This is a genomic window from Pseudomonas citronellolis, from assembly GCF_900112375.1.
Lineage (GTDB): Bacteria > Pseudomonadota > Gammaproteobacteria > Pseudomonadales > Pseudomonadaceae > Pseudomonas > Pseudomonas citronellolis.
Window position 1 is genome coordinate 55917 of sequence record NZ_FOLS01000005.1, and the last position, 56590, is coordinate 112506.

50 protein-coding genes and 1 riboswitch (2 of these 51 only partly in view) are annotated in these 56590 nt (G+C 69.1%); of the genes, 25 read left to right on the forward strand and 25 right to left on the reverse strand.

The window, feature by feature from the left end:
* The 3 genes in view from BM060_RS06485 to BM060_RS33130 are tightly spaced (at most 11 nt apart) and all read right to left on the reverse strand, a layout consistent with a single transcriptional unit that may run on beyond the window.
* On the reverse strand, nt 1-1308 hold the 5' portion of the coding sequence (locus BM060_RS06485; protein WP_074978399.1) for a MutS-related protein. 195 nt of this gene lie to the left of the window's left edge; the window shows 1308 of its 1503 coding nt (coding positions 1-1308); the start codon lies at nt 1306-1308; the stop codon falls past the left edge of the window.
* Nucleotides 1305-2747, reverse strand: a complete 1443-nt coding sequence (locus BM060_RS06490) for a MutS-related protein (RefSeq protein WP_210147047.1) — start codon at nt 2745-2747, stop codon at nt 1305-1307. Before BM060_RS06490 ends, BM060_RS06485 begins: the two co-directional genes overlap by 4 nt.
* A gap of 11 nt (nt 2748-2758) precedes the next feature.
* Complete coding sequence (locus tag BM060_RS33130) at nt 2759-2902, reverse strand: hypothetical protein (protein WP_210147048.1); 144 nt, start codon at nt 2900-2902, stop codon at nt 2759-2761.
* A 32-nt stretch (nt 2903-2934) separates the two neighbouring features.
* Nucleotides 2935-2996: riboswitch (Fluoride riboswitch) on the reverse strand.
* A gap of 124 nt (nt 2997-3120) precedes the next feature.
* Here BM060_RS33130 and BM060_RS06495 point away from each other — a divergent pair.
* The 16 genes from BM060_RS06495 (at nt 3121) to BM060_RS06570 (ending at nt 20852) form a co-directional block, all read left to right on the forward strand.
* Nucleotides 3121-4134: a LacI family DNA-binding transcriptional regulator gene (locus BM060_RS06495; RefSeq protein ID WP_009622620.1), complete on the forward strand. Its 1014-nt coding sequence runs from the start codon at nt 3121-3123 to the stop codon at nt 4132-4134.
* Nucleotides 4135-4216: 82 nt separating this feature from the next.
* Entirely contained in the window at nt 4217-4993 is a 777-nt protein-coding gene (locus BM060_RS06500) for a xylose isomerase (RefSeq protein WP_009622618.1), read from the forward strand.
* Nucleotides 4986-5939, forward strand: a complete 954-nt coding sequence (locus BM060_RS06505; RefSeq protein ID WP_074978401.1) for a sugar kinase — start codon at nt 4986-4988, stop codon at nt 5937-5939. The genes BM060_RS06500 and BM060_RS06505 overlap by 8 nt, the downstream gene beginning before the upstream one ends.
* 70 nt (nt 5940-6009) lie before the next feature.
* Nucleotides 6010-7287, forward strand: coding sequence for an MFS transporter (locus tag BM060_RS06510; protein WP_074978404.1), 1278 nt, complete (start codon nt 6010-6012; stop codon nt 7285-7287).
* Nucleotides 7288-7299: 12 nt separating this feature from the next.
* Complete coding sequence (locus BM060_RS06515; protein ID WP_074978407.1) at nt 7300-8286, forward strand: 2-hydroxyacid dehydrogenase; 987 nt, start codon at nt 7300-7302, stop codon at nt 8284-8286.
* A gap of 63 nt (nt 8287-8349) precedes the next feature.
* The gene (locus BM060_RS06520; protein ID WP_074978410.1) at nt 8350-9516 is read left to right on the forward strand and encodes a lactonase family protein; all 1167 of its coding nucleotides are present in this window, start codon (nt 8350-8352) and stop codon (nt 9514-9516) included.
* Nucleotides 9517-10245: 729 nt separating this feature from the next.
* Nucleotides 10246-11004 (forward strand): gluconate 2-dehydrogenase subunit 3 family protein, encoded by a 759-nt coding sequence (locus BM060_RS06525; RefSeq protein ID WP_074978412.1) that lies wholly within the window; start codon nt 10246-10248, stop codon nt 11002-11004.
* A 4-nt stretch (nt 11005-11008) separates the two neighbouring features.
* Nucleotides 11009-12796, forward strand: coding sequence for a GMC family oxidoreductase (locus BM060_RS06530; protein ID WP_074978415.1), 1788 nt, complete (start codon nt 11009-11011; stop codon nt 12794-12796).
* A gap of 11 nt (nt 12797-12807) precedes the next feature.
* Complete coding sequence (locus tag BM060_RS06535) at nt 12808-14124, forward strand: cytochrome c (RefSeq protein ID WP_074978418.1); 1317 nt, start codon at nt 12808-12810, stop codon at nt 14122-14124.
* Nucleotides 14125-14537: 413 nt separating this feature from the next.
* Nucleotides 14538-15518, forward strand: a complete 981-nt coding sequence (locus BM060_RS06540) for a quinone oxidoreductase family protein (RefSeq protein WP_074978421.1) — start codon at nt 14538-14540, stop codon at nt 15516-15518.
* A 10-nt stretch (nt 15519-15528) separates the two neighbouring features.
* The gene (locus BM060_RS06545; protein WP_074978423.1) at nt 15529-16377 is read left to right on the forward strand and encodes a TauD/TfdA dioxygenase family protein; all 849 of its coding nucleotides are present in this window, start codon (nt 15529-15531) and stop codon (nt 16375-16377) included.
* Nucleotides 16378-16430: 53 nt separating this feature from the next.
* Nucleotides 16431-17483 carry a beta-keto acid cleavage family enzyme gene (locus BM060_RS06550; RefSeq protein WP_074978425.1) on the forward strand — a complete coding sequence of 351 codons (1053 nt, stop codon included), beginning with the start codon at nt 16431-16433 and terminating at the stop codon, nt 17481-17483.
* A gap of 87 nt (nt 17484-17570) precedes the next feature.
* On the forward strand, nt 17571-18857 hold the full coding sequence (locus tag BM060_RS06555; protein ID WP_074978428.1) for an MFS transporter: 1287 nt from the start codon (nt 17571-17573) through the stop codon (nt 18855-18857).
* On the forward strand, nt 18851-19516 hold the full coding sequence (locus BM060_RS06560; RefSeq protein ID WP_074978430.1) for a DsbA family protein: 666 nt from the start codon (nt 18851-18853) through the stop codon (nt 19514-19516). The genes BM060_RS06555 and BM060_RS06560 overlap by 7 nt, the downstream gene beginning before the upstream one ends.
* Nucleotides 19513-19845 (forward strand): Rieske (2Fe-2S) protein, encoded by a 333-nt coding sequence (locus BM060_RS06565; protein ID WP_074978433.1) that lies wholly within the window; start codon nt 19513-19515, stop codon nt 19843-19845. The genes BM060_RS06560 and BM060_RS06565 overlap by 4 nt, the downstream gene beginning before the upstream one ends.
* Nucleotides 19842-20852, forward strand: a complete 1011-nt coding sequence (locus tag BM060_RS06570) for a YeiH family protein (protein ID WP_074978436.1) — start codon at nt 19842-19844, stop codon at nt 20850-20852. Before BM060_RS06565 ends, BM060_RS06570 begins: the two co-directional genes overlap by 4 nt.
* 375 nt (nt 20853-21227) lie before the next feature.
* On the opposite strand, the gene BM060_RS06575 is transcribed toward BM060_RS06570, so the two are convergent.
* On the reverse strand, nt 21228-22229 hold the full coding sequence (locus tag BM060_RS06575; protein WP_074978737.1) for an AraC family transcriptional regulator: 1002 nt from the start codon (nt 22227-22229) through the stop codon (nt 21228-21230).
* A gap of 343 nt (nt 22230-22572) precedes the next feature.
* Between BM060_RS06575 and BM060_RS06580 the strand changes: the two genes are divergently transcribed.
* From BM060_RS06580 to BM060_RS06600, 5 genes are all read left to right on the forward strand, one after another.
* A complete protein-coding gene (locus BM060_RS06580; protein WP_074978439.1) occupies nt 22573-23136 on the forward strand; it encodes an RBBP9/YdeN family alpha/beta hydrolase in 564 nt (187 codons plus the stop codon).
* Between the two features lie 119 nt (nt 23137-23255).
* A complete protein-coding gene (locus tag BM060_RS06585) occupies nt 23256-25103 on the forward strand; it encodes a DUF1302 domain-containing protein (protein ID WP_074978443.1) in 1848 nt (615 codons plus the stop codon).
* 41 nt (nt 25104-25144) lie between these two features.
* Nucleotides 25145-26503: a DUF1329 domain-containing protein gene (locus BM060_RS06590; RefSeq protein WP_074978445.1), complete on the forward strand. Its 1359-nt coding sequence runs from the start codon at nt 25145-25147 to the stop codon at nt 26501-26503.
* A 62-nt stretch (nt 26504-26565) separates the two neighbouring features.
* Nucleotides 26566-27630 (forward strand): WD40/YVTN/BNR-like repeat-containing protein, encoded by a 1065-nt coding sequence (locus BM060_RS06595; RefSeq protein ID WP_074978448.1) that lies wholly within the window; start codon nt 26566-26568, stop codon nt 27628-27630.
* Nucleotides 27631-27657: 27 nt separating this feature from the next.
* A complete protein-coding gene (locus tag BM060_RS06600; RefSeq protein ID WP_074978451.1) occupies nt 27658-30093 on the forward strand; it encodes an efflux RND transporter permease subunit in 2436 nt (811 codons plus the stop codon).
* Between the two features lie 382 nt (nt 30094-30475).
* On the opposite strand, the gene BM060_RS32880 is transcribed toward BM060_RS06600, so the two are convergent.
* Entirely contained in the window at nt 30476-30649 is a 174-nt protein-coding gene (locus BM060_RS32880; RefSeq protein ID WP_159458824.1) for a hypothetical protein, read from the reverse strand.
* A 280-nt stretch (nt 30650-30929) separates the two neighbouring features.
* Between BM060_RS32880 and ppk2 the strand changes: the two genes are divergently transcribed.
* The 3 genes from ppk2 to BM060_RS06615 all read left to right on the forward strand — a co-directional run bounded on the left by ppk2 (nt 30930) and on the right by BM060_RS06615 (nt 34017).
* The gene (ppk2, locus tag BM060_RS06605; protein WP_074978453.1) at nt 30930-31754 is read left to right on the forward strand and encodes a polyphosphate kinase 2; all 825 of its coding nucleotides are present in this window, start codon (nt 30930-30932) and stop codon (nt 31752-31754) included.
* Between the two features lie 265 nt (nt 31755-32019).
* On the forward strand, nt 32020-32685 hold the full coding sequence (locus BM060_RS06610; protein WP_074978456.1) for a TIGR04211 family SH3 domain-containing protein: 666 nt from the start codon (nt 32020-32022) through the stop codon (nt 32683-32685).
* A 711-nt stretch (nt 32686-33396) separates the two neighbouring features.
* Nucleotides 33397-34017: a DUF502 domain-containing protein gene (locus BM060_RS06615; RefSeq protein WP_074978459.1), complete on the forward strand. Its 621-nt coding sequence runs from the start codon at nt 33397-33399 to the stop codon at nt 34015-34017.
* A 13-nt stretch (nt 34018-34030) separates the two neighbouring features.
* Here BM060_RS06615 and yghU read toward each other — a convergent pair whose 3' ends face one another.
* From yghU to BM060_RS06715, 20 genes are all read right to left on the reverse strand, one after another.
* Nucleotides 34031-34873 (reverse strand): glutathione-dependent disulfide-bond oxidoreductase, encoded by an 843-nt coding sequence (yghU, locus tag BM060_RS06620; RefSeq protein WP_009622595.1) that lies wholly within the window; start codon nt 34871-34873, stop codon nt 34031-34033.
* A gap of 162 nt (nt 34874-35035) precedes the next feature.
* Nucleotides 35036-35800: an SDR family NAD(P)-dependent oxidoreductase gene (locus BM060_RS06625; protein WP_074978462.1), complete on the reverse strand. Its 765-nt coding sequence runs from the start codon at nt 35798-35800 to the stop codon at nt 35036-35038.
* A gap of 25 nt (nt 35801-35825) precedes the next feature.
* Nucleotides 35826-36533 (reverse strand): GntR family transcriptional regulator, encoded by a 708-nt coding sequence (locus tag BM060_RS06630; RefSeq protein WP_074978464.1) that lies wholly within the window; start codon nt 36531-36533, stop codon nt 35826-35828.
* Between the two features lie 62 nt (nt 36534-36595).
* Entirely contained in the window at nt 36596-37624 is a 1029-nt protein-coding gene (locus tag BM060_RS06635) for a proline racemase family protein (RefSeq protein WP_074978468.1), read from the reverse strand.
* A 10-nt stretch (nt 37625-37634) separates the two neighbouring features.
* Nucleotides 37635-39113 carry an aldehyde dehydrogenase family protein gene (locus BM060_RS06640; protein ID WP_069864639.1) on the reverse strand — a complete coding sequence of 493 codons (1479 nt, stop codon included), beginning with the start codon at nt 39111-39113 and terminating at the stop codon, nt 37635-37637.
* Nucleotides 39110-40390, reverse strand: coding sequence for an NAD(P)/FAD-dependent oxidoreductase (locus tag BM060_RS06645; RefSeq protein ID WP_074978471.1), 1281 nt, complete (start codon nt 40388-40390; stop codon nt 39110-39112). Before BM060_RS06645 ends, BM060_RS06640 begins: the two co-directional genes overlap by 4 nt.
* Nucleotides 40387-41430: a 4-hydroxyproline epimerase gene (locus BM060_RS06650; RefSeq protein ID WP_074978474.1), complete on the reverse strand. Its 1044-nt coding sequence runs from the start codon at nt 41428-41430 to the stop codon at nt 40387-40389. Before BM060_RS06650 ends, BM060_RS06645 begins: the two co-directional genes overlap by 4 nt.
* A gap of 55 nt (nt 41431-41485) precedes the next feature.
* On the reverse strand, nt 41486-42364 hold the full coding sequence (gene dapA / locus BM060_RS06655; protein WP_074978476.1) for a 4-hydroxy-tetrahydrodipicolinate synthase: 879 nt from the start codon (nt 42362-42364) through the stop codon (nt 41486-41488).
* 28 nt (nt 42365-42392) lie between these two features.
* Nucleotides 42393-43058, reverse strand: coding sequence for an amino acid ABC transporter permease (locus BM060_RS06660; protein ID WP_043271778.1), 666 nt, complete (start codon nt 43056-43058; stop codon nt 42393-42395).
* A gap of 10 nt (nt 43059-43068) precedes the next feature.
* On the reverse strand, nt 43069-43740 hold the full coding sequence (locus BM060_RS06665) for an amino acid ABC transporter permease (protein WP_009622578.1): 672 nt from the start codon (nt 43738-43740) through the stop codon (nt 43069-43071).
* A 10-nt stretch (nt 43741-43750) separates the two neighbouring features.
* Nucleotides 43751-44572 (reverse strand): amino acid ABC transporter ATP-binding protein, encoded by an 822-nt coding sequence (locus tag BM060_RS06670; RefSeq protein ID WP_009622576.1) that lies wholly within the window; start codon nt 44570-44572, stop codon nt 43751-43753.
* Nucleotides 44573-44626: 54 nt separating this feature from the next.
* Complete coding sequence (locus BM060_RS06675; RefSeq protein ID WP_074978478.1) at nt 44627-45466, reverse strand: substrate-binding periplasmic protein; 840 nt, start codon at nt 45464-45466, stop codon at nt 44627-44629.
* A 390-nt stretch (nt 45467-45856) separates the two neighbouring features.
* The gene (locus BM060_RS06680) at nt 45857-46612 is read right to left on the reverse strand and encodes an IclR family transcriptional regulator (protein ID WP_074978481.1); all 756 of its coding nucleotides are present in this window, start codon (nt 46610-46612) and stop codon (nt 45857-45859) included.
* Nucleotides 46613-46655: 43 nt separating this feature from the next.
* On the reverse strand, nt 46656-47339 hold the full coding sequence (locus BM060_RS06685) for a sarcosine oxidase subunit gamma (protein ID WP_245322983.1): 684 nt from the start codon (nt 47337-47339) through the stop codon (nt 46656-46658).
* 3 nt (nt 47340-47342) lie between these two features.
* Nucleotides 47343-50246: a 2Fe-2S iron-sulfur cluster-binding protein gene (locus BM060_RS06690; protein ID WP_074978484.1), complete on the reverse strand. Its 2904-nt coding sequence runs from the start codon at nt 50244-50246 to the stop codon at nt 47343-47345.
* Nucleotides 50243-50539: a sarcosine oxidase subunit delta gene (locus tag BM060_RS06695; protein ID WP_074978487.1), complete on the reverse strand. Its 297-nt coding sequence runs from the start codon at nt 50537-50539 to the stop codon at nt 50243-50245. Before BM060_RS06695 ends, BM060_RS06690 begins: the two co-directional genes overlap by 4 nt.
* 10 nt (nt 50540-50549) lie before the next feature.
* Complete coding sequence (locus BM060_RS06700) at nt 50550-51791, reverse strand: FAD-dependent oxidoreductase (protein ID WP_074978490.1); 1242 nt, start codon at nt 51789-51791, stop codon at nt 50550-50552.
* 5 nt (nt 51792-51796) lie between these two features.
* On the reverse strand, nt 51797-52684 hold the full coding sequence (gene folD / locus BM060_RS06705; RefSeq protein ID WP_074978493.1) for a bifunctional methylenetetrahydrofolate dehydrogenase/methenyltetrahydrofolate cyclohydrolase FolD: 888 nt from the start codon (nt 52682-52684) through the stop codon (nt 51797-51799).
* The gene (gene purU, locus BM060_RS06710) at nt 52681-53547 is read right to left on the reverse strand and encodes a formyltetrahydrofolate deformylase (RefSeq protein WP_074978496.1); all 867 of its coding nucleotides are present in this window, start codon (nt 53545-53547) and stop codon (nt 52681-52683) included. Before purU ends, folD begins: the two co-directional genes overlap by 4 nt.
* Nucleotides 53548-55017: 1470 nt before the next feature.
* On the reverse strand, nt 55018-55611 hold the full coding sequence (locus BM060_RS06715; protein WP_009622552.1) for a helix-turn-helix domain-containing protein: 594 nt from the start codon (nt 55609-55611) through the stop codon (nt 55018-55020).
* Between the two features lie 287 nt (nt 55612-55898).
* Between BM060_RS06715 and glnT the strand changes: the two genes are divergently transcribed.
* On the forward strand, nt 55899-56590 hold the 5' portion of the coding sequence (gene glnT / locus BM060_RS06720) for a type III glutamate--ammonia ligase (protein ID WP_009622550.1). The gene runs 643 nt beyond the window's last position; the window shows 692 of its 1335 coding nt (coding positions 1-692); it begins with the start codon at nt 55899-55901; its stop codon lies off the right edge, out of view.

The window sequence follows — 56590 nt, forward strand, 5'->3', positions numbered from 1 at the left end:
CCCGGCTTCGGCCAGGGCGCGCACGACCTGGCGGGCGATTTCCGAGCCCTCGCGCTCGTTGGTGGCGGCGAAGGATTCGTTGCACAGCAGGATGGAGCGCGGGCTGAGGTGGTCGACGATTTCGCTCATGCGCGCCAGTTCCTCGTCCAGCTTGCCGCGCCTCATGCTGGCGTCTTCCTCGCGCTTGTAGTGGGTGTACAGGCCGTCGCAGAGGTTGGCGCGCAGCCGCCGCGCTGGCACGAACAGGCCGCACTGCAGCATCAGCTGGGCCAGGCCGATGCTGCGCAGGAAGGTGGACTTGCCGCCCTGGTTGGCGCCGGTGATGACGAACAGCCGGCGGCCGTCGCCGGCCAGGTCGTTGCCCACCACCTGGCGCCGCATGTTCAGCGCCAGGCAGATGTCGTAGAGGCCTTCGAAGGCCTGCTGGTACTGCCCGGCGGGGGCGACCTCGGGGAAGCCGATTTCGCAGCGCAGCTCGCTCAGGCGCTCGCGCAGGTTCAGGCAGCCGATGTAGAACGCCAGCTCCGTGCGCAGCATCTCGAAGAAGCTGGTGATGTGCTCGGCCGCCTGGGCGAGGGCGTTGGCGACTTCGTTGGCGCCCCTGTCCTGCAGCTCCGCCAGCGCCGTGGCGCCGGTTTCGTCGCGCTCGGCGATCTCGTAGACGTAGCTCTCCGGTTTCTTCTGCACCAGGCGCTGCAGCCAGTTGCCCCGGGGTTTGGGGTAGCGCCGCAGGCAGTAGTCCACGCCGCGGTTCAGCGGGCCCAGGCGGGCGCTGACGAGGAAGCCCTTGCGCAGCTTGAGCTGCTCGAAATGCGCATTGAGTTCGGCGAAATACTGGTCGCTGATTTCCTCGCGGATCAGCCCGAACAGTTTGCCGAAGCCGTCCGAGGCGAAGCGCCCGGCCTGCTCGTCGGCCATCCGCCGCAGGCGCCGGAGCAGGTCGATCTGCAGGTGCAGCAGCTTCAGCGAGCGGTGCATGATGCTGCTGGGGTACTTGGTCATGAAGCTCAGGTAGACGTTTTTCTCCAGCCCCAGCACATCCAGCGCGAGCTGGTACAGGTCGCGCACCAGTGCCTGGTTGGCCAGGCAGTCGCGCAGCACCGCCTGGCGATGGCCGACCACCTCCTGGGTGCTGTCGAAGGCGGTCAGCAGGGCGCAGCTGGCGACCTGGCGGAGGAACTTGTCGTCGCCGGCCATGGCGTCGAACAGGCTGTCCAGGGCCAGGTCCTGGACCAGGTCGTCGGCGTGCAGCGGCGGTTGCCTGTCCAGGTCGAAGTCGGCCTGCGGGTACATGAGGTGGGCTTTCATGGCCGGATGCGCTCCTTCACGCTGGCGTAGGTGAGGCGGTGCTTGCGGGCGATGGAGAGGGCGTAGGACAGCCGGTCCGGCGGCTTGCGCAGGACCTTGAAGGTGCGCCGGGACGGGTCGTCCGGGTCGACGCAGCTCATCATGCTGACGATGGTCTCGCCCATCTGCGTCAGCTCGTGGATGAAGGTGACGCACACGCAGAGGGCGTCCAGTTCGATGATCCGCCCGAGGATCTTCTGGCCGAGGAAGGCGGCGTCGGCGGCGGTGGTCGAGGAGAAGATTTCGTTGATCAGCACCAGGCTGCGCTCGCTGGCGCCTTCGAATATGCCGCGGGCGCGGAGCAGGTCGTCCTGCAGCTTGCCGCGCAGGTCGCCGGGGCGCTCCTGTTTTTCGAACAGGGTGAACAGGCGGTCGAAGAGGAACAGCTCGGCGGACCCGGCCGGCACCCGGCAGCCGATGCAGGCCAGGTAGTGCAGCTGGCCGAACAGGCGGGCGAAGGTGGTCTTGCCGCCCTGGTTGGGGCCGGAGACCACCAGGATGCGTTCCCGTCCGGCAAGCTCGAAGTCGTTGCACACCACCTCCAGCTTGTTGCTGTTGCGCACCAGGCGGCTGGCCAGGGCAAGGTCGAAGGCGTTGCGGGCGAACACGGCCTTGCTGTCGGTGCGCACGCCGGGGAAGCAGAAGCTCATGCCGGCCTCCACCAGCGGCTGGATGTAGGCCAGGTACGCCAGGTAGAACTGCACCTCGCGGTCGAAGGTTTGCACGGTGTCGTCGAGGAAGCCGGCATGCCTGTCGCAGAATTCCGCCTGCTCGGCGAAGACCTCCGGGTAGAGCTGCGCCACCATGTCCAGCACCGCCGCCTCGACGTGGTTCATGCCCGGCCATTCGTTGAACTTGGCGTGGTAGTCGCGCACGTCGCCCTGGCGGAACTTGGCGAAGGTCCTGTCGATGGCCGTGCTGATGTCCTCGGTCGGCTCGTAGCGCTGGACGCGGACCTGGTTGCCGCTGATCAGCATCGAGTAGGTGACGGCGCCGAGCCCGTCGAGCAGGTGGCGGGTGTCGCCGGCCAGGCCGGCGAAGCGTTCCGAGGCCAGGTAGCGCCCCAGGTACGCCAGTAAGCCGCGCAGGCCGCGCGACTCGAAGGGGCGGGCGGCCAGGGCCTGGGCCAGTTGGTTGAGCGTGGCGCAATAGACGCGCACCGCCTCGACGAAGCTGCGCTGCTGCTGGCGCGGGTAGTAGAGCTTCTCTTCCGGCACCAGGTGCCGGCGCACGGCGCGCATGCCGGCGGCGAAGGCCTGGAGGTCGGCGAGCAGGCCGGGGTCGAGCAGGTCGTGCATCACCTCCTGGCGGTAGACGATGGCGTCGAGGTCGTCCAGGTGGGTGTAGAAGAACGGCTCCAGGTCGTACTCGTGGCGGTCGGCGGTGATGGCGTCGACCACCTGGTCGAGGTTCAGGTCCTTGAAGCAGGGCGGCGGCGCGCTGGCCAGGGGCGGGCGCCGGGGAAGAGGATGCTGTGGAAGTCGCCGGCTTGGGTGTCCGCGACCTGCGGATCGAGCGCGGCGGTGCCGGAAAGCGGCTGCATGGCTGATGACATGATCCATTCCTCCGGGGGCGGATGTCGTCCGGGGTCATGCAGGCATCATCAGCACGGGGGCGGTTAAAGGAGGAATGCCATCTCCTGGGTTTCAACCCTAGCAGAATCCCGTTGCGTCCGCCGGTGCTTGACGACAGACTTCATCCCTGATTTATTGAAACCGGTTTCATAGCCCTTCCAGCAGAAGCGCATACAAAAGGATCGCAAGGGTGAACGACATGCTGCCGCCTGCCCGCGGGCGGGTCACCATCAGCGAGGTGGCCCGTGCTGCCGGCGTCTCCAAGGCCACGGTCTCGCGCTACATCGGCGGCGACCGGCAACTGCTCGCCGACGCCACCGCCCAGCGCATCGAGGCGGTGATCGAGCAACTCGGCTACCGCCCCAACCGCATGGCCAGCGGCCTCAAGCGCGGCCGCACGCGGCTGGTCGGCATGCTCCTGGCGGACATCCGCAACCCTTACTCCATCGCCGTGATGCACGGCGTGGAGACCGCCTGCCGCCAGCACGGCTACAGCCTGGTGGTGTGCAACACCGACCGCGACGACGAGCAGGAGCGCCTGCACCTGGAAGCGTTGCAGTCGTACAACGTCGAAGGCCTGATCGTGAACACCCTCGGCCACCACGCCGGCGAGCTGGCCAGCCTGGCCCGCGAGCTGCCCATGGTGCTGGTGGACCGCCAACTGGAAGAGCTGCGCTCCGACCTGGTGGGGCTGGACAACGCCGATGCCGTGGAGCAGGCCCTGGACCACCTGCAGGCCCGCGGCTACCGCGACATCCTGGCGGTCAGCGAACCGCTGGACGGCACCAGCTCGCGGCAGGAGCGGGTGGCCGCCTTCCAGGCCTCCATCGCCCGCCGGCCCGGCCTGCGCGGCCAGGTGCTGGAAACCGGCGGCGACCTGCGTGGGCAGCTGGCCGCCTTCCTCGCCGGCGCCGGGCACGGCCCGCAGGCGCTGTTCACCTGCAACGGCGTGGCCACCCTGTGCGCCACCCGCACCCTGCACGAGATGGGCGTGCGCCTGTTCGACGAGGTCGGCCTGCTGGCCCTCGACGAACTGGACTGGTACCCCCTGGTCGGCGGCGGTATCACCGCCCTGGCCCAACCCACCGAACGCATCGGCCAGGCGGCCTTCCAGTGCCTGCTGGAACGCCTGCAGGGCGCCACGCTGCCGGCGCGGCGCCTGGACCTGCGCGCCGAACTCATCGTCAGAGGCTCCACCCCAGCACGCGGCTGAAACCGGGGCGGCCCGGCGCCGCTCTGGTTTTCGGCTAGAAATGAAACCGGTTTCATCCGGCTGAACGAGAAGGACAAGAACAATGCACGCGAACCCCGTATCCATCAGCCTGTCCAGTTTCGGCGCCGATGCCGTGCGCCAGCGGGGCCAGGCCGCCTACCTGGCGCTGCTGGCCGAGGCCGGCGCGAGCCGCGTCGAATGGCGCGAAGAACTCTTCGACGCGCTGCCCGATGCCGCCACCCTGGCTGCGGCCAGCGCCGCCCAGGGCCTGGAAAGCCTGTACTCGGCGCCGCTGGAGCTGTGGCGCGCCGACGCCAGCCTGGAGCCGGCGGTGGCCGAACGCCTGCGCCTGGCAGGGGAGGCCGGCGCCGTGGCGCTGAAGGTTTCCCTCGGCCACTACCGCGACGAATGCGACCTGGAGGCCCTGCGCCCCTTGCTGGCGCAGGGGCCGGCGCTGCTGGTGGAGAACGACCAGACCGCCCAGGGCGGCCGCGTCGAGCCGCTGCTGCGCTGCTTCCGCCGCGCCGCCGAGCTGGGCCTGCCGCTGGCCATGACCTTCGACATCGGCAACTGGCACTGGCAGGGCGAGTCGCCGCAGCAGGCCGCGCGCCTGCTCGGGCCCTGGGTGCGCTACGTGCATTGCAAGGCGGTGCGCCGCCGCGAGGACGGGCGCCTGGTGGCCGTAGCGCCGCAGCCCGCCGACCTCGACGAGTGGGAGGCGCTGCTGGCGCGCTTCGCCCCCGGCGTGCCGCGCGCCATCGAATACCCGCTGGCCGGCGACGATCTGGCCAGCCTGACCCGCGAGCAGGTCGCGCAACTGGCGCAGCTGGGCCGCGCCGCGGAGGTGCGCCATGGCTGAACACGACGTGCTCTGCTTCGGCGAGACCATGGCCATGTTCGTCGCCGAGCAGTGCGGCGACCTGGCCGAGGTGGAAGGCTTCGGCAAGCGCATCGCCGGCGCCGACAGCAACGTGGCCATCGGCCTGGCGCGCCTGGGCCTGCGGGTGAACTGGCTGAGCCGGGTGGGCGACGACTGCCTGGGCCGCTTCGTGCTGGCCAGCCTGCGCCGCGAGGGCCTGGACTGCGACGGCGTGGAAGTGGACGCGCAGCACCCCACCGGCTTCCAGCTCAAGGCCCGCTGCGACGACGGCAGCGACCCGCGGGTGGAATACTTCCGCCGCAATTCGGCGGCCAGCCGCATGTCGCCGACGCTGCTGCGTCCGGGCCTGCTGCGCGCCCGCCATCTGCACGCCACGGGCATAGTGCCGGCGCTTTCGGCGAGCTGCCGCGAGCTGTCCCATCAACTGCTGGACGCCATGCGCGCCGCCGGCCGCAGCGTCTCCTTCGACCCCAACCTGCGCCCCTCGCTGTGGCCGGACCGCGCCACCATGGTGCGCGAGATCAACGCCCTGGCGTCCAAGGCCCACTGGGTGCTGCCGGGCCTGGAGGAGGGCCGCCTGCTGACCGGCCGCCAGTCGCCCGAGGCCATCGCCGGCTTCTACCTTGAACAGGGCGTGGAGTGCGTGGCCATCAAGCTCGGCGCCGAGGGCGCCTACTTCCGCGATGCCGACGGCCGCGAAGGCGTGGTGCCGGCGCAGCCGGTGGCGCGGGTGGTGGACACCGTGGGCGCCGGCGACGCCTTCGCCGTGGGCGTGATCAGCGCCCTGCTGGAAGGCTGCGACCTGCGCCACGCGGTGGCCCGCGGCAACTGGTGCGGCAGCCGCGCGGTGCAGTCGCGTGGCGACATGGAAGGCCTGCCCCTGCGCCACGAACTCGAAGCCCACGACGCCCGCCTGCGCGCCTGACCCGGACCCTAAGATCGCCGGCCCGGCCGGCACCTGTTGCGACAAGAACAACAAGCTCAGGAGAAATGCCATGCAGATCGACCGACTCGCCCCACGCCGCTGGTGGCACATCATGCCCATCGTCTTCATTACCTACAGCCTGGCCTACCTGGACCGCGCCAACTACGGCTTCGCCGCCGCCTCCGGCATGGCCGGGGACCTGAACATCACCCCGGCGCTGTCCTCGCTGCTGGGCGCGCTGTTCTTCCTGGGCTACTTCTTCTTCCAGGTGCCCGGCGCCATCTACGCCGAGAAGCGCAGCGTGAAGAAGCTGATCTTCGCCAGCCTGATCCTCTGGGGCGGCCTGGCCACGCTCACCGGCATGGTCCGCGACGTCTACCTGCTGGTGGGCATCCGCTTCCTGCTGGGCGTGGTGGAGGCGGCGGTGATGCCGGCCATGCTGATCTACCTCTGCCACTGGTTCACCCGCGCCGAGCGCTCGCGGGCCAACACCTTCCTGATCCTCGGCAACCCGGTGACCATCCTCTGGATGTCGGTGCTCTCCGGCTACCTGGTGAGCCAGTTCGACTGGCGCTGGATGTTCATCATCGAGGGCCTGCCGGCGGTGCTCTGGGCCTTCATCTGGTGGCGCCTGGTGGATGACCGCCCGGCCCAGGCCAAGTGGCTGGACGAGGCCGAGAAGGCCGCGCTGCAGCGGGCCCTGGCCGCCGAGCAGCAGGGCATCAAGCCGGTGAAGAACTACCGCGAGGCGTTCCGCTCGCCCAAGGTGATCATCCTCTGCCTGCAGTACTTCTGCTGGAGCATCGGAGTGTACGGCTTCGTGCTCTGGCTGCCGTCGATCCTCAAGCAGGCCTCGGGCCTGGACATCGTCAGCGCCGGCTGGCTGTCGGCGCTGCCGTACCTGGTGGCGGTACTGGCGATGCTCGGGGTGTCCTGGGCCTCGGACCGCCTGCAGAAGCGCAAGCGCTTCGTCTGGCCGCCGCTGCTGGTCGCCGCTCTGGCCTTCTACGGCTCCTACGCCCTGGGCAGCCAGCACTTCTGGGCCTCCTACGCGCTGCTGGTGATCGCCGGCGCCTGCATGTACGCGCCCTACGGACCGTTCTTCGCCATCGTTCCGGAAGTGCTGCCGAGCAACGTCGCCGGCGGCGCCATGGCGCTGATCAACAGCATGGGCGCGCTGGGCTCGTTCTCCGGCTCCTGGCTGGTGGGCTACCTCAACGGCGCCACCGGCGGGCCCGGCGCCTCCTACCTGTTCATGTGCGGCGCGCTGCTGGCGGCCGTCGCCCTGACCGCCATCCTCAACCCCTCGCAGAAAGCCGAGCGCCTTCGTCCGGCGCTGGGCCACTAGGAAGATTCGACCATGAAGAAACGCATCGTCCTCTACAAGCGCCTGTCCGACGCGCTGATGCAGCGCCTGCAGGCCCACGCCGAGGTGACCCTGATCGAGGACCCGGCCGCCGACGGCCTGGCCCGCCTGCGCGCGGCGCTGCCCGGCGCCCAGGGCCTGCTGGGCGCCAGCCTGCGCCTGGACGCCGCGCTGCTGGACCTGGCGCCGCAGCTGGAGGCGGTCTCCAGCGTCTCGGTGGGCGTGGACAACTACGACATCGCCGAGCTGGAGCGCCGCGGCGTGCTGCTCACCAACACCCCCGACGTGCTCACCGAGACCACCGCCGACACCGGCTTCGCCCTGCTGCTGGCCAGCGCCCGGCGGGTGGCCGAGCTGGACCGCTGGATCCGCGCCGGGCACTGGCAGAGCGGCATCGGCCCGGCGCAGTTCGGCTGCGACGTGCATGGCAAGAGCCTCGGCATCGTCGGCATGGGCCGCATCGGCGAGGCCCTGGCGCGCCGCGCCCAGGCCGGCTTCGGCATGCAGGTGCTGTACAGCGCGCGGCGGCCGCGGCCGGAGGTGGAGGCCCGCTACGGCGCGCGCCACCTGCCGCTGGATGCGCTGCTGGGCGAGGCCGACTTCGTCTGCCTGTGCGTGCCGCTGAGTGCTGAAACGGAGGGGCTGATCGGCGAGCGCGAACTGGCGCTGATGAAGCCTTCGGCCATCCTGGTGAACATCTCCCGCGGCCGCGTAGTGGACGAAGAGGCGCTGCTGCGGGCCCTGCGCGAGCGGCGCATCCGCGGCGCCGGCCTGGACGTGTTCGTGCGCGAGCCGCTGCCGGCGGATTCGCCGCTGCTGCGGCTGGACAACCTGGTGGCGACGCCACACATCGGCTCCGCCACCGAGGAAACCCGCGAGGCCATGGCCCGCTGCGCGGTGGACAACCTGCTGGCGGCACTGGCCGGCGAGCGCCCGGCGAACCTGGTCAACCCCGGCGCCTGGGCGCGTCGATCCGGTTGAACCGCCGCCTTTTCACCCGGTCCGACCCGTGACCGCCCCTCTGCCTGCAAGGACCCGCCCATCATGATCAAACCCGCCGCCCTGACCCTGCTGCTGTGCGCCGGCGCCGGCCTGTTCGCCGGGCCGGCCAGCGCCGCCCAGCAATACGACCTGCTGGTCGGCACCTACACCGGCGCCGGCAGCCAGGGCATCTACCGTTACCGCTTCGACAGCGCCAGCGGCCACATCCAGGCCGAGGTGCTGCAGGTGATGCCCAGCGAAAACCCCTCCTGGCTGACGCTCAATCCCGACCAGACGCGCCTGTACGCCGTCAACGAGAATGGCCCCGGCGCGAGCGACCCGCTCGGCAAGGTCAGCGCCTTCGCCATCGACCCGGCCAGCCACCAGCTGAGCCTGCTGAACCAGGTGCAAAGCCGCGGCGACGAGCCCACCTACTCCAGCCTGGCGGCCGGGGGAGGGCACCTGTTCGTGGCCAACTACGCAGTGCACCCGGACCCCGGCGGCAACCTGGCGGTGCTCGGCATCGATGAGCAGGGCCAACTGACCGGCGTGGTGCAGCAGGAGCGCCATGGCGCCTCCCGCGTCAACCCCGAGCGCCAGGCCAGCAGCCATGTGCACTCGGTGGTTTCCGGGGTGGACGGGCGCTACGTCTACGTGCAGGACCTGGGCGCGGACAAGGTCTTCATCTACCGCTACGAGGCGGCCAACCGCGAGCACCCGCTGAGCCCGGCGCAACCGGCAGCGGTGGACCTGCCGCCGGGCAGCGGCCCGCGCCACCTGCTGTTCAGCCGCGACGGCCGCTACGCCTACCTGACCCTGGAGATGGCCGGGCAGATTGCCGTGTTCGAGGTGCACGACGGTCAGCTGAAGCGCACGCAATTGGTGGACATGGCCGCCGGCCAGGACACCGCGCACAAGGCTGCCGCTGCCGTGCACCTGTCGCCGGACGGGCGTTTCCTCTATGCCAGCAACCGCGGCAAGGCCAGCGAGCTGCTGGTGTATGTGGTGGATCCGGCCAGTGGCCAGTTGAAAGAATTGCAGCGGCGCTCGGTGGAGGGCGTCGAGCCGCGCGAGTTCAGCCTGGATCCCAGTGGCCGTTTCCTGTTGGTGGCGAACCAGAAGAGCAACCAGGTCGTGGTCATGCGCCGCGATCCGGACAGCGGCAAGTTGGGGGAGACGGTGCAGAGGTTTGCCATCGATTCGCCTTCTGATCTGAAGTTCCTGCGGTGAGGTTGGGGTGATGAAGAACACCCTCTCCCCAGCCCTCTCCCGCAAGCGGGAGAGGGGGCTGTCCGGAGTGGGTGGGGAGTTCGGAGTCATCCTGAAACGCCTGACCCCACCCCGTCATTCCCGCGAACGCGGGAACCCAGTGACGGGCGGGTTCGCGAGCAAGCTCGCTCCTACGAAGAGCAAAAGCAGCTCTGCTCTGGCTTTTGCTCTTGGGACTTCCAGAGAAACCTCCGCGCGCACCGAAACGCCCCTTCAGAAGGCCGAGCGAAACCGGCGCTCAGGAGGTCATGCGACATGGATGTCGCGAGAGCCCCGCGGGCTACAGGGACGTACCCTCGGGGCGGGCCTCCGTGGCGGGGGAGTTCGTGAGGGTAGCCCGGCTTTATCGGGCCCGTATGTTGGGGCAAGCCTTTTTGGTTCCTTTTTGCGGGGGTGGCCTTCCACCGTTTGACAAAAGGGACTCGCCCGAGGGGGCGAAACGAGAGACATCAAAGCACTCGGTGCGGCGCGCTACACCGAGCCCAACGCAAAAGTCACTGGGTTCCCGCGTTCGCGGGAATGACGAGGGGAGATCGGCTCACCAGACCGATGACCCCAGCGCGCTTTCGATAGCCACCTATGCTTACCGACACGAACAACAGCCCCGCGCGCCCGGCACCACCGGCCGCAAAAGGGGCGAGAAGACCTACACGACCTGATTGACCTGTTGGAAAAAGGAGAGACCCAGCCATGTCCAACGACGACCCGTTCGCCGCGCAACCGGCGCGGCGCGACTTCCTGCGCAAGTCCCTGGCGCTGATCCCGGTGGCCACCCTGGCCGGCACCGGCGTGGGCAGCGTGGTGCTTGGTGGCCCTAGCACGCCCGCGGCCGACCCGCAGCCCGCCGCCGAGCCGCAGCAGGGCGGCGCGCGCGCCTACCAGCCGACTTTCTTCACCGCCCAGGAATGGGCCTTCGTCCAGGCCGCCGTGGCCGTGCTCATCCCCACCGACGCGCTGGGCCCGGGGGCCGCGGACGCCGGCGTGCCGGAATTCATCGACCGCCAGTTGAACACCCGCTACGGCAGCGGCGGGCTCTGGTACATGCAGGGGCCCTTCCACCCGGATGCCGCGCCGGAGCTGGGCTACCAGCTCAAGCTCAGCCCGCAGGAAATCTACCGCCTGGGCATCCAGGAGACCGATGCCTGGTGCAAGGCCAAGTGGAACAAGCCCTTCGCCGAGCTGGACGCGGCGCAGCAACAGCAGGCGCTGGAAGCCCTGGACGGCGGCAAGGCCGAATTCCAGGCGGTGCCGGCGGCGACCTTCTTCGCCATGCTCTGGCTGAACACCCGCGAGGGCTTCTTCAGCGACCCGCTGCACGGCGGCAACCAGGGCCTGGCCGGCTGGAAGCTGATCGGCTTCCCCGGCGCCCGCGCCGACTTCATGGACTGGGTGGAGCGCGACGAGCGCTATCCCTTCCCGCCGGTTTCCATCAGTGGCGAGCGAGGTTGAGGCAATGGCCCAGGTATTGAAGAAAGTCGATGCGGTCATCGTCGGGTTCGGCTGGACCGGCGCCATCATGGCCAAGGAACTGACCGAGGCGGGGCTGCAGGTGGTGGCCCTGGAGCGCGGCCCGGCCCGCGACACCTACCCCGACGGCGTCTACCCGCAGACCATGGACGAGCTGACCTACAACTCGCACAAGAAGCTGTTCATGGACATCTCCCGCGAGACCGTGACCCTGCGCCACGGCCTCGACGACCTGGCCGTGCCTTACCGCCAGTTCGGCGCCTTCCTGCCCGGCACCGGCACCGGCGGGGCGGGGCTGCACTGGTCGGGCGTGCATTTCCGCGTCGACCCGGTGAAACTGCGCCTGCGCAGCCACTACGAGGAACGCTACGGCAAGGCTTTCATCCCCGAGGGCATGACCATCCAGGACTTCGGCGTCAGCTACGACGAGCTGGAGCCGTACTTCGACTTCGCCGAGAAGGTCTTCGGCACCTCCGGCACGGCCTGGTCGATCAAGGGCCAGGTGGTGGGCCGCGACAAGGGCGGCAACCCCTTCGCCGCCGACCGTTCCAGCGACTTCCCGCTGCCGGCGCAGAAGAACACCGTGTCCGCGCAACTGTTCGAGAAGGCCGCCCGCGAGGTCGGCTACCACCCCTACAACCTGCCCTCGGCCAACACCTCCGGGCCCTACACCAACCCCTACGGCGCGCAGATGGGGCCGTGCAACTTCTGCGGCTTCTGCAGCGGCTACGCCTGCTACATGTACTCCAAGGCCTCGCCCAACGTGAACATCCTGCCGGCGCTGCGCCAGGTGCCAAACTTCGAACTGCGCAACAACGCCCACGTGCTGCGGGTGAACCTCAACGCCGAGAAGGACCTGGCCACCGGCGTCACCTACGTCGACGCCCAGGGCCGCGAAGTGGAGCAGCCGGCGGACCTGGTGATCCTCGGCGCCTTCCAGTTCAACAACGTGCGCCTGATGCTGCTCTCGGGCATCGGCAAGCCCTACGACCCGGTGAGGAACGAGGGCGTGGTGGGGCGTAACTTCGCCTTCCAGAACATCTCCACGGTGAGCGCCTTCTTCGACAAGGCCAGCCACCACACCAACCCCTTCATCGGCGCCGGCGGCAACGGCGTGGCGGTGGACGACTTCAACGCCGACAACTTCGACCACGGCCCCCACGGCTTCGTCGGCGGCTCGCCGTTCTGGCTCAACCAGGCCGGCACCAAGCCCATCGCCGGGGCCAAGGTGCCGCCGGGCACGCCCAAGTGGGGCAGCGCCTGGAAGGCCGCGCTGGCCGACAGCTACCGGCACATGCTGGCGATGGACACCCATGGCGCGCACCAGTCCTACCGCGACAACTACCTGGACCTCGACCCGGTGTACAAGGACGCCTACGGCCAGCCGCTGCTGCGCATGACCTTCGACTGGAAGGACAACGACGTGAAGATGAACCGCTTCATGGTCGCGCAGATGCGCAAGATCGCCGATGCCATGGGCGCCAAGGTGGTCACCGCGCCGATGAAGGAATTCGGCCAGCACTTCGACGCCACCGTGTACCAGACCACCCACCTCAACGGCGGGGCGATCATGGGCACCGACCCCAAGACCAGCGCCTTGAACCGCTACCTGCAGGTGTGGGACGTGCACAACGTGTTCGTCCCCGGCGCTTCGGCCTTCCCCCAGGGCCTGGGCTACAACCCCACCGGGCTGGTGGCGGCGCTGACCTACTGGTCGGCGCGGGCCATCCGCGAGGTTTACCTGAAGCACCCGGGCCCGCTGGTGCAGGCATAGGAGGCCGGAACATGAAGACATTCCTCAGCGCCGCCCTGGCCATGGCCGCCAGCACCGCGCTATACGCCGCCGATGCGACCGACCCGGCGCAGGTGAAGCAGGGCGAATACCTGGCCCGCGCCGGCGACTGCGTGGCCTGCCACACTGCCAAGGGCGGCGAGCCCTTCGCCGGCGGCCTGCCGATGGCCACGCCCATCGGCACCATCTACTCGACCAACATCACCCCGGACAAGACCGGCATCGGCAACTACAGCTACGAGGACTTCGAGCGCGCCGTGCGCCAGGGCATCGGCAAGGGCGGCAGCACCCTGTACCCGGCCATGCCGTACCCGTCCTATGCCCGCGTCCGCGACGAGGACATGCGCGCGCTCTACGCCTACTTCATGCACGGCGTGGCGCCGGTGGTGCAGGAGAACAAGGACAGCGACATCCCCTGGCCGCTGAGCATGCGCTGGCCGCTGGCGATCTGGCGCGGGTTGTTCGCCCCCGAGGTGAAGCCCTTCGCCGCCGCCGGCCAGGACCCGACCCTGGCCCGCGGCGCCTACCTGGTGGAAGGCCTGGGGCACTGCGGCGCCTGCCATACGCCACGGGCGCTGACCATGCAGGAGAAGGCCCTGGCCGCCGCCGACGGGCCAGCCTACCTGTCCGGCAGCGCACCGCTGGAAGGCTGGATCGCCAAGAACCTGCGCGGCGACCACAAGGACGGCCTGGGCAGCTGGAGCGAGGCGGAGATCGTCGCCTTCCTCAAGACCGGGCGCAGCGAGCGCAGCGCGGTATTCGGCGGCATGAGCGACGTGGTCGAGCACAGCATGCAGTACATGACCGAGGCCGACCTGACCGCCATCGCCCGCTACCTGAAGTCCCTGCCGCCGGTGAACCCCGATGACAAGCCGTTCCGGGAAGACCGCCAGGTCGCCGGGGCGTTGTGGAAGGGCGACGACGGCAAGACCGGCGCCGCGCTCTACGTCGACAACTGCGCCGCCTGCCACCGCACCGACGGCAAGGGCTACGCCCGGGTGTTCCCGGCGCTGGCCGGCAACCCGGTGCTGCAGAGCGCGGACGCCACCTCGCTGATCCACATCGTGCTCGACGGCAGCACCCTGCCGGCCACGGCGACGGCGCCGTCCACCTTCAGCATGCCCGGCTTCGCCTGGCGCCTGTCGGACCAGCAGGTGGCCGAGGTGGTCAACTTCATCCGCAGCAGCTGGGGCAACCAGGCCGGAACGGTGGATGCCGGGCAGGTGAAGGCCTTGCGCAGCCAGCCCAGGCCGGAGTTGAAGGCGGCGACGTTGATCGGTGATACCACGGGGGTGAAGGAGGCGCCGTAGCCGACGGCAAACACCACACCCCGTAGGATGGGTTGAGCGAAGCGATACCCATCACCGTGGCCGCATGGGTTTCGCAAGCTCAACCCATCCTACGAAAAGCACCCCGGCGCAGTGGGCAAGACAGTCGCTCCTGCGCCGTGCGTCCCAGGGCGCGTAGGAGCGGACTTCGTCCGCGATGGGATTACCCGGCGGCATCGGTGCCTCGGGCTGCCTCCGCCCCTCTCCCCAACCCTCTCCCTTCAGGGAGAGGGCGGGGGGAGAGGGAACGGACCCCCACCCAGCACACCCGCCCACCCCCTGTCATGAAATGCGAAACCGCTGTCGCCCCAGGTGAAGCAGCCGCGGGGCCTCGTGCCTAGAGTCCGCTCCATGGGCAACTGCCCGGCAGAACAACGCAGACTGGAGAATCCGGCATGGCCAAGGCCGTTCGCTTTTATGAGACAGGGGGACCCGAGGTGCTTCGCTTCGAGGACGTGGAGGTCGGCGACCCCGGCCCCGGGCAGGTGCGCATCCGTCACGTGGCGGTGGGCCTGAACTACGCGGACACCTACTTCCGCAACGGCACCTACCCGGTGCCGCTGCCCTCGGGCATGGGCGTGGAGGCCGCCGGCGTGGTGGTGGCGGTGGGCGAGGGGGTGGCCAACGTGGCGCCCGGCGACCGCGTCACCTACACCGGCTTCGTCAACACCCTCGGCGCCTACGCCACCGAGCGCCTGGTGCCGGCCGCGCCGCTGATCCGCCTGCCGGAGAACATCGCCTTCGAGACCGCCGCGGCCATGACCATGCGCGGCCTCACCTCGGCCTACCTGCTGCGCCGCATCCACTACTTCGAGCCGGGCGACAGCATATTGCTGCACGCGGCGGCCGGCGGCGTCGGCCTCATCGTCGGGCAATGGGCCCGGCTGCTGGGGCTGAACGTGATCGGCACCGTGTCCAGCGCGGCCAAGGCCGAAGTCGCCTACGCCCACGGCTGCGCCCACGTCATCAACTACGCCGAGGAAGACGTAGCCGGCCGCGTGCGCGAGCTGACCGATGGCCGCGGCGTGGACGTGGTCTTCGACAGCGTCGGCAAGGACACCTTCATGGCCTCGCTGGACTCGCTCAAGCGCCGCGGCCTGATGGTCTGCGTCGGCACCGCCTCCGGGCCGATCCCGGCCTTCGACCCGGTGCTGCTGGCGATGAAGGGCTCGCTGTTCCTCACCCGCCCGGCGCTGGCCGACTACATCGCCGAGCCGGCGGAGAAGCAGGCGCTGCTGGACGAGCTGTTCGGCCACGTCGGCAACGGCGACATCCGCATCGAGATCAACCAGCACTACGCGCTGGAGGACGCCGTGCAGGCGCACCGCGACCTGGAAGCGCGCAAGACCACCGGTTCATCCATCTTCGTCATCTGAGGGCCTGGCCATGCACGTGGAACGACTGACCTGCAGCATCGGCGCCGAGCTGTCCGGGGTGAACCTGGGCGACGCCGCGCGCGATGCCGAGCTGTTCGCCGAGATCCGCCGCCTGCTGCTCGAACACAAGGTGCTGTTCCTGCGCGACCAGGACATCAGCCGCGCCGAACACGTGGCCTTCGCCCGCCGCTTCGGCGAGCTGGAGGACCACCCGGTGGCCGGCAGCGACCCGGAACACCCCGGCCTGGTGCGCATCTACAAGAACCCCAACCAGCCCAACGACCGCTACGAGAACGCCTGGCACACCGACGCCACCTGGCGCGAGGTCCCGCCCATGGGCTGCGTGCTGCGCTGCGTGGAATGCCCGCCGGTGGGCGGCGACACCATGTGGGCGAACATGGCCCTGGCCTACGCCAACCTGCCGGCGGGGATCAAGGAGAAGATCGCCAACCTGCGCGCGCGCCACAGCATCGAGGCGAGCTTCGGCGCGGCCATGCCGATCGACAAGCGCCTGGCGCTCAAGGCGCAGTACCCCGACGCCGAGCACCCGGTGGTGCGCACCCACCCGGAAACCGGCGAGCGGGTGCTGTTCGTCAACGCCTTCACCACTCACTTCAGCAACTACCACACCGCGCAGAACGTGCGCTTCGGCCAGGACGCCAACCCCGGCGCCGGCGACCTGCTGCGCTACCTGGTGAGCCAGGCCTACATCCCCGAGTACCAGGTGCGCTGGCGCTGGAAGAAGAACAGCGTGGCGATCTGGGACAACCGCAGCACCCAGCACTACGCGGTGATGGACTACCCACCCTGCGTGCGCCGCATGGAGCGCGCCGGGATCATCGGCGACAAGCCGTACTGAGCCGGGCCGCGCGCCCGACGTCGATCCGACAAGAACAATCCGAGGAGACCGACATGCAATTTTTCGACGATTCCCTGCACCCGGAAAACCAGGAGAAGGTGGTCATCACCGTGGCCCCCTACGGCCCGGAATGGATGCCCGAGGACTTCCCCGAAGACATCCCGGTGAGCATGGACGAGCAGGTACAGAAGGCCGTGGACTGCTACGAGGCCGGCGCCACCGTGCTCCACCTGCACGTGCGCGAGCTGGACGGCAAGGGCTCCAAGCGCCTGTCCAAGTTCAACGAACTGATCGCCGGCGTGCGCGAGGCGGTGCCGGAGATGATCATCCAGGTCGGCGGCTCCATCTCCTTCGCCCCCGAGGACGAAGGCGAGGCGGCCAAGTGGCTGTCCGACGACACCCGGCACATGCTCGCCGACCTGACGCCCAGGCCGGACCAGGTCACGGTGGCGATCAACACCACCCAGATGAACATCATGGAGCTGCTCTACCCGGAATACCTGGAGGGCACCTCCCTGGCAAACCCGGCGTATCAGGCGGCCTACAGCGAAATGACCGTGCCCGCCGGCCCGGCCTGGGTCGAGGAGCACCTGAAGCGCCTGCAGGCCTCCGGCATCCAGCCGCACTTCCAGCTCACCGGCATGCACGCCCTGGAGACCCTCGAGCGCCTGGTGCGCAAGGGCGTCTACCGCGGCCCGCTGAACCTGACCTGGATCGGCATCGGCGGCGGCTTCGACGGCCCCAACCCGTTCAACTTCATGAACTTCGTGCACCGCGCGCCGGACGGCGCCTGCATCACCGCCGAGTCGCTGCTGAAAAACGTACTGCCGTTCAACATGATCGCCATGGCCATGGGGCTGCACCCGCGCTGCGGCATCGAGGACACCATCATCGACCAGCATGGCAAGCGCATGGGTTCGGTGGCGCAGATCCAGCAGTGCGTGCGCGTCGCCCACGAGCTGGGCCGCGAGGTCGCCGACGGCCGCGAGGCGCGGGACATCTACCGCATCGGCGTGCAGTACGACAGCGTCGAGCAGACCCTGCGCATGAACGGCATGGCGCCGAACCGCGTGCCGGGCCAGAAGGGCGTGCCGCAGCGCGCCTGAGTTGCAGAACCCGCGGCGGCCGGGGTTCGTGCCCCGGCCGCCGCGCACAGAACAAGAAGAATCGATAACGCCTGGAGAGGTACCGCCATGGCCATCCACACTGTCGCCCTGGGCGACATTCCCGCCGCCGAGCCCAGCGTGCCGCGCCGCTACGCCTGGGTGGTGTTCGCGCTGACCTTCGGCCTGCTGATCTCCGACTACATGTCGCGCCAGGTGCTCAACGCGGTGTTCCCGCTGCTCAAGGTCGAGTGGGCGCTGAGCGACGCCCAGCTGGGCCTGCTCAGCGGCATAGTGGCGGTGATGGTCGGCGTGCTGACCTTCCCGCTGTCGCTGCTGGCCGACCGCTGGGGCCGGGTGCGCAGCCTGGTGCTGATGGCCATGCTGTGGAGCCTGGCGACCCTCGGCTGCGCCCTGGCCGGGAACTTCCCGCAGATGTTCGCCGCGCGCTTCCTGGTCGGCGTGGGCGAGGCGGCCTACGGCAGCGTCGGCATCGCCGTGGTGATCTCGGTGTTCCCGGCGCACCTGCGCGCCACCCTGACCGGCGCCTTCATGGCCGGCGGCATGTTCGGCTCGGTGCTGGGCATGGGCCTGGGCGGCGTGCTGGCCGCGCACCTGGGCTGGCGCTGGGCGTTCGCCGGCATGGCGCTGTTCGGCCTGCTGCTGGCCCTGGCCTACCCGCTGCTGGTCAGCGACCGGCGCATCGGCCACGTGCGCGTCACCTCCGCCAGCCGCGGCGGGCATTCGCTGAAGAGCCTGTTCGCCAGCCGCTCGGTGGTCAGCGCCTACGTCGGCAGCGGCCTGCAGCTGTTCGTCGGCGCGGCGGTGATGGTCTGGCTGCCCAGCTACCTGAACCGCTACTACCACATGGGTACCGACCGCGCCGGCCTGGTCTCGGGCGTGGTGGTGCTGGTCGGCGGCGCCGGCATGGTGCTCTGCGGCATCCTCTGCGACCGCCTGGGGCGCGCCGCGCCGCAGCGCAAGATCGTCCTGGCCATCGCCTTCTGCGTGATCAGCTGCCTGCTGCTGTCGGTCGCCTTCCGCCTGCCGCCGGGGGCCGCGCAGCTGAGCCTGATCGCCCTGGCCATGCTGGTCGCCACCGGCACCTCCGGGCCGGCCGGGGCCATGGTCGCCAACCTGACCCACGCCGCCGTGCACGGCACCGCCTTCGCCACCCTGACGCTGGTCAACAACCTCCTGGGCCTGGCCCCGGGCCCGCTGCTCACCGGCGTGCTGGCCGACCACCTGGGGCTGGACCGGGCCTTCCAGCTGGTGCCGCTGATCAGCGTCGCCGCGGCCCTGGTGTTCTGCTACGCGCACCGCCACTACCCGGCCGACATCCAGCGCCTGCGCGGCGGGGAGGGCGCGGCATGCTGAGCCTGCAACTGGAGATGACCTTCGACTTCATCTGCCCCTGGTGCCTGATCGGCAAGCGCAATCTGGAGACGGCGCTGCGCCTGCTCGCCCAGCATCGCCCGGACGTCCGCGTGCAGGTGGCCTGGCTGGGCCTGCAGCTGCTGCCGCAGGTGCCGCTGCAGGGCGAGCCCTTCGCCGAGTTCTACCTGCGCCGCCTGGGCGGCAAGCGCGCGGTGCGCGCCCGCCAGGCCGAGGTGCGCAAGGCGGCGGAGAAGGCCGGGGTGAAAATCGAGCTGGAACGCATCCGCACCATGCCCAACACCACCTATGCGCACCGGGTGTTCCAGCGCGCGGCCCAGGTCGGCACGCCGGCGCAGCTGGAGTGCCTGCTGGAGCAACTGTTCCGCGCGCACTTCGTGCTGGGCGACGACATTGGCCAGATAGATTCGCTGCGGCGCGTGCTGCGCGCCTGCGGCTACCAGACCGGCGACTTCGAGCAGGCGCTGACGGAGGGAGCACGCTATTTCATCGGCCGCCGGGTGGGGTTGGCCGATGCAAGCGTACCGCTGTTCCTGCTCGAAGGCCGGCCCTTCGCCCTCGGCGCGCAGCCGCCGGAGCAACTGCTGGCGGCCCTGGCGCGCGCCGTGGAGCGCAAGCGCCAGGCGGAGGCGGCGGCATGAGCCGGCTGGTCGTGCCCCGCGAGAAGCTGCCGGGGGAGGGCGGGCGGCGCCTGTTCTTCCTCGCCGGGCACAGCGTGCTGCTGTTCAACGTCGAGGGGCAGTACTTCGCCATCGACGACGGATGCCCCCACGCCGGCGCCTCGCTGTTCTCCGGCAAGCTGCAGGGCCGCTGGCTGCAATGCCCGGCCCACGGCCTGCGCTTCGACCTGGCCAGCGGCTGCGCCGCCGGGGCGGCCGGGTTGGGCGTGCGCTGCCATGCCATCGAATGGGACGGCGACACCTGCATCGTCGTGATTTCCGATTCCGCGCCCGAGGAGCTTCCCGCATGAGCGCCACCGCCATCGCTGCGCTGGGTTCGCGCAGCCGAACCCTGCTGCCCGGCCTGCTGGTCAGCGCCATGGTCGCCGCCGCGGCCACCTTCCTTTCCGAGCACTACGGCGCGCCGGTGATGCTCTTCGCCCTGCTGCTGGGGCTGGCGCTGAACTTCCTCTCCGCCGACGGCACCTGCAAGGCCGGCATCGAGTTCACCGCCCGCGAGGTGCTGCGCCTGGGCGTGGCGCTGCTGGGCATCCGCATCACCCTCGGGCAGATCGCCGCATTGGGCTGGCAGCCGGTGGCGATGGTGGTGGTGCTGGTGGCGGTGACCATCTTGGTGTCCATAGCCGCGGCCCGCGCCATGGGCTTCAACAGCCTGTTCGGCCTGCTCTCCGGCGGCGCCACGGCGATCTGCGGGGCCTCGGCGGCGCTCGCCCTGGCGGCGGCCCTGCCGGCCCACGAGAAGAAGGAGAAGGCCACGCTGTTCACCGTGCTCGGCGTCTCGGCGCTGTCGACCCTGGCGATGATCCTCTACCCGATGATCGCCCACGCCCTGGGCCTGGGCCCGCAGCAGGCCGGGATGTTCCTCGGCGGCACCATCCACGACGTGGCCCAGGTGGTGGGCGCCGGCTACAGCATGTCCCACGAGACCGGCGACGTGGCCACGGTGGTCAAGCTGATGCGCGTGGCCATGCTGCTGCCGGTGATCCTCTGCGCGGCCATGATCACCCGCGCCCGCGGCGTGGCGCCGGGCAGCAAGCGCCCGCCGCTGCTGCCCTGGTTCGCCGTGGGCTTCGTGGCGCTGGCGGCGCTGAACAGCACCGGCCTGGTGCCCGCGGCGCTGCAACAGGTCGGCGGCAAGCTGTCGCAATGGTGCCTGGTGATCGCCATCGCCGCGCTGGGCATGAAGACCCAGCTGCGCGAACTGGCCACGGTGGGGCTGCGGCCGATCCTGCTGATGGTCGGCGAAACCGTCTTCCTCGCCGCGCTGGTCCTCGCGATGCTGCGCTGGGGGCTGTGACGGTCGACCACGCCGCGCCGGGGCGCTTTCGTAGGATGGGTTGAGCTTGCGAAACCCATCGGACCCTGGTGATGGGTATCGCTTCGCTCAACACCATCCTACGATGGTGTTTTTCCTGCGCCTTGTAGGAGCGAGCTTGCTCGCGAACGGGGTAACCGGCGGCTCCGCTGCCATGCCAACCTCCGCTCCCTCTCCCTAACCCTCGGCTGCGCGCCCCGCCCTGAAGGGAGAGGGGACCGTTGGGCAGGGTCGGGTGTTCTGGTGTTAGCCGGCTGCCTCGGTGATTTCCGGCTGGAACCAATTCTTCTCTCGGCACGGACAGCCCCTCTCCCGCTTGCGGGAGAGGGTTGGGGAGAGGGTGCTCTTGATCTCCCCTCAACTCTCCCTCCGCCCCTGCTGCCGCCGCCAGGCCGCCGGGGCCATGCCGAACTGCTGGGTGAACCAGCGGGTGAAAGAGCTGGGCATGGAGTAGCCGAGCAGGTCGGCGATGCGCCCCAGGCTGTAGCGCGGGTTCTCCAGGTAGCGCAGCACCAGTTCGCGGCGCACTTCGTTGATCAGTTCGGAGAAGGTCACCTGGTTGTCTTCCAGGCGGCGCTGCAGGGTGCGCACGTTCAGGCCCTGGGACTGGGCGATCTGCTCGATGGTGGCGCGGCCCACCGGCAGCAGCAGGTAGATGGCCTTGCGCACCTCGTTGAGGGTGCTGGCCTCGGTGGCGCCGGGCAGCGAGTCGACGAAGCTGCGGGCGTGGCGGACCATGGCCGGGTCGGCCAGGGGGTTGGGCGCGTCCAGCGCGCTGGCCGGGCAGACGATGCCGTTGAACTCGCTGCCGAACTCGATCTTGCAGGAGAACAGCCGGCGGTGCGCCTGCAGGTCGGCCGGGGCGTCGTGGGTGAAGTTCACGCTCAGCGGCCGCCAGTGCGGGCCGAGCAGGGCGCCGCAAAGGCGGTAGAGCACCCCCACCGCCAGCTCCATGCCCTGGCGCATGGGCATCGGCGGGGCGGTGATCAGCTCCTCGCGCAGGATCACCGTGCGGCCTTCCTCGTCGACGTACAGCGCCAGGGATTCGTTGATCAGGTGGCGGTAGCGGACGATGGTGTCCAGCGCCTCGCGCAGCGTCGCCTGGTGCGTGAGCAGCAGGCTGATCACGCCGAAATCCGCCAGTTGCCGGGATTCGGCCATGCGCAGGCCGAAGGTCTCGCAACCGCTGGCGCGCGCCGACTCCTCCAGCAGGCGGATGGCCGCGGCGGTGGGGATGCGCTGTTCGGGGTGTTCGAGCATGGCCTGGCTCAGGCCGACCTGGCTGAGCTGCTGCTGGGGGTTCAGGCCCAGGTGGCGGGCCACTTCCAGGTAGTTGGTCAGGGCCGCGATGCGAACCATGGGGGTCATATCGATCGCCTTCTTGTTCTTCTTCTGCCGTGGGTGTGTCACGCAATGGCAAGGGGACGGGGCGCGGGCCCTGCGCCCGGCTTGCCCGGCGGCGACAGATTCTATCGGCAGCCCGGCCCGGGCGTGCAGCAAAGATTAGCCCAGGCTGGCGCCGACGACCCCGGCGCCCGGCTCTCGGCCGCGGCTTTCCCAGCATTGGCGCGGCTTGCGGCGCAGCGGCCGGGGAGGGCGCTGTCATCAATTGCGAAGTGCCTGACGCCCTATGCAAAGCAGCGCCGGCGGCACGCCTCTACTGTCTGCTCCAACAAGTTCGAAACCGCCGCGAGGTAACCCGGTGAGCCCTGACAACGACACCACCGTCCTCATCGTCCCCGGCCTGCGCGACCACGTGCCCGGGCACTGGCAGACGCTGCTCCAGGCGCGCCTGCCCAAGGCCCGCTCGGTGCCGCCGCTGACCGAGGACAAGCTCAGCCTCGACGCCCGCGTGGAGGCCATCCAGCGCGAGGTCGAGCAGATCGACGGGCCGCTGATCCTGGTCGCCCACAGCGCCGGGGTGCTGATGGTGGCGCACTGGGCCGCGCGCTACGACCGGCCGGTCAAGGGCGCGCTGCTGGCCACCCCGCCGGACCTCGACGCCACCTGGCCCGAGGGCTACCCGACGGCGCAGAGCCTGGCCGAGAACGGCTGGACCCCGCTGCCGCGCCAGCGCCTGCCGTTCCCCAGCCTGGTGGCGGCCAGCGAGAACGACCACCTGGCCAGCCTCGCCGCCGTGCAGCGCCTGGCCCGCGACTGGGGTGGAACGCTGGTCGAGCTGGGCTGCGTCGGCCACCTCAACCCGGCCTCCGGCTTCGGCGACTGGCCACGGGCCGATGCGCTGATCCGCCTGCTGGATCGCTGAAACCTGCCTTTACCCGGCGCTGGCCATACAGGCCGGCGCCGGCCCGCGCTCGCCGCGGACAAGGGCCTCGGGACGGGCCCGCAGAGCGTCCCGACCACAAGAAGAAACGGAGCCAACCCATGCACGACACGAACCATCCCGCACGGCCGCTGCGCCGCTGCCTGCTCGCCACCGCGGTCCTTGCGGCCATCGCCGGCCCGCAAGCCCAGGCCTTCGAGCTGGACACCGGCAACCCCGACCTGTCGATACGCTTCGACAACACCGTCAAGCTCAGCTACGGGCAGCGCGTCGAGGGGCAGAACGGCAAGATCGCCAACACCGCCAACGTCAACGACGGCGACCGCAACTTCGGCGTCGGCAGCGCGGTGACGCAGCGCATCGACCTGCTCAGCGAACTGGACTTCGTCTACCGCGACAGCATGGGTTTCCGCCTCAGCGGCGCCGGCTGGTACGACCACGCCTACGACCACGTCGGCGGCAGCAACCCCTTCCCCGGCCAGCGCGCCAACGCCGGCCACCTGGTCAACGGCGGCGGCAGGGTGCTCGCCCCGGCCGGCGCGCAGCCGGCCACCAGCGGCCTGGACGGCTTCGCCGACCGCTACTACAACGGCCCCTCGGGGGAGCTGCTGGACGCCTTCGTCTTCGCCAGCCACGAGGTCGGCGACGGCATGCAGCTCAGCGGCAAGCTCGGCCGCCACACCCTGTACTGGGGCGAGACGCTGTTCAGCGCCGCCAACGGCATCAACTACGGCCAGTCGGCCCTGGACCTGGGCAAGCTGTACAACGTGCCCGGCACCGAGGCCAAGGAACTGTTCATGCCGCGCAACCAGCTGTCCATGTCGCTCACGGTCAATCCGGAGCTGACCCTGGCGGCGCAGTACTTCCTCGAGTTCGAGAACTCGCGCTTCCCCGAGGGCGGCACCTACATGGGCCCCTACGACATGCTCAACGACGGCGGCAAGGTCTTCTGGCTGCCTATCCCGGCCTCGGCGGCCTACTACGGCGCGCCGCGCGGCCACGATGCCACGCCAAGCAACACCGGCGACTTCGGCCTGATGGCCAAGTGGAGCCCGGAATGGCTCGACGGCACCCTGGGCTTCTACTACCGCAAGACCTCCGACACCCTGCCGGCGGTGCTGGTGGAGGCGCCCAACCTGCAGCGGCCCGGCCTGGCCGGCCTGCCGGGGATGAGCTACTTCACCGCCTACGCCGACGACATCGACATCTACGGCATCAGCCTGTCGAAGAACGTCGGCCCGGTCAGCGTCGGCCTGGACGTGAACTACCGCGAGAACATGCCGCTGGCGAGCAACTTCACCACCATCAACCCGACGCTCTACGCCGCCGCCCAGCGCGGCCTGATCAACGGCGCCAACCTGATCGGCGAGCGGCCCTCCGACGGCGACACCGGCCTGGCCCGCGGCAAGACCTTCCACGTAGTGCTCAACGGCCTGGTGACCTTCGGCGCCACCCCGCTGTGGGACGCCTCCAGCCTGGCGCTGGAAGGCACCCTCACGCACCTGGTGAAGGTCACCGAGGGCGAGCAGACCTTCAAGGGCGACTCCAGCTACCGCGGCGTGGACAAGGTCACCCCCAACGCCTACGCCATGTCCGCCAGCTTCACCCCCACCTGGTACCAGGCCTTCCCCGGCGTCGACCTGTCCATGCCCATGGCCTACAACGTCGGCCTGCACGGCAACTCGGCGGTGCAGCTGGGCGGCAACGAGGACGCCGGCAGCTACTCGGTGGGCGTGGCCGCGGACTTCCACCAGAAGTACCGCTTCGACCTCAAGTACGTCGACGCCTTCGGCCCCTTCGACACCTGCCAGAGCGGCCGCGACAACAACACCCCCGGCGCCAACGGCCTGTACCAGTGCATTCCCGGGCAGATCACTTCCCAGGCCGGCCTTGCGCCGCTGCTGAAGGATCGCGGCATGGTCACCGCCTCGTTCAAGGCGACCTTCTGAATTCACGCACGGCTCCGCGAGCGGAGCAGGAGAACCACCCCATGAACTTCAAGCCTTCCCTGTTGGCCGCCGCGCTCGGCCTGGCCCTGAGTGGCGCGGCGCTGGCCGCGGTGTCCCCCCAGGAGGCCGCCCAGCTGGGCGGCAGCCTGACCCTGGTCGGCGCCGAGAAGGGCGCCAGCGCCGACGGCGCGATTCCCGCCTACAGCGGCGGCCTGAGCCAGGCCCCGGCCGGCTTCAAGGCCGGCGACAGCATGCGCCCGGACCCCTACGCCGGCGAGAAGCCGCTGCTGGTGATCGACGGCAGGAACGCCGAGCAGTACAAGGCCCAGCTCAGCGCCACCACCTACGAGCTGGCCAAGCGCTACCCGAGCTTCCGCGTCGACGTCTACCCGACCCACCGCAGCGCCGCCTTGCCCCAGGCGGTGCTCGACAACAGCAAGAAGAACGCCGTGGCCACCCAGGCCCTGGAAGGCGGCATGGCCATCGACAACGCGCTGCCGGGCGTGCCCTTTCCGATCCCGAAGAGCGGCGCCGAGGCCATGTGGAACTTCCTGCTGCGCTACCAGGGGGTGAACATCAAGGCCAAGTACGACTCCTGGAACGTCGATTCCTCCGGCAGCGCCAACCTCGCCACCACCGGCCAGGCCTTCATCAACTACCCGATCTACGAAGACCTGGCGCAGCCGGTGAAGGGCACCGAGGTCTACTACCAGATGAAGCTCTACTACACCGGCCCCGCGCGCCGCGCCGGCGAGGCGATGATGCTCAAGGACGCCGCCAACCCGCTGCAGCAGCCGCGCCGCGCCTGGCAGTACCTGCCCGGCCAGCGCCGGGTGAAGCTGGCGCCGAACCTGGCCTACGACACGCCCAACCCGGGCATGGCCGGCGCCGGCACCTACGACGACGTGTTCGTCTTCAACGGCGCGCTGGACCGCTACGACTGGAAGCTGCTCGGCAAGCAGGAAATGATCGTGCCCTACAACACCTACCGGCTGACCTACGCCAGCGACATCAAGCCGGTGGTCACCCCCAACCACCTGGCGCCGGACTACGTGCGCTGGGAGAAGCACCGCGTGTGGGTGGTGGAAGGCACGCTGAAGTCGGACGCGCGGCACATCTACGCCAAGCGCCGCTTCTACCTCGACGAGGACAGCTGGGTGGCCCTGGCCTCCGACGAATACGACGCGCGCGGCCAGCTGTACCGCGGCTCCTTCGCCTTCCTCAGCCAGAGCTACGACAAGCAGATCCCGGACGCCACGCCGTTCATGATCTACGACCTCACCGCCGGCAGCTACAACATCAACGGCGTGGTCGGGCCGTACGGCGGCATCAACTACATCGAACCGCTGGCCAAGACCCAGTGGTCGCCTGAGGCCCTGGCCGGCAACGGCATCCGCTGAGCCGACGGGCCCGGTAGCGGCGGCCCGCGCGGGCCGCCGCCTCCCTTTCGTGAGGTAGCCGTATGCGATTCCCCTTCAAACCCGGCCTGGCCTGCGCCGCACTGGGCCTGGCGCTGCTGGCCGGCAGCGCTTGCGCCGACGGCTTCGTCGACGTGCTGGACCTGCCGGCGCAGCGCAGCGAGCTGGCCCTGGGCGGCCCGCTGGCGGCCATCACCCGTGCCGGGCAGCGCCTGGTGGTGGTGGGCCAGCGCGGGCACATCCTGTATTCCGACGACAACGGCTTGGCCTGGCAGCAGGCGCAGGTGCCGGTCAGCTCCGACCTCACCGCGGTGCGCTTCCCCACGCCCGAACAGGGCTGGGCGGTGGGCCACGACGGCGTGGTGCTGCACAGCGCCGACGGCGGCGTCACCTGGGTGCGCCAGCTCGACGGTCGGCGCATCGGCCAGCTGATGCTGGACTTCTACGCGGCCAACCCGCAGCCGGACAACGCTCCGCTGCTGGAGCAGGCCCGGCGCATGAAGGAGGAGGGCGCCGACAAGCCGTTCCTCGACCTCTGGTTCAGGGACGCCCGCGAGGGCTTCGTGGTTGGCGCCTTCGACCTGATCCTGCACACCGCCGACGGCGGCCTCAGCTGGACGCCGTGGAACCACCGCATCGACAACCCGCAGGCGCTGCACCTGACCGCCATCGCGGCGGTGGGCGAGGACCTGTTCATCGTCGGCGAGCAGGGCCTGCTGCTGAAGCTGGACCGCCAGCGCCAGCGCTTCGTCGCGCTGGACTCGCCGTACCCGGGCACCTTCTTCGGCATCGTCGGCAAGCCCGGCCTGCTGTTCGCCTACGGCCTGCGCGGCCATGCGGTGCGCAGCGTCGACGGCGGCGCGCACTGGGCCCCGGTGAGCACCGGCCTGCCGGTGAGCCTGACGGCCGCCAGCTTCGCCGCCGACGGCCGCCTGTACCTGTTCAGCCAATCCGGGCAGGGCCTGGTCAGCGGCGACGACGGCGCCAGCTTCGCGCCCCTGGCGCTGGCCCAGCGCACCCCGGTCAGCGCCGCCCTGGCCGGCAGCGACAGCCTGCTGCTGGTGGGCAGCCGCGGCCTGCAGCGCAACGAGCTGCCGGCCGCCCGATAAGAACAAGATAAAAGAGACAGCCTCATCATGGTCGACCTCAAGCAAGGGCAACTGCCCGTCATCCACGACCTGCGGGATTTCGACGCGCACAGCGGCAGCCTGCTGGAGCGCCTGGTGTTCAACCACCGGATCCTCTTCGTCAGCCTGATCGCCCTGGTCACGCTGCTGCTCGGCTGGATGGCGGTGACGCGCCTGGAGATCAAACCCAGCTTCGAGAAGATGATCCCGCAGAGCCATCCGTACATCCGCAACTACCTGGACAACCGCGGCGCGCTGCGCGGGCTGGGCAACGCCGTGCGGGTGGTGGTGGAAAGCGCCCGCGGCGACATCTTCGAGCCCGCCTACCTGGAGACGCTCAGGCAGATCAACGACCAACTGTTCCTCAGCCCCGGCGTCGACCGCGCCTGGATGAAGTCGCTGTGGTCGCCGGCGGTGCGCTGGACCGAAGTCACCGAGGAGGGCTTCCAGGGCGGCCCGGTCATGCCCGACGGCTATGCCGGCGACGCGGCGGGCATCGCCGGGCTGCGCCAGAACATCGCCCGCGCCGGCATCGTCGGCAGCCTGGTGGCCAACGACTTCCGTTCGAGCATGCTGGTGGTGCCGCTGCTGGAGCACGACTCGGCCACCGGCAAGGGCATCGACTACCGGCAGTTCTCCCACGAGCTGGAGGCGCTGCGCCTGAAGTACGAGTACCAGGGCGACCAGCGCGCCTTCGACGCCGGCGAGCCGGGCAAGGGCGCCGTGCGCATCCACGTGATCGGCTTCGCCAAGCTGGTGGGCGACCTGATCGACGGGCTGCTGCGAGTGATGCTGTTCTTCGCCCTGGCGGTGGCTTCGGCCTTCGCCATCATCCTGCTCTACACCCGCTGCCTGCGCAGCAGCCTGTTGGTGATCTTCTGCTCGCTGCTGGCGGTGGTCTGGCAACTGGGGCTGATCGCCTGGCTGGGCTACGCCCTGGACCCGTACTCGATCCTGGTGCCGTTCCTGATCTTCGCCATCGGCGTGTCCCACGCCACGCAGAAGATGAACGGCATCATGCAGGACATCGGCCGCGGCACCCACCGCCTGGTGGCGGCGCGCAACACCTTCCGCCGCCTGTTCCTCGCCGGCGTCAGCGCGCTGCTGTGCGACGCCGTGGGCTTCGGCGTGCTCATGCTGATCGACATCCCGGTGATCAAGGCGCTGGCGATCACCGCGAGCATCGGCGTGGCGGTGCTGGTCTTCACCTCGCTGCTGATGATGCCGGTGGCGCTGTCGTTCATCGGCGTCAGCCCGCGCGCCGCCGCCCGCGCCCTGCGCGAGGAACGGCAGGAGGCCCGCGAGCAGGGCCTGGGCCGGCTGTGGAGCCTGCTCGACCATTTCACCGAACGGCGCTGGGCCAGCATCGCCCTGGCCTGCGCCGCGCTGATCGGCGCCGGCAGCTTCGCGGTCAGCCAGCACCTGCAGATCGGCGACCTCGACGCCGGCGCGCCCGAGCTGCGCGCCGACTCGCGCTACAACCGCGACAACGCCTACATCACCAGCCACTACGCGCTGTCCAGCGACCTGTTCGCGGTGATGGTGAAGACCCCCGCCGAGGGCTGCCTGAACTACCGCACGCTGATCCTCGCCGACCGCCTGGGCTGGGCCTTGCAGCAGCACCCCGGGGTGCAGGCGACGGTGTCGCTGGCCGACGCGGTGCGGCAGATCACCGCCGGCACCTACGAGGGCAACCCCAAGTTCGCCAGCCTGCAGCGCAACCAGGACGTGCTCAACTACGCGGCCCAGCAGGCCTCGGTGAACACCCCGGAGCTGTTCAACACCGAGTGCTCGGTGATGCCGGTGATCGCCTTCCTGAGGGACCACAAGGCGAAGACCCTGGAAGAGGTGACGGCGATAGCCGAAGACTTCGCCAAGGCCAACGGCACGCCGGAGCGCCAGTTCCTCCTCGCCGCCGGCAGCGCCGGCATCGAGGCGGCGACCAACAGCGTGGTGCGCCAGGCCAACCACAGCATGCTGCTGTACATCTACGCGGCGGTCAGCCTGTTCTGCCTGATCACCTTCCGCAGCTGGCGCGCGACCCTGGTGGCCATGCTGCCGCTGGTGCTGACCTCCATGCTCTGCGAGGCGCTGATGGTGTTCCTCGGCATCGGCGTGAAGGTGGCGACGCTGCCGGTGATCGCCCTGGGCGTGGGCATAGGCGTGGACTACGCGCTGTACCTGCTCAGCGTGCAGCTGCAACTGCAGCGCGCCGGTTTCTCCCTGGCGCTGGCCTACCGCCAGGCGGTGATCTTCACCGGCAAGGTGGTGGCGCTGGTGGGCGTGACCCTGGCCGCCGGCGTGGTGACCTGGGCCTGGTCGCCGATCAAGTTCCAGGCCGACATGGGCATCCTGCTGACCTTCATGTTCCTCTGGAACATGCTCGGCGCGCTGCTGCTGATCCCGGCGCTGTCGCACTTCCTGCTGAACGGGCGGCGGTTGTGAGGTGGGCGAAGTTCCCGAGTCCAGGCGTACCAGGATGACTCCGGCTGCGTCGAAGCGCTTTTCGCAGGATGGGTTGAGCTTGCGAAACCCATCCTACGGGCGTTGTGCATGCCGGAAGTGTAGGAGCGGGCCCTGCCCGCGAATCGCGCGCAGGACGCGCTCCTACTGTCTTGCCGGCCGCTGCCGAGGCGCTTTTCGTAGGATGGGTTGAGCTTGCGAAACCAATCGGACCCTGGCGATGGGTATCGCTTCGCTCAACACCATCCTACGGGCTGGTGACGGGGTGTGAGGATGGTGCCCGACTTCGATGTCGCTCAGGACAGCCCCCTCTCCCTCTGGGTGAGGGCTGGGGTGAGGGTGCTCTTCCGCCACCACCCCAACCTCAGTAACGAGGCAGGGACTGCACCCGCGGATCGATCTGCTGGCGGGGAATCTGTTGCCGGGTGTCGCGATCGATGCTGCTGCGCGGCTGCCCGGGATCGCAGCTCTGGCTGCTGCAACCGGCGCCGGCCAGGGCGAGCAGGGTGGTGAGCAGGGCAATGATGGTGCGTCCCATGGCGGCTCCTCCTTCGCGGGGTGGTTCATTCAGCAAACACGGGAATCCCGGTGGCCGCGAGGGCGGGCGACGAGCGGAGGCGGGCGATGCGACGAACTACAGAGGCAAGGGCGCGCCCGGCGTTCCGCCAGAAGGCCCGTTCCAGACGCCCTGGCAAGCCCCCGCGCAACGGCCGGGGCCCGCCGGCAAACCGCCAGGGATCGACCATACTCAGCCAGGACGTTCCACGCACGGGAAAGGCGCCGTCCGCACGGCGCCAGGGCAGCGCAGGGAGGGCCTCATGGCCAAATCCAGGAAAGACAGGAAACAGGCGAAGGACGACACCACGCAGCGGCTCGACCGCAAGACCTACGAAGCCGAACTGAGGAAACTGCACGTCGAACTGGTGAAACTCCAGGAATGGGTGGTGGCCAAGGGCCTGAAGGTCTGCGTGGTCTTCGAGGGCCGCGACGGCGCCGGCAAGGGCGGCACCATCAAGGCCATCACCGAGCGCGTCAGCCCGCGGGTGTTCCGCGTGGTGGCGCTGCCGGCACCCACCGAGCGGGAGAAGACGCAGATCTACGCCCAGCGCTACCTCACGCACCTGCCCTCGGCCGGCGAAGTGGTGATCTTCGACCGCAGCTGGTACAACCGCGCCGGCGTCGAGCGGGTCATGGGCTTCTGCACCGAGGACCAGGCGCGCAAGTTCCTCGCCGTGACGCCGCTGTTCGAGAAGATGATGGTCGAGTCCGGGATCATCCTGCTCAAGTACTGGCTGGAAGTCAGCGCCGAGGAGCAGACGCGCCGCCTGCAGGACCGCATCAACGACGGCCGCAAGCTGTGGAAGCTCTCGCCCATGGACCTGAAGTCCTACAGCCGCTGGGACGACTACACCCGCGCCCGCGACGAAATGTTCGCCGCCTCGGACTCCTCCTGGGCCCCCTGGTTCATGGCGCGCTCCGAGGACAAGCGGCGCGCGCGGCTGAACATCATCAGCCACCTGCTGGAGCAGATCCCCTACAAGGACATCACCCGCAAGGAGGTCGTCGAGCTGCCCAAGCGCGGGCGGATCGGCAAGTACAAGGCCGCTGCCTATCCGTTCCGAATGGTAGGAGAACGTTTCTGAGCCCCGACCCGCCTGCGGCGCACCGGAGCGCGAGCAGGCGGCGCGATCTACCACCCATCCCCCCATCACGGCGCCCGGTGAACTCATTGCGCCGTTGCGCTGTCTGTCTGCTGTCGGCCCCCCGGGCGGCGGGCCCGGGCCCGCGCCAGCCGGGTGATTGCGCCGCGCCGATAGCAAGATCGTAGCCGCCCCGGAGCATCTGCCTGGCCGGCTTTTTACCGCGCCCGCTCGCCGGGGTTCGTTTATCGCCATGTGAAGATTGCCCATGTCCCTATCCCGTCATTTCCCCGCCTCCGTATCCCTTCCCACCCGCGCCCTGGGGGCCTGCCTGCTGGGTGGCCTGCTGGCGGCCGGCGCCGCGGCGCAGGCCGAGGAGGGCGCCGGCAATGCGCGCTGGGTGAGCGACAGCCTGACGACCTACGTGCGCAGCGGCCCCACCGACGGCTACCGCATCGTCGGCACCCTGACCTCGGGGCAGAAGGTCGAGCTGCTGAACACCCAGGGCGACTACAGCCAAGTGCGCGGCGAAAGCGGCAGCAGCGTGTGGATCCCCAGCCGCGACCTGCAGGACAAGCCCGGCCAGGCCGAGCGCCTGCCGCAGCTGGAGCAGAAGGTGAGCGAGCTGAGCGCTGAACTGGCGGGCATCAACGACAGCTGGAAGACCCGCGTGCAGGGCATGCAGGAAACCCTGGACTCGCGCAAGAAACTGATCGACGAACTGCAGGCGGCCCGCGCCGGCCTCGACGACGAACTCACCAAGGCCCGTTCCGACCTGCGCGCGGCGCAGGCGCAACTGGGCGACGAGAACAAGCAGGTGCTGATGCGCTACATGGCCTACGGCGGCAGCATCGCCGGCGCCGGGCTGCTGGTCGGGCTGATCCTGCCGACCCTGCTGCGGGTGCGGCGCAAGCGCAACGATCAGTGGATCTGAGGTGCTTGTCGCGGTGGGATTAGTGGTGCCTTGGTTCAGCGAAGGCGCCCAGTCCAGACTCCGCACCCTCACCCCAGCCCTCTCCCGGAGGGAGAGGGGGGGCGTTCGGCGTGGGCGGCGAGTTCGGAATCATCCTGAGCGCGTAGGGCGTATAACCGTTCGCGGTTATACGCCGTTGGCCGTGCCACCGGGGTGTCCGGCGTGGCCGGTGAATCCAATCGCGGACAAAGTCCGCTCCTACGCCCACGCTCCCCTGTAACCGTAGGAGCGGACTCCGTCCGCGATTCGGCGGATAACGCCGTACGGATTTCCAGAGAAACATCCGCAGTCCTGCGGGCTACAGGGACGTACGCTCGTGGGGGACGCCTAGTTCGGGCCTCCGTAGCGGGGGAATTCGCGAGGGTAGCCCGACTCTGTCGGGCCCGTATTCGGGGCAAGCCTTTTTGGTTCCTTTTTGCGGGGGTGGCCTTCCACCAAGCCAAGGCAACTGGTTTTCCGCGTTCGCGAGAATGACGAGATTAAGACCGTCGTAGAGGACGGAGCTTGGAGAGAGGGTGAACCCTGAGTCATTGGACCAGGCCCAGTAAAGTGAAACGACCCACCGTCGTCTAGGCTATCTCCAAGCCCTGCCGGCCTCCCGCCGGCACGCGTGGCCGACCCTGCGCAGGTGTTTTCCACGGGCCGCGGCCAGCAACCCGAGGAGGTGCTTCCGTGAAAAACGCCGTCGCTTTCATCGGCAGGTGCGTGCTGGCAGGCCTGCTGGTCATCCTGCCGATCTACCTGGCCCTGCTGCTCCTGCTCAAGGGCATCGCCTCGGCCGGCCAACTGGTCCGGCCCTTCACCCAGCTGCTGCCGGAGAGCCTGCCGGCCCAGCAGATATTGTCCGCGCTGCTCGTGCTGGTGATCTGCTTCGCCATTGGCCTCGCCGTGCGCACCCGCCTGGGAAGGCTGGCCCGTGGCCGGCTGGAGCGCTCGGTGTTCGAAAGGATTCCGGGCTACGAACTGCTGCGCAGCCTGACCCTGCAGGTGGCCGGCGAGAAGAACGACGGCATCTGGAAGCCGGCCCTGGTGGAAATCGAAGAGGCCCTGGTACCCGGCTTCATCATCGAGGCCTTCGAGGACGGCCGCTACACCGTGTTCGTGCCCTCGGTGCCGACGCCCTTCGCCGGCGCCGTGTACGTGCTGGATGCGCATCGCGTGCACCCGGTCGACGTGCCCTTCACCGAGGCGGTGAAGGTCATCACCAAATGGGGCTCCGGCGCCCGCGGCCTGGTGCAGGCCATGGAGGCGGCCCGTGGCCGGGAGCCGCCGCCCGGCGGCGGTTCCGCCTGACCGGCCGCCCGTCTCAGCGCCGGAAGTCGTCGGGCCCGTGGCGTTCGGGCACTTGCTCGTGGGCCTCGCCCCAGGTCCGGTTGACCTTGACCCCACGCTGCACGGCGGGGCGCTTGCCGATTTCGTCCGTCCAGCGGCGCACGTGGGTGTAGGTCTCGACGTCGAGGAACTCGGCGGCGGCATAGACCTGGTTGTTCATCAGCGCGCCGTACCAGGGCCAGATCGCCATGTCGGCGATGCTGTATTCGCTGCCGGCGACGTAGCGGTTGCTCGCCAGTTGCCGGTCGAGCACGTCCAGCTGGCGCTTGACCTCCATGGCGTAACGGTTGATGGGGTACTCGAACTTTTCCGGCGCGTAGGCGTAGAAGTGGCCGAAGCCGCCACCCAGGAAGGGGGCGCTGCCGACCTGCCAGAACAGCCAGTTCAGGGTTTCGGTGCGCCCGGCGATGTCGCCGGGGATGAAACGCCCGAACTTCTCGGCCAGGTAGAGCAGGATCGAGCCGGACTCGAAGACGCGCAGCGCGGGCTCCAGACCGGTATCCAGCAGGGCGGGGATCTTGGAGTTCGGGTTGACCTCGACGAAGCCGCTGCCGAACTGCTCGCCCTGGCTGATGCTGATGGGCCAGGCATCGTATTGCGCGCCCTCCAGGCCCAGTTCCAGCAGCTCTTCGAGCAGGATGGTCACCTTGACGCCATTGGGCGTGGCCAGCGAATACAGCTGCAGCGGATGCTTGCCGCGCGGCAGGGGCTTGTCGTGGGTGGCCCCGGCGACCGGACGGTTGATGCCGGCGAAGGCGCCGCCATTGTCCTTGTCCCAGGTCCAGACGCGCGGTGGGGTGTAGGTTTCGTTCGGCATGTCGATCCTCGCCTTGGACGGAGTTTGTCGGTCGCCACGCGCTCGGTTCTGTCGTGGCCGCTAAAGCCCTTCAGAAAACCCTGTCAGCCGCCTGATGTCCAGTCTCTCGTTGTAACGGGCGGGGCGGCCTCCGGCAACCTGGTCGGCGACCAGGGCCAGCCGCTAGCGAATGTAACTGCCGCCGTTCAGGTCCAGCGTCGCGCCGCTCAGGGACGGCAGCGAGGGCCGCAGGGCGAAGGCCACCAGTTCGGCCACTTCGTCCGGCTCGGCCATTTCGCCGATGGGGATCTCGGCGACCGCCGCGGCCTTGCCGTGCCTGGCGATGAAGTCTTCGGCCATGTCGGTGCGCACCCAGCCGGGGGCGATGGCCACCGCCGCCACGCCGTCCTGGCCGAAGCTGCGGGCGATGGATTTGGTGAGGTTGATCAGCGCCGCCTTGGTCGCGCCGTAGGGCAGGGCGTCGGCGGCATAGCCGCGTTGCCCGGCGCGGCTGGCGAGGTTGACGATGCGCCCGCCGCCGAGGGCGCGGAAATGGCGCAGGGCTTCCTTGCACAGCGTGGCGGCGGAGAAGAGGTTGACCTGGAACTCCCGTTGCCAGGCCGCCGTCCAGGCCGTCTCGTCGGCATCGATGGAGATTTCCGTGCGGATGCCGGCGTTGTTGACCAGGCCGTGCACCCGCCCGGCCAGGGCCTGGGCCTCGCGCCACAGCTGGAAGGGCCCCTGCGCGTCCGACAGGTCGGCCTGGACCAGCCAGCCCTCGCCGCCGACAGCGGCGAGCAGCGCCTCGGCGCCGGCCCGGTCGCGGCCGAAATGGATGATCGGCCGGGCGCCTTCCTGCGCCAGGCGGCGGACGATGGCCGCGCCGATCTGGCCGGAGCCGCCGGTGACCAGAATGTTTTGCCCGCACAGCGGTTTCGCGGAAGACATCCCTTGCTCCTGTGTCGGTTGAAGTTCAGGCCAGGCTCATTTTCGCCGTCAGGTTCTGCTGCATGTATTCCAGGAAGCGGCGCTGGAACAGCATGGTGTGCTCGTGGGCGGCCTTTTCGGCGGCTTCCGCGTCGCGGGCGGCGATGGCTTCGATGATTTCCTCGTGGTCGCGGCCCAGGCGGGCGGTGCCGGCCGAGCTGACGATGTAGTCGAAGTGCAGGTGCAGCAGGCGCTGGCCTTCGCCCAGCAGGCGTTCGTAGTAGCTGACGAAGTAGGGGTTGCGCCCGGCCTCGGCGATGGCCATGTGGAAGGCCTTGTTCAGCTCGGACATCGCCTGGAAGTCGCCGGACTCCACGGCCGCCATGTAGGCCGCGTCGGCCTTGCGGATCGCCTGCAGGTCCTCGTCGCTGCGCTGGAGCGCGGCCAGGCGCGTGACCGCCCGCTGGATGAGGTCCAGCGCGGCCACGTAGTTGGGGAACTCCTCGATCTCGAAGGGCGTGACCAGGGTGGTGCGGTTGGGCAGGATGGTGACCAGGCCTTCGGTGGTCAGCCGGGCCAGGGCATCGCGCACCGGCGAGCGCGACAGGCCGAACTGCGCCGCCAGGGAGACCTCGTCCAACTGCACGCCGGGCTTGAGCTTGAGGGTGAGGATCTGCTTGCGCAGCTCCTCGTAGATATAGCGTCCGCCATGGCGGCGCCCGGGGCTTTCCACTTCTTCTTCTTTGGCCATCATCAGGTCTCGGTGTGCGCGGGCTGTGTCATACAGACCAGCCCGCCATCTTAGCGTGGCCGCGTTCAGCGCGGAAACGCCGGGCCCCAGGTGTCGCTGAGCATGAAGCCCGCGGCCAGCGGGTCGTCCGGGTCGACGCCGATCTGCTGGATGCCGTACAGCCAGGCGCGGCCTTCCACCCGTGGCAGCACCGCCGGTTTGCCGGCCACTTCCGTGGCGCCGAGCAGCTCCACCTGGAACTCGCCGCCGATGGTGGAGCGCGACACCAGGCGCTCGCCGGGCCGCACCAGGCCGCGCGCGCTCAGCGTGGCGAGGTTGGCCGAGCTGCCGGTGCCGCAGGGCGAACGGTCGACGCGCCCTGGCGGCAGGGTGGTGCAGGTCTGGTAGGTGCGCGCGTCCAGGCGGTTGCGGAACATCACGTAGGCCACCTCGTCGATCTGCGGGTACAGCGGGTGCCGCACGCGCACCTGCTGGTTGATCAGGCCGCGCAGCTTCACGCCGGCATCGGCCAGCTCGCGGGCGTTCTCCGGGGCGATGGCGAGGCCGACCTGCTCGACGTCGATCAGCGCGTAGTACACGCCGCCGAAGGCGATGTCGGCCTTCAGCGGGCCGAACTCGCCACCGTCGATCGGCGCGTCCAGTTGCTCGACGAAGGCCGGCACCATGTCCAGCGACACCCCCAGGCAGCGCCCGTCGGCGCAGCGCGCGCGGGCGGTGACCAGGCCGGCGGGGGTGTCCAGCACCACGGTGGTTTCCGGTTCCTGCATCGGCAGCATGCCCAGCTCCAGCAGCGCGGTGACCACGCAGATGCAGTTGCTGCCGGACATCGGGTGGGCCTTGTCCGCCTGCAGCACGATGAAGCCGGCGTCGGCTTCCGGGCGCGTCGGCGGCAACAGCAGGTTCACCGACATCTGCAGGCAGCCGCGCGGTTCCATGACCACCAGGCGGCGCAGGCTGTCGTCGACCTCGTTGATGTAGTTCATCTTGTCCAGCAGGGTCTCGCCGGGGATGCCCAGCACCCCGCCGGTGATGACCTTGCCGATCTCGCCTTCGCAGTGCACGTCGGCCAGTTGCAGCGTCTTCTTCCAGCGCATCAGTCGCACCTCACTTGATGTACCAGCCCCAGGGCTGCTCGCTGTCGTAGCGGGTGATCTGCTTGGTTTCCAGGTAGTTGTTCAGGCCCCATTCGCCCAGCTCGCGGCCGATGCCGCTGTGCTTGTAGCCGCCCCAGGGCGCCTCGCTGAAGGTCGGTTGCGAGCAGTTGATCCACACGATGCCGGCACGGAACCGCCGGGCGACGCGCTCGCAGCGCGGCAGGTCGCGGGACATCACCGCGGCGCCCAGGCCGAAGCGCGAGGCGTTGGCCGAGCGCACGGCTTCGTCCTCGCTGTCGAACGGGCGCACGCAGACCACCGGGCCGAAGATTTCCTCGTTCCAGATCCAGGCGTCTTCGGGCACGTCGGCGAACACCGTCGGCTGCACGTAATAACCCTTGTCCAGGCCGGCCGGGCGTTCGCCGCCGCAGACCAGCCGCGCGCCTTCTTCCTGGCCGCGGGCGATGGCCTGCAGCACCTTGTCGTACTGCGCCTTGTTGACCAGCGGGCCGAGCAGCACGCCTTCGCGCAGGCCGTTGCCGATGGTGATCTTCCGCGCCTCTTCGGCCAGGCGCGCCAGCAGCGGTTCGTACAGCGCCCGCTGCACCAGCACGCGGGAGGTGGCCGAGCAGACTTCGCCCTGGTTCCAGAAGATGCCGAAGAGGATCCACTCCACGGCGGCCTCGATGTCGCTGTCGGCGAAGATCACGAAGGGCGACTTGCCGCCCAGCTCCAGGCTGATGTTTTTGATATCGCGGGCGGCGGCCTGCATGATCCGGCTGCCGGTGGGCACGCTGCCGGTGAAGGCCAGCTTGTCCACGCCCGGGTGCTCGGCCAGCGGCGCGCCGGCGTCGGCGCCCAGGCCGGTCACCACGTTGAGCACGCCCGCCGGCAGGCCGGCTTCATGGGCGATCTGGGCCAGGTGCAGGGCGGTCAGAGGCGTCAGTTCCGAGGGCTTGAGCACCATGGCGCAGCCGGCGGCCAGGGCCGGGGCGACCTTCCAGGCGGCCATCAGCATGGGGAAGTTCCAGGGGATGATGGCGCCGGCCACGCCCACCGGCTCCTTGCGCGCCACCGAGCTGAAGCGCTCGTCGGCCAGGGCGATTTCCTGCTCCTGGCTGGCGTCGAGCTTTTCCGCCAGCCCGGCGTAGAAGTCGAAGCAGCCGGCGGTGTCGCCGATGTCCCACAGCGCCTCGGGCAGCGGCTTGCCGTTGTCGCGCACTTCCAGTTCGGCCAGTTCCTGCTGGCGGCCGCGGATGCCTTCGGCGATGCGCCGCAGCACGGCGGCGCGCCCGGCCCCGCTCATGCGCGGCCAGGGGCCTTCGTCGAAGGCGCGGCGGGCGGCGCGCACCGCGGCGTCCACGTCCTCGGCGGTGGCGGCGGCCACCCGGGCGAGGAGGGTTTCGTCGCTGGGGTCGAAGGTTTCGAAGCTGCCGCCCTTGGCGGGGGCGAGCCATTGGCCGTCGATGTAGAGCTGCTGGTAGTTCATGCGGTTCCTCCGATGAAGGCGAAGCGGCGAGCGCTGAAGGGGCTGAGGTCCTGGGCCGGGCGGCGGCCGGCGGCGAGGTCGGCGACCAGGCGGCCGGTGGTGGCGCCCAGGGTGAGGCCGAGCTGGCCGTGGCCGAAGGCCATGAGCACGTTGCCCAGGCGCGGCGAGCGGTCGATCACCGGCTTGGTGTCGGGCAGGAAGGGGCGGTAGCCGACGCCGAACTCGACCTTGGCGGTGTCGAGCTGCGGCAGCACGCGGCGGGCCTTTTCCAGGATGATCTCGGCGCGCCGGAAGTTGGGCTCGGCGTTGGGGCCGGCGAACTCGATGGTGCCGCCGATCTGCAGGCCGCGGGTCATGGGGGCGAAGCAGAAGCCGCCGTCGGCGTAGATCACCGAATGGCGGATGTCCACGCCCGGGGTGGGCAGCACCGCCTGGTAGCCGGCGATGCCGGCCAGCGGGATGCTCACCCCGAGTTGCTCGAAGAACTGCCGCGAGCCGGTGCCGGCGGCCACCACCACCAGTTGGGCGGGGTAGCGGCTGCCGTCGGCCAGGGTGACGCCGGCGGCGCGCTCGGCGCTTTCGTCGATGTGCTTCACCCGCTCGCGCACGCGGATGCCGCCCTGGGCGACGAAGCTTGCGGTCAGCGCGGCGATGAAGCCTTCGGTGTCGTTCACCGCGCGCCAGTCGGGGAACAGCAGGCCGTGCTGGAACTTGCCGGCCAGGGCCGGTTCGAGGTCGCCGATGGCGGCGCCGTCGAGTTCCTCGGACTGGAAGCCCAGCGACTTGCGCAGCTCCAGGTGCGGGCGCTCGTGGACCAGGGCGGCGGGCGAGTCGAACACCTCGATGATCGGCCGCTGGCCGAGCAGGCTCTTGTCCGCGCAGGCGTCGAGCAGCGGCGCGTAGTCCTCGTAGACGTGGTGGGTGAGGCGCGCCATGTCGCGGGCGATCTCGGCGATCTTCGAATGCCGCGCGCAGGCGACGAAGCGCAGGAACCACGGCAGGATGCCCGGCAGCGCGCTGGGGCGCAGGGCCAGCGGGCCCCGCTGGTCGAGCAGCCAGCCGGGCACCTTCATCAGGATGCCCGGCTTGGACAGCGGGATGACCTCGCTCACCGCCATCTGCCCGCAGCTCCATTTCGCCGTGCTGTCGCCCGGCGCGGCCGGGTCCACCAGGGTCACGCGGTAGCCTTCGCGCTGCAGGTACAGGGCGCAGCAGACACCGACGATGCCGCCACCGACGACGATGGCGTTTTGCGAAGCGGCTTGCGGATCGTTCATTTCACGGTCTCTTCCGGGCTGCGGTGGTCGGTGAAGTCTTCCAGGCTGAAACCCTGCCAGTAGGGCTGGGCCCTGTCGACGTAATGTTCGGCGCGGCCGGTGATGCAGGCCCGGCCCTCGATGCTCGGGCGCACCGCCGGCGTGCCGTCGGCCAGGGCCAGGACTTCCTCGACGCGGCCGTCGAAGCGGCTGCCGATCAGGCTTTCATGGCGGAACACGGCGTCGCGCGCCAGCAGGCCGCGGGCATGGCGCTGGGCCACCCGGGCCGAGGTGCCGGTGCCGCAGGGCGAGCGGTCGATCAGGCTGTCGCCGGCAATCACTACGCTGCGCCCATCGGCGTCGGCTGCCAAGGGGCGGCCGGCCCACATGCAGTGCTTCACGCCGCGGATGCTGGCGTCCTCGGGGTGCGCCACGGCGAACTCGCGGTTCACCAGCGCCTGCACTTCGCGCCCCCAGGCCAGCAATTGCTGCGGGGTGAAGTGCTCGCAGCCGGGGTAGTTCGGCTGCGGCTCGATGATCGGGTAGAAGTTGCCGCCGTAGGCGATGTCCAGGCGCAGCTCGCCGAGGGCCGGCAGCCGGATGCTCAGGTCGTGGTGCAGGAGGAAGCTCGGCACGTTGGTGAAGCGCACGCCGCCGACCTTGCCGTCCTGCATGCGGTATTGCGCGCTGACGCGCCCGGCGGGGACGTCGACGATCACCGTGCCCGGCTTCTTCGGCCGGAGCAGGCCGGATTCAAGGGCGAAGGTGATCGAGCCGAGGGTGGCGTGGCCGCACATGGGCAGGCAGCCGGAGGTCTCGATGAACAGCAGCGCGAGGTCGGCGTCCTCGCTCACGGGCGGGTAGAGCAGGGTGCCCGACATGTGCGCGTGGCCGCGCGGTTCGAGCATCAGCGCCCGGCGGATCCAGTCGTGCTCGGCCAGGAAGTGCTGGCGCCTTTCGCTCATGCTGGCGCCGTGCAGCTCGGGGGCGCCGTCGATGACCATGCGCACGGGCATGCCTTCGGTATGGCCTTCGATGCAGGTGAAACTCTGTCGGCTCATGGGGTGCGTCCTCCAGGGGACGCCGCTGCCGGGGCGGGCAGCGGCGTCCATGCGCTCAGCGCTGGGAAGCCTCGAATACCTTGCGGAATTCGGCCTTTTCTTCGTCGGTCAGCGGCAGCAGCGGGGCGCGCGCGTTGCCGGCGCTGAAGCCGGCCAGCTCGCAGCCGTACTTCACCTTCTGCACGAACTTGCCGCTTTCCAGGCTGGCCATCACCGGGAACAGGCCGCGCATCACGTCCTGGGCGCCGGCCAGGTCGCCGGAGGCGAACTTGCGGTAGAAGTCGGTCACCTGGTCGGGGAAGCAGTTGGCCGGGCCGCAGATCCAGCTGCTGGCGCCCCAGAGGAAGAAGTCCAGGGCCTGGTCGTCGGAGCCGCAGGACAGCTGCACCTTGTCCTTGTAGGTGGTGCCGATCTCGATGGCGCGCAGCAGGTTGCCGCTGCTTTCCTTGATGGCGATGACGCGCGGGTGCTCGGCCAGCGCCTGGACCACGCCCATGCCGACCTCGACGTTGGTGCGCACCGGGTAGTTGTAGAGCACCAGGTTGATTTCCGGGAAGGTCTCCAGGATGGTCCGGTAGTGCGCTAGCAGTTCTTCCTGGGACGGCAGCGCGTAGTAGGGCGGGGCGATCAGCAGGTTGGTGTAGCCGGCTTCCACGGTCTGCTTGACCTGCTCCAGCACCTCGCGGGTGCAGGAGCCGTTGGCGCCGGCGATCAGGGTGCCGCGCTCGCCGACCACTTCCTTGACCGTGGCCAGGACCTGGCGGCGCTCCTCGTTGGTGAGCGCGTAGTACTCGCCGGTCGAGCCCAGCGGGACGAAGCCGCTGACACCGGCCTTGAGCTGGTATTCGAGGATCGAGGCCAGGGTGTCGTGGTCGACCGCGCCGGACTTGTCGAAGGGCGTGACGAGGGCGGGCAGGATGCCAGTGAGTTGCATGGTGGATCTCCGCATCGGTGGTGGGGGGTTAGTAGGCGTAGCGCCTGAGCATCCGGGCTTCGATCACGCCGACCAGGCGGGTCAGCGGGAAAGCCACGAGGAAGTAGATGACCGCGACGGCGGAGAGGAACTCGACCGGCCGCGCGGTGCTGTTGGAGATGTTCTGGCCGACGAACATCAGGTCGGCGACGCCGACGGAGGAGATCAGCGCGCTCTCCTTGAACAGGCTGACGACGTTCGACAGCAGCGGCGGCACCGCGCGCAGCAGCGCCTGCGGGAACACCACGTAGAGCACCTTCACCCGCGGCGTCAGGCCCAGAGCGGTGCAGGCGTCGTGCTGCTCGCCGGCGATGGACTTGAGCGCGCCGCGGAAGGTCTCGCTGGTGATGGCCGCCATGTACAGCGTCAGCGAGATCACCACCGAGACGTAGGGCGGGATGTCCAGGCCGAACACCACCGGGAAGCAGAAGAACACCCAGAACAGCTGGATCAGCAGCGGTGTGCCGCGGAAGAACTCGACGAACAGCGTCACCGGCAGCTTCAGCAGGCGGCTGCGCACGTTGCGCAGCAGGGCCAGGACGAAGCCGGCCAGGCTGCCGATGAGGGCGCAGCCGAGGGTGAAGGCGAGGGTCAGGGCCAGGCCCTTGAGCAGCACCTGCCAGTAGGAGAAGACGACGGAAAAATCGAGGCTCATGGCGGTTTCCTCAGCGCTGCGTCGCCAGGTCCTGGCGCCGTTCGAGGTACTGCACCAACTGGCCGATGGGCAGCGACAGGGCGAAGTAGACGAGGGCGATCAGGGTGTAGGTTTCCAGGGGGCGGTAGGCCTCGGTGGCCAGGCTCTTGCCGACATACATCAGGTCGGACACCGCGACTATCGCCACCAGGGCGCTCTGCTGCAGGCTGCCGATGCCGTTGGTCATCAGCACCGGCACCGCGCTGCGCAGGGCCTGCGGCAGCACCACGTAGAGCGTGCGCTGCCAGGGCTTCAGGCCCAGGGCGACGCAGGCGTCCAGGTGCTCGCGCGGCACCGCCTGCACGCCGGCGCGGTAGGCCTCGGCGTTGAACGCGGTGAGGTTCAGGCCCAGGGCCAGGAAGCCCATGGCGATGGGGTCGATGAACACGTTGAAGAGCATCGGCACGCAGTAGAAGAACCAGACGATCTGCAGCAGCGCCGGGGTGCAGCGGAAGAACTCGATGAACAGCTGCGCCGGCCAGCGGACGAAGAACCAGCGGCTGAGGGTCATCAGGCACAGGCCGAAGCCGCAGACCAGGCCGATCAGGTTCGACACCAAGGCCAGCTCCAGGGTGACCTTCAGGCCGCCGAGCAGCGCCGGCAGGCTGCCGCTCAAGAAATGGAAGTCGAATTGGTAATTCATGGCGCCGCCCTCAATCCAGGTGCACGACCTTTTCCAGGAACTCGCGGGTGCGGGCTTCCCTGGGTTGGCTGAAGATCTGCTCTGGCGGGCCCTGCTCGACCACCTTGCCGTTGGCGCAGAACACCACGCGGGTGGCGATGTGGCGGGCGAAGTGCATGTCGTGGGTGACGATGATCATCGCCATCTTCTGCTCGGCCAGCTGCAGCATCACGTTCTGCACCTCGATGACCATCTCCGGGTCCAGCGCCGAGGTGACTTCGTCGAACAGCATCAGCTTGGGTTCGAGCATCAGCGCGCGGGCGATGGCCACGCGCTGCTTCTGGCCGCCGGAGAGCTGGCTGGGGTAGGCGTGCAGCTTGCTCTCCAGGCCCAGGCGGGCGAGGTAGGCGCGGGCCTTCTCCGTGGCCGCGGCCCGGGACAGGCCATGGACCTTGCACGGGGCGAGAATCAGGTTGCCCAGCACCGACAGGTGCGGGAACAGCGTGTAGTGCTGGAAGACCATGCCGATCTGCGTGCGCAGCGCCTCGTTCAGCGGCTTGCCGCGGCGCTGGCCGCCGCTGATGTAGGGCTGGCCCTGGAAGGCGATGCTGCCGCCCTGGATGCCCTCCAGGCCCATCAGCACCCGCAGCAGCGAGCTCTTGCCGCTGCCGGACGGGCCGATGATGACCAGGCGGTCGTCGGCGCGCATGTCCAGGTCCATGTTGTCCATCACCACCAGCTGTTCGCCGTAGGCCTTGCACACGCCTCGGAGCTGGATGAAGTCGCCGCCGGCGGTGGAATCCGGGGCGAACGGAGCCTGTGGCTGGGCAGCCACCAAACGCGGGGTATTCATGGGCGGTGTTCTCCGCGGGGGCCGCCGTTGCGCGGCCCCCGGTGTCGGCGGGAGTTACTTGGCGGCGGTCTTGGCGTTGACTTCGGCGGAGGCCTTGTCGACCAGGCGGTCGATCTCGCCGGTCTCGCGGCGCTGGGTCACGTAGATGTTCAGCACCTGCAGGTCCGCCGCGGAGATGTCGCGGCGCATGCCGAAGGCCACGCCCTGCTTGGCCAGGGCCGGCTTGGGCAGGACTTCCCTGGCCCAGTCGTTGGCCATGGCGAACAGGTGGTTGGTGTCGCTGGCGTCGACCAGCACGTCGGCGCGCCGCGACATCAGCGCCAGGCGCGTTTCGTCCATGCCCGGCAGGCGCATGACGGTACCCTGCCTGAGCACAGAGGAAATCGCCTTGTCCTGGGCGGTGCCGGACATCACCGCGAAGGTCACGCCGGGCTTGTCGTAGTCGGCGATGGCGTTGCCGGCGCCGCTGAACTTGGGGTTCTCCTTGTTCACCACCAGCGACACCTGGTAGTCGGTGGCCGGCGCCGAGAAGGCCACCGCCAGGGCGCGCTCGGGCGTCTGGTTGAGGGCCATGGCCAGGTCCCACTTGCCGCTCTGCAGGCCGGCGACGAGGTTGTCCCAGTTGGTGTCGACGAACTCCACCTTGACCTTCAGCACCTTCTCGCCGAAGTCGCGGCACAGGTCGACGAAGTAGCCGCTGTACTGGCCGCTGCTGGCGTCACGCATCACATAGGGCGCGGCGACCGCCGCGCCGCAGCGCAATACGCCGGCCTTCTGCACGCCCTGCCACATGGACGTATCGGCGGCCTGGGACGGGGTCTGGGTGAGCAGCGCGCCGACGGCGGCCGCGCAGGCGAGGGCCTTGCGGATGGAGCGGGGGAACATACGAGCCATTTTGACCTCTCCGTAAATTTGTTTTTGTAGGCAGAAGGCAAACAACTTTCATCGCTGTGTGGTGTGTTGTGCGCTTTGATGTGTGCAGCGATGTATTCAGCGTATGGGCGATGGGCAAAACCTGTCAACAGAGGTCGCGGGCTTTTTCTTCAGCGAATGACCGGGCGGTCGGCTGCGTCGGCCGGGCACAGGGTGCAATGGTCGGTCGCGTCAGGCCGCCAAGCGGCCGCCGACGCGCGCCGGAGGCGGGCTGGGGCGCTGGGGAAAGGGATTGAAGGGGGAGGGCTTGCGTGAGGTTTTTGAAACCTGAAGGTGAGAAAAAGCGTACTCAACCAATCTATCGGGGCGAGGTGAGCGGCACGGGGCGGCTGGGCCGCCGCCCCGGCTGGCCTAGAGCACCAGCTCGGCGGAAATGGCCGCCGCGGTCTCCCGCAACAGGCCCAGGTAGCGGCCTTCCGCGCTGGGCGTGGCCAGCACCGCCTCCGGGCCGGACAGGTTGATGGCGGCCACCACCTGGCCGCTGCGGTCGCGGATGGCGGTGGCGATGGCGGTGGAGTAGTCCGAGCGGTGCAGCACCCAGCCGCGTTCGCGGTCCTCGGCGATGGTGTGCTGCAGTTCCAGCAGGGTGCGCGGCGCCGGCGGCGGGTAGTCGTCCAGGCGCACCTGCTGGTAGAGCTGGGCCAGGCCGTCCTCGTCCAGGGCGGTGAGCAGCACCCGGCCCAGGGCGGTGACGTGGCAGGGCAGGCGGGTGCCCACCGGGATGTTCACCGTCAGCCGCTGCGGGGCGAAGGCGCGGTAGATATACAGGCTGTCGGTCTGCTCGCGGATGCTCAGGTGGCACGACAGCGAGGTGCTGTCGCGCAGGGCGTTGAGGTGCGGCAGGGCGATTTCCACGATGTCGCGGCTGCACAGGTAGGCGAAGCCGTCGGAGATCACCCGCGCGCCCAGTTCGTACTGGTTGCGCTCCAGGCGGTTCAGGTAGCCCATGTCCTGCAGCGTCTGGACGATGCGGTAGAGCGCCGAGGGGCTCACCCCCAGGCGCTCGGCCATCTCGTTCATGCCCAGGCTGCGTTGGCGGGCGTTGAACAGCCCGAGCAGGTTCAGGCCGCGTTCCAGGGCCGGCACGCGGTAGTCGCTTTCACTCATGGGGCCTCCACGGCGGCGCCCGTCGCGGGGCGCCGCCGGCCGGTCAGTCGAGCAGGGCGTCGATGCCCACCGGGCGGCCGTCGAACTCGGCCATGGCGTCGAGCAGCGCTTCCCAGAAGTACTGCACCGAGGCGCGGTCGCAGAGGATCTGCAGGTTGGGCAGGTCGTCGTCGCTGGCGTTGATGACGATGACGTTGAGCCGCGCCGCCGAGGTCTGCGCCACCGCGCCAGGGCCGAAGGCCGCCGGGCGCAGGTCGACGCCGCAGAGCTTGGCCATCACCTGCGCGTAGTGCTCGCCGCTCAGTTGCAGCCAGGCGTGGCTGTCCTGGCGCGGCAGCAGGTAGTTGGCGCTGTCGTCCAGCTGCCAGGCGGCCTCTTCGGCGGCGACGCGCGCGCCGCCGTCGTGGAGGCTGCCCAGCAGCAGGTACTCGGTCTGCGACAGGCGCGCCACCAGGCCGCCGTCGGCCTGGCGCAGGGCGCGGTTGGGCGCCTCGGGCAGGGCGTAGCCGCGGGCCTGCAGGTAGGCGGCGGCATCGGCCCCGCGCAAACCGGCGCGGGGCAGGTTGCTCAGGTCGATCAGCGCGCAGCTGCGCAACTGCGCGTGCTCTTCCTGCTCGCCGTAGCGCGCGACTATGGCGGCGCGGCCCAGGGCGGCCAGGCGCGCGCCGCGGTGCAGCGGGTACAGCGGGCTGCGTTCGATGAAGTCTTCGGCTTTCAGGCTGGACATGGTTCAGAGCTCCTGGCGCAGGTTCTGCGGGTCGTAGAAGGGCAGTTGGACGACGGTGGCGCGCACCACCGCGCCGCCCTCCACGCGGATCGGGATCTGCATCCCCGGGGTGGCCTGGTGGGCGCCGGCGTAGGCCAGGCCGACGATCTGGCCGAGGCTCTGCGAGTACTCGCAGGAGGTGACGTTGCCGCTGATGTCGGCGCCGTCGAGCACCAGGTGGCCCTCCAGCGGCTGGGCGCTGCCCTGGGGCAGGACGAAGCCCACCAGCTTGCGCTTGAGCGGCTGCGCCTCGAGGATTTCGATGGAGCGCTTGCCGACGAAGAACGGCTTCTTGCGGCCGATCGCCCACTGCATGTCGATCTCCGCCGGGTGGGTCATGCCGTCGGTGTCCTGGCCGATGATCACGTGGCCCTTCTCCAGGCGCAGCAGGCGCTGGGTCTCCACGCCGAAGGGGCGGATGCCGTGCTTGGCGCCGGCTTCCATCAGCGCGTCCCACAGGCGCTCGGCGAAGCGCGCCGGCACGTGGACCTCGTAGCCCAGCTCGCCGACGAAGCCCACCCGCAGGATGCGCGCCGGGATGCCGGCCACCTTGCCGCTGCGCACGCCCAGGTAGGGGAAGGCTGCGGCGGACAGGTCGACGTCGTCGCAGAGCTTGGCCAGCACCTGGCGCGACAGCGGGCCGGCCAGGTTCACCGCGGCCAGCGCGGCGGTGACGTTGGCGATGTCCACGTTGAGGCGCCACTGCGCGTTCCACTTGAGCATCTGCTGGTAGATGCGGTCGACGCCGCTGGTGGTGGCGGTGACGTAGAAGTGCCGCTCGCCCAGGCGCGCGCACACGCCGTCGTCGATCACCACGCCGTGCTCGTTGGTCATCAGCGCGTAGCGGGTGCGGCCGACGGCCAGCTTGGCGAAGCCGAAGGTGTACAGGCGCTCCAGCAGCTCGGCGGCGTCGGGGCCGCGCACGTCCAGGCCGCCGAGGGTCGAGACGTCGATCAGGCCGACCTGTTCGCGCACGTGGAGGGCCTCTTCCTGCATGCAGCGCTCGCGATCCTCGGCCTTGCCGTAGAAGGCCGGGCGCTGCCAGATGCCGGCGGGCATCATCTTCGCCCCGGCCTCGACATGGCGGCGGTGCATGGGTGTCTGCCGGTAGGGGTCGAAGGCGCGGCCGGCGACGTGGGCGAGCTTCTCCGCCTCGAACGGCGGGCGCGCGGTGGTCACGCCGGTTTCGCCGATGCCGCGGCCGGTGGCCTGGGCCACCAGGCGCGCGGTGGGCAGCGCCGAGTGGCGGCCCTGGGACGGGCCCATGCCGACCGTGGAGAAGCGCTTGACCAGCTGCACGTCGCGGTAGCCGCTGCGGGTGGCGTTGACGATGTCGCGCACCTGCAGGTCCTCGTCGAAGTCGACGAAGTCCTTGCCCTTGGGGTGGGGGAAGATCGGCCAGGGGAAGTTCACCTGCGCCTCGCCGGCGAAGGCGGCCGGCGCCGGCGCGTCCAGGCCCAGCGTGGCGAGGGCCGCGGCGGCGCCACGGGCACCGTCGGCGAGCACGTTGCCCAGGGCGTGGCGGCCGTTCACCGAGCCGGCGATGTCCAGCCCGGCGGGCAGGCCGCTGATGGCGAACTCGGCGCGCTCCTCCTCGTAGGCCAGCTTGCCGCCGGCCTGGCACAGCAGCTGGTAGACCGGCATGTAGCCGGCGGACATGCACAGCAGGTCGCAGGCCAGCTGCGTGCCTTGCGCGGCGACCTCGCCCTGGCCGGCGATGCGGCGGATGTCGACGCCGCTGACGTGGCGCATGCCGGCCTCGTGCAGGGCTTCGTAGACGGTGCTGCCGACGTGCAGCGGGATGTGCCGGCGCTGCAGTTCGGCGGCCAGCTCGGTGTCGGCCGGGGCGGCGCGCATGTCCACCACCGCGGCCACCTCCACGCCCTGTTCCTGCAGGTCGAGGGCGGCCAGGTAGCCGTCGTCGTTGCCGGTGAGGACCACGGCGCGCTTGCCCGGCTTCACCGCGTAGAGCTTCATCAGCCGCTGCGCGGCGCTGGTCAGCAGCACGCCGGGCAGGTCGTTGTTGCGGAACACCACCGGCTGGTCGAAGGAGCCGGCGGCCACCAGGCAGCGGGTGGCGCGCACCTTGTACATGCGCTTGTGCTGGATGACCGGTAGGTAGTTGTCGGTGAACCAGGCGTTGCAGGTGGCCTGGGTCAGCACCTGGATGTTCGGGTGGCCCTCGACGGCGCCCACCAGCTCGGCGCGCAGCGCGGCGGCGCGGCGGCCGGCGATGTCGAAGCGGGCGTAGTTCAGCGAGCCGCCGAGCACCGGCTGCTGCTCCACCAGCAGCACCCTGGCCCCGGCGTTGGCGGCGTCCAGCGCGGCGCGCAGGCCGGCGGGGCCGGCGCCGATCACCGCCAGGTCGACGAACAGGTAGGCCTTGTCGTAGTACTGCGGCTTGAAGTCCAGGTCGAGCACGCCCAGGCCGGCCTTCTTGCGGATCAGCGGTTCCCAGACCTTCCACATGCCCTTGGGCTTGTAGAACGAGCGGTAGTAGAAGCCCACCGGCATGAAGCGCGAGAACTTGCCCAGGTAGGCGTCGCGGTCGTCGTCGAGGCTGCCGGAGAAGTTCTGGCCTTCCACCGCCAGGCCTTCGCGGGCGGGGTGCATGTCGGCCAGCACGTTGGGCTCGTCGGGCAACTGCACCAGGGCGTTGGCGTCCTGCCCGGCGAGGGTCAGCGGGCCGCGCGGGCGGTGGTACTTGAACGAGCGCGAGAGCAGCCAGCGGCCGTTGCCGAGCAGGGCGCTGGCGATGCTGTCGCCCTCGTAGCCCTGGTAGTCGCGGCCGTCGAAGGAGAAGCGCAGCGGCCGCGTGCGGTCGATCAGCAGGCCCATGGGGGCGGGCAGGCGGGTGAGGGCGCTCATTGGGCGGTCTCCTGCGGGGCGAAGTCGATGCGGCGGTCGAAGATTTCCTTCGGGTCGAAGGTGCGGATCACCTGGTCGGTGACGGTGTGGCGCTCGGCCAGGAACCAGTAGCTGGAGGCGTTGTGCAGCCACCACTCGAGCACCACGCCGGCGGCGTTGTCGCTGTTGAACACGTAGTCGGCCCACTCGGTGTCGGAGCAGCTGGCCGGGTCGGGCATGCGCTTGAATTCGCCGCCGTAGGTGAACTCGCTGATGTTGCGGGGCCCGTTGAGCGGGCAGGTCATGATCTTCATCTGCGCATCCTCAGTGGCTGGCCGCGGTGGCGCCCATTTCGTTGACCTGCTGGAAGCGGCTGAAGCGCTCCAGGGCGAAGGGCGCGATCAGCTCCGGCACCTTGCCGCCGCTGGCCACAAGCTCGGCCATGGTCTTGCCGCAGATGGGCGTGGCCTTGAAGCCCCAGGTGCCCCAGCCGGCGTCGAGGTAGTAGTTCTCGACCGGCGACAGGCCCATGATCGGGCTGTAGTCGGGGGTCATGTCGGTGATCCCGGCCCACTGGCGCATCAGCTTGGCGTTGGCCATGAAGGGGAACATCTCGATGGCGTGGGCCAGCAGGCTTTCCTTCAGGTCCAGGGTCGAGCGGGTGTTGTACAGCGGGTAGGGGTCGGAGCCGCCGCCGAAGACGATCTCGCCGCGGCTGGTCTGCTGCACGTAGCAGTGCAGCGCCGAGGAGCTCACCAGCGGGTCGAGGAACGGCTTGAACGGCTGGGTGACCATGGCCTGCAGCGGGTAGGTGTGGATGGGCGCGCGGATGCCGGCCTTGGCCATCAGCAGCGAGCTGGCCCCGGCGATGGCCTGGACCACGCAGCCGCACTGCACGGTGCCGCGGTTGGTCTTCACGGCCTCGATGCGGCCGTTGCGCAGCACCAGGTCCTGCACTTCGGTGAGCTGGTGGATTTCCACGCCGCGCTTGGCCGCCTGCTTGGCGTAGCCCCAGGCCACGGCGTCGTGGCGCGCGGTGGCGCCGTCGATGTGCCAGAGCCCGGCGATCACCGGCAGGTGCCCGGGGTCGAGGTTGAGGGTGGGCACCAGCTCGCGGATCTGCTGGCGGTCGAGCATCTCGGTGCGCCCGCCGAAGTGCTTGTTCACCTCGGCGCGCTGGCGGAAGGCGCGCACCGTGGCGTCGGTGTGGGCCAGGGTCAGTTGGCCGCGCTCGGAGTACATGATGTTGAAGTCGAACTCGTTGGACAGGCCCTGGAACATCCGCACCGATTCGGCGTAGAACTTCACGCCCTCGCTGGTGAGGTAGTTGGAGCGGATCACCGCGGTGTTGCGCGCGGTGTTGCCGCCGCCCAGGTAGGCCTTCTCCAGCACCGCGACGTTGGTCACGCCGTGGTACTTGGCCAGGTAGTAGGCGGTAGCCAGGCCGTGGCCGCCGCCGCCGATGATCACCACGTCGTAGCGCGGCTTCAGCTCGCAGGGCGGCGGCAGGTCGACTTCCACCGGGTAGTCGGCGCTCAGGCCGTATTTCAGGAGGGCGAAAGGCATGCTGCTTACTCCGCGGTGGCGCCGGCGCGTTGCAGGCGCGCGGCGGCCAGGGTGTTCTTCATCAGGTAGGCGATGGTCATCGGCCCGACGCCGCCGGGCACCGGGGTGATGGCCGCGGCCTGGGACAGGGCGCTGGCGAAGTCGACGTCGCCGACCAGCTTGCTGCGGCCGTCCTCGTCGATGCGGTTGATGCCCACGTCTATCACCACCGCGCCGGGCTTCAGCCAGCTGGCGTCGACCAGGCGCGGCTTGCCGACGGCGGCGACCACGATGTCGGCCTGACGGCACAGCTCGCGCAGGTTGGCGCTGCGCGAGTGCACCACGGTCACCGTGCAGTGGGCCTTGAGCAGCAGCGCGGCCATCGGCTTGCCGACGATGTTGGAGCGGCCGATGACCACCGCGTGCTTGCCCGAGAGGTCGCCGCAGGTGTCGTGCAGCAGGCGCATGCAGCCGGCCGGGGTGCAGGGCGTGAGCACGTCGCGGCCCTGGCTGAGGCCGCCGACGTTCTCGCTGTGGAAGCCGTCGACGTCCTTCAGCGGGTCGATGGCCTGGAGCACGCGGTTCTCGTCGATGTGCTTGGGCAGCGGCAACTGTACGAGGATGCCGTTCACCGCCGGGTCTTTGTTCAATTCGGCGATCAGCTGGAGCAGGGCGGCCTCGCCGGTGTCCGCCGGCAGCTTGTGCTCCAGCGAACGGATGCCGACTTCCTCGGCGCGCAGCACCTTGTTGCGCACGTAGACCTGGCTGGCCGGGTCGCTGCCCACCAGCACCACGGCGAGGCCCGGCTGGATGCCGTGCTCGCGCAGGGCCAGGACTTCCTCGCGGACCTCGGCGAGCACCCGCGCCGAGGTGGCCTTGCCGTCGATGAGCTTGACGCTGGGAATGGCATTCATTTGAAGATCACCGTGCGGTCGTGGTTGAGGAAGACGCGATGTTCCAGGTGGTACTTCACCGCGCGGGACAGCGCGATGGTCTCGGTGTCGCGGCCGATGGCCACCAGGTCGTCGGGGGCGTAGGCGTGGTCCACGCGCTGCACTTCCTGCTCGATGATCGGGCCCTCGTCGAGGTCGCTGGTGACGTAGTGCGCGGTGGCGCCGATCAGCTTCACGCCGCGCTCATAGGCCTGGTGGTAGGGCTTGGCGCCCTTGAAGCCGGGGAGGAAGGAGTGGTGGATGTTGATGGCCTTGCCGGAGAGCTGCTTGCAGAGGTCGTCGGAGAGGATCTGCATGTAGCGGGCGAGGACCACCAGTTCGGTGCCGGTCTCGGCGACTATCTTCAGCAGCTCGGCCTCCTGCTGGGCCTTGGTGTCCTTGGTCACCGGCAGGTAGATGAAGCGGATGCCCTCGCGCTCGGCCATGGGCCGCAGGTCGAGGTGGTTGGAGACGATGGCGGTGATGGTCATCTCCAGCTCGCCCTTGGCGTGGCGGTACAGCAGGTCCGCCAGGCAATGGTCGAACTTGCTGACCATCAGCAGCACGCGCATCGGCTTGGCGCTGCTGTGCAGGCTCCAGTCCATGTCGAAGCGGCTGGCCACGTCGGCGAAACCGGACTCGATGTTGCCGATGTCGCCCTCCAGGCCCTCGTTGAAGCGGAACACGGCGCGCATGAAGAAGCGGCCGCTGCCTTCGTCGTCGAACTGCGCCATCTCGCTGATGTAGCAACCCTGCTCGGCCAGGTAGGTGGTCACCGCCGCGACTATCCCGGACACCGCCGGGCAACTGATGCGGATGATGAAGTGGCTGGGGGCGTGGTGCATGTCGGGTCCTCGTGATGTGTGGAGGCAGCTCGGCGCGCAAGGGCGGAAGTTTCACCGGCGGGGACGGCTTTTGCCTGTGAAGGGATTTTTACTGTTGGGAATATAAATTTCCTTTCGCGCTTTTATAGGCGAAGCGAATCCGTGGGTCCATACCCTGGGGAAAATTTTTATCCTGACAGGAAAGTTTTCGGCCGGACGGTCGGGAAGGGCTTTTCGTAGGAGCGAGCTTGCTCGCGAACAAACGCGGTGCCATGCGGTTCGCGAGCAAGCTCGCTCCTACAGGGGGACGGTGCAGGCATTGACATCGGCGGATAACCGCGAATGGTTATGCGCCCTACGCGGGAATCACGCTTCACCTCGGACTGTAGGAGCGGGCCCTGCCCGCGAATCGCGCGCAGGGCGCGCTCCTACATGGGAATGGAGCGGTGGGGCAGCGTAGGAGCGGATCTCATCCGCGAATCGCGCCAGTGGTTCCGGCTATCGCGGACAAGGTCCGCTCCGTTGCAGGTGGGCACGGCTTTTCGTAGGAGCGAGCTTGCTCGCGAACAAACGCGGTGCCATGCGGTTCGCGAGCAAGCTCGCTCCTACAGGAGGGGGACGGTGCAGGCATTGACATCGGCGGATAACCGCGAACGGTTATGCGCCCTACGCGGGAATCACGCCTCACCTCGGACTGTAGGAGCGGGCCCTGCCCGCGATTTCGCGCGCAGGGCGCGCTCCTACATGGGAATGGAGCGGTAGGGCAGCGTAGGAGCGGATCTCATCCGCGAATCGCGCCGGTGATTCCGGCTATCGCGGAGAAGGTCCGCTCCTACGTTGCAGGTGGGCACGGCTTTTCGTAGGAGCGAGCTTGCTCGCGAACAAACGTGGTGCCATGCGGTTCGCGAGCAAGCTCGCTCCTACAGGGGGACGGTGCAGGCATTGACATCGGTGGGTAACCGCGAACGGTTATGCGCCCTACGTGGGAATCACGCCTCACCTCGGACTGTAGGAGCGGGCCCTGCCCGCGATTTCGCGCGCAGGGCGCGCTCCTACATGGGAATGGAGCGGTGGGGCAGCGTAGGAGCGGATCTCATCCGCGAATCGCGCCGGAATCTCCGGCTATCGCGGACAAGGTCCGCTCCTACGTTGCAGGTGGGCACGGCTTTTCGTAGGAGCGAGCTTGCTCGCGAACAAGCGCGGTGCCATGCGGTTCGCGAGCAAGCTCGCTCCTACAAGGGGATGGTGCAGGCATTGACATCGGCGGATAACCGCGAACGGTTATGCGCCCTACGCGGGAATCACGCTTCACCTTGGACTGTAGGAGCGGGCCCTGCCCGCGATTTCGCGCGCAGGGCGCGCTCCTACATGGGAATGGAGCGGTGGGGCAGCGTAGGAGCGGATCTCATCCGCGAATCGCGCCGGAATCTCCGGCTATCGCGGATAAGCTCGCTCCTACAGGGGAATGGCGTGCCGTGGTCTCCCGGCCGCTCAATCGTTGCCGTAGTTCATGATCGACAACAGCCGTATCGGCACCTGCACCAGCTTCTCCGGGCCGTGGGGCGTTTCGCCGTCGAAGGTCAGGCTGTCGCCGGCCTGCATGGGATAGAGTTGGTTGCCGTGGCGGTACACCAGCTCGCCCTCCAGCAGGTGGAGGAACTCGGTGCCGGGGTGGGAGAAGGTCGGGAACTCCTCGCTGGCGTCGTCCATGCTGACCATGTAGGCCTCGAAGTTCTTCTTCGGCCCGCGGGTGTGGTTGAGCAACTGGTAGGTGTGACCCTTCTCGGTGCCCCGGCGCACCACTTCCAGGCCGTCGCCGGCCTTCACCAGCAGGGCGTTGCCGTCGGGCTGGTCGTATTGGCTGAAGAGTTTCGACATCGGCATGCCGAGCACGTCGCACAGGCGGCTCAGGGTGTCGAGGCTGGTGGAGACCTGGGCGTTCTCGATCTTGCTCAGCATGCCCTGGCTGATCCCCGCGATGCGCGCCACGTCCGCCAGCTTGAGCTCCTGCGCCTGGCGCTGGCGCTTGATCTGCATGCCCAGGTACTGCTCCAGGCGGAGTCGCGGTTGGGTCTCGGTCGACATTCAGGGTTCCTGCACGGTTTAGGTTCAAGAATAATTATTTCGCACTGAGAAAGTGCGGAGAGGCGGCTGCGGCTTGGCAACTTTCCCACAGTGAAAGCAAGTTTCCCATATATACAGAAGAAAAGCCGCCGTGGCTGCCTCTCATCACGGCGCTCCGGACTTGGCACTGGCATTGCATTCCTAATGGGAAAGTAAGTTTCCTGAGCGGAATTCGAGGGGCGGAAGCCCCGGCGCAAACCGCCCCAGGCACCGACAACGCCTTGCCCATTCAACCGGAGAGCTCCCCCATGTTGCCAAGCGAAACCCAGCGCACCATCGACCAGCACGGCATCAAGTACGTGCTGGCCCAGTTCGTCGACATCCACGGCGCGGCGAAGACCAAGTCGGTGCCGGTGTCCGGCCTCAAGGCGGTGGCCGAGGAGGGCGCCGGGTTCGCCGGGTTCGCCATCTGCGGCATGGGCATGGAGCCCCACGGCCCGGACTTCATGGCCCGCGGCGACCTCTCCACGCTGATCCCGGTGCCCTGGCAGCCGGGCTACGGCCGCGTCGTGTGCATCGGCCACGTCGACGGCAAGCCGCACCCCTACGACAGCCGCTTCGTGCTGCAGCAGCAGGTGCAGCGCCTGGCCGATAAGGGCTGGGTGCTGAACACCGGGCTGGAGCCGGAATTCAGCCTGTTCCGCCGCGACGCCCAGGGCAAGCTGCAACTGGTGGACGCCTCGGACAACCTGGACAAGCCCTGCTACGACTACAAGGGCCTGTCGCGCTCCCGCGAGTTCCTCGAACGCCTGACCGAGGCCCTGCAGCCGGTGGGCTTCGACATCTACCAGATCGACCACGAGGACGCCAACGGCCAGTTCGAGATCAACTACACCTACAGCGACGCCATGGAGTCGGCCGACCGCTTCACCTTCTTCCGCATGGCCGCCGGCGAGATCGCCAACGACCTGGGCATGATCTGCTCGTTCATGCCCAAGCC

Excerpts from the sequence above, each read along its gene's own strand:
- BM060_RS06635 (WP_074978468.1), bottom strand. The coding sequence starts at position 37,624 with ATGCGCTGGAAGAAGACGCTGCAACTGGCCGACGTGCACTGCGAAGGC.
- BM060_RS33130 (WP_210147048.1), bottom strand. The coding sequence starts at position 2,902 with ATGTCATCAGCCATGCAGCCGCTTTCCGGCACCGCCGCGCTCGATCCG.
- BM060_RS32880 (WP_159458824.1), bottom strand. The coding sequence starts at position 30,649 with ATGGGACGCACCATCATTGCCCTGCTCACCACCCTGCTCGCCCTGGCC.
- BM060_RS06640 (WP_069864639.1), bottom strand. The coding sequence starts at position 39,113 with ATGAACTACCAGCAGCTCTACATCGACGGCCAATGGCTCGCCCCCGCC.
- ppk2 (WP_074978453.1), top strand. The coding sequence starts at position 30,930 with ATGGCCAAATCCAGGAAAGACAGGAAACAGGCGAAGGACGACACCACG.
- BM060_RS06585 (WP_074978443.1), top strand. The coding sequence starts at position 23,256 with ATGCACGACACGAACCATCCCGCACGGCCGCTGCGCCGCTGCCTGCTC.
- BM060_RS06665 (WP_009622578.1), bottom strand. The coding sequence starts at position 43,740 with ATGAATTACCAATTCGACTTCCATTTCTTGAGCGGCAGCCTGCCGGCG.
- BM060_RS06565 (WP_074978433.1), top strand. The coding sequence starts at position 19,513 with ATGAGCCGGCTGGTCGTGCCCCGCGAGAAGCTGCCGGGGGAGGGCGGG.
- BM060_RS06535 (WP_074978418.1), top strand. The coding sequence starts at position 12,808 with ATGAAGACATTCCTCAGCGCCGCCCTGGCCATGGCCGCCAGCACCGCG.
- BM060_RS06560 (WP_074978430.1), top strand. The coding sequence starts at position 18,851 with ATGCTGAGCCTGCAACTGGAGATGACCTTCGACTTCATCTGCCCCTGG.
- BM060_RS06630 (WP_074978464.1), bottom strand. The coding sequence starts at position 36,533 with ATGATGGCCAAAGAAGAAGAAGTGGAAAGCCCCGGGCGCCGCCATGGC.
- BM060_RS06545 (WP_074978423.1), top strand. The coding sequence starts at position 15,529 with ATGCACGTGGAACGACTGACCTGCAGCATCGGCGCCGAGCTGTCCGGG.
- yghU (WP_009622595.1), bottom strand. The coding sequence starts at position 34,873 with ATGCCGAACGAAACCTACACCCCACCGCGCGTCTGGACCTGGGACAAG.
- BM060_RS06540 (WP_074978421.1), top strand. The coding sequence starts at position 14,538 with ATGGCCAAGGCCGTTCGCTTTTATGAGACAGGGGGACCCGAGGTGCTT.
- BM060_RS06660 (WP_043271778.1), bottom strand. The coding sequence starts at position 43,058 with ATGAGCCTCGATTTTTCCGTCGTCTTCTCCTACTGGCAGGTGCTGCTC.
- BM060_RS06595 (WP_074978448.1), top strand. The coding sequence starts at position 26,566 with ATGCGATTCCCCTTCAAACCCGGCCTGGCCTGCGCCGCACTGGGCCTG.
- BM060_RS06715 (WP_009622552.1), bottom strand. The coding sequence starts at position 55,611 with ATGTCGACCGAGACCCAACCGCGACTCCGCCTGGAGCAGTACCTGGGC.
- BM060_RS06610 (WP_074978456.1), top strand. The coding sequence starts at position 32,020 with ATGTCCCTATCCCGTCATTTCCCCGCCTCCGTATCCCTTCCCACCCGC.
- BM060_RS06525 (WP_074978412.1), top strand. The coding sequence starts at position 10,246 with ATGTCCAACGACGACCCGTTCGCCGCGCAACCGGCGCGGCGCGACTTC.
- BM060_RS06700 (WP_074978490.1), bottom strand. The coding sequence starts at position 51,791 with ATGCCTTTCGCCCTCCTGAAATACGGCCTGAGCGCCGACTACCCGGTG.
- dapA (WP_074978476.1), bottom strand. The coding sequence starts at position 42,364 with ATGCAACTCACTGGCATCCTGCCCGCCCTCGTCACGCCCTTCGACAAG.
- BM060_RS06670 (WP_009622576.1), bottom strand. The coding sequence starts at position 44,572 with ATGAATACCCCGCGTTTGGTGGCTGCCCAGCCACAGGCTCCGTTCGCC.
- BM060_RS06500 (WP_009622618.1), top strand. The coding sequence starts at position 4,217 with ATGCACGCGAACCCCGTATCCATCAGCCTGTCCAGTTTCGGCGCCGAT.
- BM060_RS06505 (WP_074978401.1), top strand. The coding sequence starts at position 4,986 with ATGGCTGAACACGACGTGCTCTGCTTCGGCGAGACCATGGCCATGTTC.
- BM060_RS06530 (WP_074978415.1), top strand. The coding sequence starts at position 11,009 with ATGGCCCAGGTATTGAAGAAAGTCGATGCGGTCATCGTCGGGTTCGGC.
- BM060_RS06690 (WP_074978484.1), bottom strand. The coding sequence starts at position 50,246 with ATGAGCGCCCTCACCCGCCTGCCCGCCCCCATGGGCCTGCTGATCGAC.
- BM060_RS06645 (WP_074978471.1), bottom strand. The coding sequence starts at position 40,390 with ATGAACGATCCGCAAGCCGCTTCGCAAAACGCCATCGTCGTCGGTGGC.
- BM060_RS06575 (WP_074978737.1), bottom strand. The coding sequence starts at position 22,229 with ATGGTTCGCATCGCGGCCCTGACCAACTACCTGGAAGTGGCCCGCCAC.
- BM060_RS06650 (WP_074978474.1), bottom strand. The coding sequence starts at position 41,430 with ATGAGCCGACAGAGTTTCACCTGCATCGAAGGCCATACCGAAGGCATG.
- BM060_RS06685 (WP_245322983.1), bottom strand. The coding sequence starts at position 47,339 with ATGTCCAGCCTGAAAGCCGAAGACTTCATCGAACGCAGCCCGCTGTAC.
- BM060_RS06625 (WP_074978462.1), bottom strand. The coding sequence starts at position 35,800 with ATGTCTTCCGCGAAACCGCTGTGCGGGCAAAACATTCTGGTCACCGGC.
- purU (WP_074978496.1), bottom strand. The coding sequence starts at position 53,547 with ATGCACCACGCCCCCAGCCACTTCATCATCCGCATCAGTTGCCCGGCG.
- BM060_RS06555 (WP_074978428.1), top strand. The coding sequence starts at position 17,571 with ATGGCCATCCACACTGTCGCCCTGGGCGACATTCCCGCCGCCGAGCCC.
- BM060_RS06695 (WP_074978487.1), bottom strand. The coding sequence starts at position 50,539 with ATGAAGATCATGACCTGCCCGCTCAACGGGCCCCGCAACATCAGCGAG.
- BM060_RS06590 (WP_074978445.1), top strand. The coding sequence starts at position 25,145 with ATGAACTTCAAGCCTTCCCTGTTGGCCGCCGCGCTCGGCCTGGCCCTG.
- BM060_RS06510 (WP_074978404.1), top strand. The coding sequence starts at position 6,010 with ATGCAGATCGACCGACTCGCCCCACGCCGCTGGTGGCACATCATGCCC.
- BM060_RS06675 (WP_074978478.1), bottom strand. The coding sequence starts at position 45,466 with ATGGCTCGTATGTTCCCCCGCTCCATCCGCAAGGCCCTCGCCTGCGCG.
- folD (WP_074978493.1), bottom strand. The coding sequence starts at position 52,684 with ATGAATGCCATTCCCAGCGTCAAGCTCATCGACGGCAAGGCCACCTCG.
- BM060_RS06680 (WP_074978481.1), bottom strand. The coding sequence starts at position 46,612 with ATGAGTGAAAGCGACTACCGCGTGCCGGCCCTGGAACGCGGCCTGAAC.
- BM060_RS06495 (WP_009622620.1), top strand. The coding sequence starts at position 3,121 with ATGCTGCCGCCTGCCCGCGGGCGGGTCACCATCAGCGAGGTGGCCCGT.
- BM060_RS06515 (WP_074978407.1), top strand. The coding sequence starts at position 7,300 with ATGAAGAAACGCATCGTCCTCTACAAGCGCCTGTCCGACGCGCTGATG.
- BM060_RS06570 (WP_074978436.1), top strand. The coding sequence starts at position 19,842 with ATGAGCGCCACCGCCATCGCTGCGCTGGGTTCGCGCAGCCGAACCCTG.
- BM060_RS06520 (WP_074978410.1), top strand. The coding sequence starts at position 8,350 with ATGATCAAACCCGCCGCCCTGACCCTGCTGCTGTGCGCCGGCGCCGGC.
- BM060_RS06550 (WP_074978425.1), top strand. The coding sequence starts at position 16,431 with ATGCAATTTTTCGACGATTCCCTGCACCCGGAAAACCAGGAGAAGGTG.
- BM060_RS06600 (WP_074978451.1), top strand. The coding sequence starts at position 27,658 with ATGGTCGACCTCAAGCAAGGGCAACTGCCCGTCATCCACGACCTGCGG.